Raw genomic sequence first — 57,671 nt, forward strand, 5'->3', positions numbered from 1 at the left:
CCGTTTCGGCACCCGCCGTATTGCCGACATAGTTCGGCATGCCCAGGGGGGTGCCATACATGCCGGCCATGGCCCGGCCATTGAGGTTTGGCAGATTGAAATTGGTCTTGCCGTCGCCCCCGAACTGAGTCCCCAACAGGGCATAGAGGGCGGGGTTCTGCTGGATCGTCAGCGACTGGCCGTTGCAAGCCACCCATCCATAGGGGATGGTCTGGAACGGGAAAAGACGGATTTCACCAATGAAATAGTCGGACACGGTTGCCTCCCTATTAGGCATAGCCTGACAACCAACCTTGCAACGAACAGGCTTGTTCCGTCCAAGGAAGATTGCTAGCAGGAAGTCATATATCCACCCCTGGATGCAAGGGGTATGAAGATTTAAGGTTGTTTTTCCTGGAATAGTCATAATACAATAATCATTGCATAATCGCTGATTGTCCGTTCATGAACGGTATATGAACAACCATATACTTGGCCGCTCTGCAGGCTCCCGATGCCCCTGCGGCCCTGTCTCCCCGAGTCTGGTATGGCTGAAACCGGAAGGGATGCCACCCTTGTCAGGGACGGGTGTATCCTTTATGATCGCAACCAGTAGAAGAGTGGCGGGGGTTTGCTTCCTCGGACTGCTCTTGCTGTCTTGCAGACATGTACAGGATATGGATATGAACGCTCCCAAGACGGTCGGAACCTCCGATCATGCCGCCGGCCAGGATGCGGATCGTCTTCCCTGGACGGTGCCCGTCCTGGCCGTCTATGATGCTACCCGCCTGACGCTGGGTAGCAGCGACCAAACAAGTGATGGCGGTCTGAATACCCATTCCTGAGCCGTTTCTTCCATGTTTCTGGCAGCAACGGGCTCAGTGACGCGTGGTCTCATCCACCATATTCCATCCGGCCTGAGAGCCGTTGGCCTTCACCAAGATGCCGATTGCGGCATCGTCGGTTTTGACCATGAGCCCGCGCCCCGCGGACGAGGGCGCCCTCAGCCGCGTTCCCTTCCTCGCGGCCCCTCCGGAGCGGTAACCCTGATCAGCGGGGCGCTCTACAATCTTCCCGATCTGGCGTCGGCCTTGGGGATGGACCCGTCTTTATCTCCTCCACTGCTGGTCGATGCTGTCATCGACCGTTGGGGGACGGAAGGACTTGCCCGCCTTAATGGCGATTACGCCCTGGTCCGCTGGTCGCCGCACGACCGCTCGCTGCTGCTGGCGGCCTGCCCCATGGGCTGGGACAGTCTGTATCATGCGGCCACGCCCGACGGGATCCTGGTTGCCAGCCGCCCCAGCTGGTTGCTGGCCTTTCCAGAGGTTGATGCCGGGCCGGATATCGATACGCTGGCCCTGCGGCTGGCCAAGATGGAAAACCGGATCGGCGACCGCACCCCCTGGCGTCAGATCAAGCGCCTGCAGCCGGGCCAATATCTGGAATGGCGGGACGGGTCCGCGCGCATTGCCCCCTTCTGGTCGCCGGTACCGCGTCGTACCTTGCGATTGCCCCGTGATGGGGATTATGTGGAGGCGGCGCGCGAGCATCTGGATCGCGCCGTCGCTGCACGCTGTCCCAAGGGCACGCCCATTCTCTGTACGCTGTCGGCGGGCCTGGATTCCCCTGGGATCGCCGCCACGGCGGCCCGGTGCCATGACGCGCCTATCCATACATTGACGGTCCGACCCGACCCGATGGTGCCCCTGCTGAAACCCGATGCCTGGCATTTCGGGGATGAATGGGACCGCCTGCAGCCTTTTCGGGACCGCTACCCATCCCTGACGGCGCATGTGGCCGATGCCTGGCAGCCCGATATGGCGATGGAAATGCCGGGCGGGCTGTTGCAAAGCCGTGATTGGCCCGCCAAGGGCTCATACCAGATTGCCTGGGCCACGCTTCCCCTGGAACGTGTCGTCCGCGAGCAGGGCATCCAGGTGGTCCTGGGCGGCGATGCCGGTAATGTCACGCTGAGCTATACGGGCAGCCATGTTGCCGCCGACCAGTTGCTGGCGGGCCGCGGCCTGTCGGCCTGGCGCAATCTTATCCCTTATCGGGACGATTGGACGGGGCGTCCCCGCGCGCTCTGGAGCCAGGGGTTGCTGCCTTTGCTGTCTCCTGGTGTGCGTAGGTTGGTACGCCGGCTGCGGGGGCAGCGGGATTTCTGGTGGCAGGAATGGAGCAGCCTCCGGCCGGAGGTGGCACAACGTCTGCAACTGGATGACCATGACCGGCCTCTGATCCGGACGGGCTCGCCCGACCTGGACCGACACATCAAAATTATCGATTACCACCGTCACAACAACGCCCAATACAACCACTTCCTGCAGCCTCGGAACTGGTCCTGGCGCGATCCCTATACCGATCTGGCCCTGGTGGAATTCTGTCTGTCGCTGCCGCGCGATCAGTTTCGTCGGGATGGGGTGCCCCGCCTGCTGGCCCGCCGGACCCTGGCCGACCGGGTGCCGGACACGATCCTGAATGAACGCCGCATCGGGTTGCAGCATGCCGACTGGTATGGCTGGATGAGCCGGCGGCGTGAGTGGATGGCGGCAGAGATCGACCGGATCGAACGCTCACCCCTGGCCTGTTCCATCCTGGACACACGCCATATGCGCGCCATCCTGGACGCCTGGCCCGCCACAGCCGACGAGGCCGGGCGCTTCCCCACCTCCCACCGGTTGCGCAAGGGGCTGGGCGAGGCCTTGCGGGTGGGGCAGTTCATCTTGATGCAGGAAGGTCGCAATGAGTGACAACGGCCTGCCGCTGATGCCGGTGCGGGCCGTACCAACGGCCGAGGGCGGGCATTTCCTGCTGCGTCCTGTGGGACCGAGTGATTTTCTGTTCGGCCTGCATGGAAGGCCGCTGGTAGATGACCCGGTCACCCCCTTGCTGCAAGAGGTCGCCATCCGCGACCATGTGCCGGTGGGACCCATCCTGCCGCCGATCCTGTCCATCTGGCATCTGACGCGCTGCGGCTCCACCCTGACGGCCCGCATGCTGTCCTGTATCGAAGCGTTGCAGGTGACGGACGAGCCAGGGGTGCTGGTCGATATCTGCGGTGCCTTCTGGGGCCTGGTACCATCCACCCTCCGGCTGCCGGCGCTGGAGACGGCCCTGCGGTCGCTGGGGCAGCGGCTGCGGCCCGGCGCGCGCCATCTGGTGGTGAAACAATCGCTGCGCAGCGGGCAGGAGCTGGACCTGTTCACGCGGCTGCATCCGGACATGCACCGGCTGCTGATCATCCGCGATCCGCTGGAAATCCTGGTGTCGAACCTGCGCAAACCGCCCGGCTGGCTGAAATTGCGTCATGAGGTCTGGTCGCCCTTGCTGTCGGGCGTGGGGATGGCCACGCAGCGCGGCCTCAGCGACGCGGAATTCATCGCCCGCTGCCTGGGCCGCGCCATCACCGCCATGGCGGTGATGGTGGAACAGGATCCCGCCGGCTGGCTGATCCTGGATTACACGGAACTACCGAGGGCGGTGACGACCCGGCTGCTGCCGCGCCTGGGCATCACGCCCAGCCCGGCCGAACTGGCGGCGATGGAGGAGGTCACGCGGCTGGAGGCCTGGAACCGCCAGGGCCGGCAGCCCTTCCAGGATGACCGCGCCGACAAGCAGGCCGCCGCCACCCCGGAAATGCGCGCCTTGTGTGACCAGTTCCTGCGGGAACCCTGGCAGCGGCTGGCCCTGTTGCGGCAGCCATCATGAAGGATGGCCGGTGGCCAGGGCCTCCACACTGTCGGTCAGGGCCGGCAGGGCGGCCAGATCGTCGGTCCGATCCAGTCGGATGACGGGCACGGCGCGGGCCAGCGTCACCGCCCAGTCAAGGGCGGTACGGCCCTGGTCCAGCGCACGGCTGAATTCGGGCCGGTAGAGACAGCGCAGCAGCAGGGCGGCCGCCGCGTGCGGATCGGCCCGTTCCAGGTGCTGTTCCATCCCCCGTGACAGGACCAGCACCAGGCCCAATGGCAAGGGGGCGGGATGGAACCGGTCCGGCATCGGGATGATGTATTTCTCCAGCCCGTCGCGCACGCGGCGACCGGGGTCCGCCGCGTCGCCGGCCAGTGCTGCCGTCCCTGCCCATAGTTTCATGGCCGGAAAGCCCGGATGCACCAGCCGCGTGACGGGGTCGATCACGGCCTGATCATCGCTGATTAGCCCATGGCCCCGCGCGATCAGGGTGCGGGCCAGGGTGGATTTGCCGGCCCCGCTGTCGCCGGCCAGGGCCACGGCCACGGCTCCCACCGCCACCACGCAGGCATGCAGGGGCGGCAGGCCGCGCTGGCACATCAGCCAGCCGAGCGGCGGGCCGCAAAGCAGGGCATGCAGTTCGGCGGTACTGGTTTCCGGCGGCAGATCCGCCGTGATCTCCCGGCCTTCCCGGATCAGGAAACGCGCACCCCGCAGGGCCTGATGCAGGCCCGTGCCATCGGCATAGATGGACAGGCGCCGTGCCTGGCGTACCGGGCTTTCCGCCGGTGCCGCCACCGGGGCGAAGCGCAGCACAGCATCTGCGGGCCGCGCCGGATCGTGTTCCGGCCACAGGAAAGGCAGGGCGCGTGGGCTGGACAGGGTCAGCCCGTAAATCCGGTACCGGTACTCGCCGGCCATCTCGCCTCTCTCCATCCCGGCCCGGCCGCCCTTGAGCCATGACATTTACAGCGCCGCTCTGCCTCTGCCATAAATGCCCGCCTGTCGCCATGGTGAAAAGCAGGCCGCCTTCATGACCTTCGCGCCCGATACGATCTTCATCCGCTCTTCCGGTCCGCTGACCACCGCGGTGGATGGCGAACTGGTGATGCTGGATATCGATAGCGGTAATTATTTCAACCTGGACAGCATCGGCACGGCCATCTGGGGCCTGCTGGAGAACCCTGTCTGTTTCGGGGATCTGTGCCAGCACCTGCACACACGCTATGACGCGCCGCTGGAGACGATCCGCGCGGATGTCGCCGTGTTGCTGTCCCGGATGCTGGAGCATAAGCTGGTCAGGACGGAGATGCCGTGACCGATGCCACCCCGGATATTGCCGCCCTTGCCCGGCAGGCGGCCTTCCTGTTGCTGCGGGGTCAGGCCGCTGAGGCCGCCCGGCTGTGCGGGCGCGTGCGGGATATCGATCCCAATCTGGAGCGGTTCGACGCCTTTATCGATCTGCTGACCTGGGCCCGACCGCGCGAGCGGCTCTATCCCCTGATCCGCGATCTGGTGGATGCGGGTTTCGCCAATCCGCGCAGTTTCGATCTGCTGGCCGCCGCCGCCATCTGGGCCGGCAACAGTGATGCGGCGCGGGCCCTCACCGATCCCGCCCTGTTGCTGTCCGTCGCCAGCCTGCATGGGCCCGACGATCCCGACCTGGCACCGCTGGCCCGGGAACTGGGCAGCGGTCTGGAGCATTATGCCCAACCCGGCGACCGGTCCATCCGCATGGGATGGCGCCGCAACCATCTGGAGACGGCGGACAGTCCCGTGCTGCGCCGTATGTTCGACCGGCTGTGGCGGGCGGCCCTGGATTATATTGACCGGCTGCCCGTCGATCCGGCCAACCCGTTCCTGCGCTCCCGCCCGCCCGGCCTCAGCCTGCGGGCCTGGAGCGTGGTGTCGGGTGCCGATACCCATCATCTGCCGCATCTGCACGCCACCAGTTGGGTGAACGGCGTCTATTATGTGGAGGTGCCGCCCGTGACAGCCGATGCCGTGGGCAAGCCCGGCTGGCTGCGCGTTGGACCGGCGGCGGGCCGGGGCTTCAATGCCGGTAATGGTTGGGACGAGCGCTGGATACGCCCGGAACCCGGCCTCGTCGTCCTGATGCCCAGTCATTTCAGCCATGAGACAGTGCCTCTGGGATGTGACGAGCGGCGGATATGCGTGGCCTTCGAACTGCACGCGTCGCCGGTGGAACAAGCCGATCAGCGGCTGCCGTCGGCCAGCAGCCGGTAGACCGACGCCCGGCCGATGCCCAGATGCCGCGCGATGGCGGCGGCCCCCATGCCTCCGGCCTTCAACTGCCTGACCGCGTCCGCATCGATGCGGGGTTTGCGACCCTTGTAGATGCCGCGTGCTTTGGCGGCCCTGATCCCCTCCATCTGGCGTTCCCGGCGCAGGTTCGTTTCGAACTCCGCGAACACGCCCAGCATGTCCAGGAAGGCCTTGCCGGCGGCGGTGCCGGTGTCGATGGGCTGTTCAGTGGCGCGCAGGTCCACACCCTTGGCCCGCAGCTCCGCTACGATATCCTGCAAATCCTTGATGGACCGGGCCAGCCGGTCGATGCGGGTGACCAGCAGCGTGTCGCCCGGCCGCAGGAATTCCAGCAGCAGCGCCAGCTCCGACCGGCCCTTGCGGCTGGACCCGCTGGCCTTTTCGGCGCGCACCACGACACAGCCGGCCCGCGTCAGGGTTTCCACCTGGATGGTCACATCCTGGTCATGGGTGGAGGCGCGGGCATATCCGTAGAGGGCCATGGGGGCATTTGTCCCGTTAGGGTCTAAACCAGGGCAGGATAGCGTCTCGGAAATCGCAAACATACCCTTTTGAGACGGAGACCACCGTCTCGCAGGCCTGTCTTGTCAGGGTATACCCAAAAAAGAGCCTGTCAGACTTCCGGCAGCAGGACCGACCAGAGCCGGGCCGCCATCTGATCAATATCCAGCTCAGCCTCTGCCAGGCGTCGGGCGGCGGCGCGCATCGTGGCCCATTGTGCGGTATCCAAGGTCTGGAGATGGGCCAGGGCGGCCTCCACAGCGCCTGTATCCGTGTCGAAAAGCATAGCGGCCCCAGCCGGGGCGGCATGATCCCACGCCAGCCCCCGTGTGACCAGCAGGGGCCGCGCACAAGCCAGCGCCTCCGCGGCGGCATTGCCGAAATTCTCCCGGATATCGCCGCCCTCCAGCCCTGATGGCAGCACGATCATGTCCGCCTCAGCATAAAGTGCCCGCAGGCCCTCCTGATCAAGATAGCCCCGCATCTCCACAGCGTCGCCGCAGGCGGCGGCAATGGCGCGCACCTGATCCGCATAGGCTCCGGTCCCGTCGCCGGCGATCAGAAACCGGTCGCTAGGTCGCCGTTTCTGCCGCCAGATGTCCAGGAAACGCCCGATCCCCTTCTCCGGTGACAGGCGGCCGGCAAAGGCCAGCACGATCCCGTCCTGGACCTCCCTCCCTTGTGGTCGTACTGGCAAGGCTGGCCATTGTGTCAGGTCCAGGCCATTGCCCAACTCAATCACCGGGACCTCCGGCAGCAGGGAGCGCACCCCCGCTGTTTCCAGGGCGCTGGTCGTGTGCAGAGCGCGGGCATGGCGCAGGGTTGGCAGGGTCAGCAGCCGGTAGAACAGCCATTTCAAGGGCTTTTCCCGCCGGATCAGCGCCACATGGGCGGCCAGCAACCCGCCACGAGGAGCGATCATATAGGCACGGCCCGTAAGGCGGCAGTAAAGGGCAGCCAGGGTGGTGGGCCAGGTCGCCAGCCCGTTGATATAGACGGCCCGGGCCTGGGCACAGCAATGCGGCACCATCCACAGGGCCCCCAACCCGAAGCCCCAGCGGTGCCATCGCCACGTCCGGTAAAGTCGAACAGACGAGACGGGCAAGGCCAGATCGGCGGGGCGCAGGGGGGGCGTGCCCACGGAGGCGTTGCTGCTGCACAGCCGGAAAACCTTCCCCCGGCGATCCCAGGCCGCCGCAAGGCGGGCACCGGATTCCGCAACCCCGCCATAGCCGCGCGCCGGTGCCACATGTGTCGTCACCAGGGCGACGGCCCCTTTCTCCTTCCCCGGCTGCGTCACATGTCCATCCCGTGGTGATCCATTATTCTCACTGACAAAGGGGTGATCTTGATATGAGGATTGCTCTGTCTGCGTGCTGTTCGTATGTTCTCGCAAAACTTGTGTGATCGGCGGATATGTCATCTCTTGCCCCGACAGATCAGGAAGCTTGTGCTTCCAGACTGAACCCAACCATGGCTGTTGGGAAACGAAGGGTTGTGCGCCGCGCCGCGCTGATGACCGCTGATATCATTGCCCTTTGTCTGTCCTATCTGATAGCCGGCTTCTCTGTCGTCATCACCGATTTCTACAGCCAGAATGTGCAGTATGGCGATCTTTTCGCCAGCTCCATCGCCCACCGCCCGGCGCAGATGCTGGTGCTGGGCATGGCGCTGATCGCTTGGTTCCATCACCGGGGCCATTATTCGCTGCGCCTTCCGGCCTGGACGGATGTCCGTCATGTGCTGGGGGCCTGTGCGTTCATCATGCTGCTGCACGGCTTTACGCAGTTCGCCCTGAAGGACGCCTATTCGCGCCTTTGGCTGCTCAGCAGCTGGGCGATAGCCGTGCCGGCGCTGATCTGTGGCCGGCGTTTGGCCGGCATGATCCTGAACCGTCTGGGGCTTTGGGAGATGCCGGTTCTGATGGTAGGGACCCCTGGCTGCTTTCCGGGCGCTGTGACCATGCTGACCCATGATCGGTCTCTCGCCTGCCGGATCGCCGCGATGCTGGACCTGTCATCCCTGTCACAGGAATGGCAAGGATCCTGGGCCGCAACCTGCGCCCGGCATGGGGCGGAGATGGTGGTGGTCGCCGCCGATGACGCTGATCTGATGGCCTGTCGCAGTCTGATCGCGCGCCTGTCGCTGGAAGGAGTTCCCTTCATTCGCATTCAGGGCGTCAGTGGCCTGCCGGCCGCCGCGATGGAGGCCCATTACGCCATCGGCCAGGATATGCTGCTGCTGCTGGGTAACAGCCCCCTGTCCCGGCCTCTGGGCCAGATTGCCAAGCGCAGTCTGGACATTGTCGGGGCTCTGGCCATTCTGGCGATCGCCTCCCCCCTCATGCTGGGCCTTTCGGTCATCCTGCTCTGCCAGGGCGGTGGAGTGATCTATGGCCATCGCCGCATCGGTATGGAGGGCAGGCCCTTCGGCTGCTTGAAGTTCCGCAGCATGGTGCCCGATGCCGAAGCCCGCCTTCAGGATTATCTGAAAGACCCCGAGCGCCGGCGCGAATGGGAGGAGACCCGCAAATTGCGGGATGATCCCCGCATCACCGCCTTTGGCCGTGCCCTTCGCCGCTGGAGCCTGGACGAGCTGCCGCAGCTGTTCAACGTGCTGGTGGGGCAGATGAGCCTTGTCGGGCCACGACCGGTCACGACAGAGGAATTGTCAAAGTCTGGCTCTGACCATCCGCTCTATTATCATGTGCGGCCCGGCCTGACGGGATTGTGGCAGGTCAGCGGGCGCAATGATCTCGACCTCCTGCAGCGGGCCGAGCTGGATACCTGGTACGTCATCAACTGGTCGCTGTGGCTGGATGCGATCATCCTGGTCAAGACCATCCCCGCCGTTTTCGGGCGCCGCGGTGCCTATTGATGAGCTTGCCGCGTCTGTCCATCATCATGGCCGTGCGCAATGTCGGGACCAGTGTCGAGGCGACCCTGCGCTCCTTATGTGATCAGACCTGGACCGGCTGGGAACTGATCATCATCGATGGGGCCTCCACCGATGGTACCCTGACCGCCCTCGCCCCTTTCCGGGACCACATCGCCACCCTGATCAGCGAACCCGACCAGGGCATCGCCGATGCCTGGAATAAGGCCCTGCCCCATTGCCGCGGCGAATGGGTCCTGTTCCTGGGGGCGGGAGACCGGCTCTGGCAGGAAACCACGTTGGCCCAGGTCATGCCCGTCCTGGACAGTCTGGCACCGGAATGCGGCGTCTGTTACGGGCGGGTGGCCGTGGCCGACAGGGATGGCCGTATCGTGGAGGAACTGGGCAAGCCTTGGGAAGCTGCGGCCAATGATCTTGCCACCGCCATGCCCATTCCGCATCAGGGCACCTTCCAGCGCCGAGCCCTGTTCGACCGGATCGGCGGTTTCGACACACGCCTGCATTATGCCATTGATTATGATCTCATGCTGCGGACCCTGACCCGGTCACCGCCGCATTTCATGAATATGACCGTGTCTGTCTTCATAGAAGGTGGGGTCAGTACCCGGCCGGAGCTGCGGCTGGCTGTCATGCATGAATATCGACAGGTTCGCCGTCGCTACGGGTTTTCGGCCCGCCCTGGCTGGCTGGATGTCAAGGCGCTAGCGCTTCTGTGTCTCCATCACGCCCTCGGACCGGACCGGTTGCGAGTGATGAGGGGCAGGGCACGAAAATCGTGACCGGTTCGTTCTATTTGGCTGTGGCATAGACAAAGCCAACATCATCGCGCAAATCTTCCGTCAGCCGGCCCCGCTTGTCGATCAGGCGCACATCATAATCTTGCTGGCGCAGCTGGCGGCACAGGGCGGCGGCGTCGCCATGGTCGCGATGGACTTCCAGGGTGATGCGGCGCACTCCGTCAAGCCATGACAGGTCGCCCGCGAACAAGGCGTACTCGCTGCCTTCCACATCCGCCTTCAGCAGGGCGACCGGCCCCGGTCCGGCTAGGGCACGGATTGCGGGGCCATCCAGTGCCACAGCGTCGGCGGCAATAGCTTCCTTCGGCACTTCCCTGTCGGCTTGGTCCGGCGGCAGTGCTAGGGCGCCGCTTCCTGGCACCACAACACCATGCAGGAACCTTACCCTGTCGACGACACCATGGCGCTCCATCAGGCTGGCAAAGGTGGTGTCGAACCAATCCAACGCCTCTACAGCCAAAACCTCCGCCCCCAGCCCAGCACAAAGCAGGCTGAAACTGCCCCGGTTGCAACCCAGATCTATGACCCTGTCGCCGGGACCGGGCCACCAGTCAGGGGTGGGGAAATAAATATGCCGGCAGTAAAGTTCACGGACCAGGGCAAAGGGAACGCCCCGCAGGTCATACCATTGCCCCTTGACGCGGATACGGACAGCACCCCGGTCCATGGCCTGATCAACCGCGCGCAGGCTGTGGTCGTGCAACAGGTTCGGGGCTTTCAAGAGCAGCTGTGTCAGAAACCGCAGCGCTGTCGTCCGGTCGGCCGCGCCCAGGACGGCCCGGGTCTCGTTTATTAACTGTCCCAGGGCTGTGGTCATCATGCCCCCTTCTTCATGAGGGGCAGGGCGGCGTACACAGCGTCCTGCCATTCCAATGGTACTGCCAGGATGTCACCTGCCGGCAAGGGCGCGTCGGGTGCCGCCCAGACCAGACCGCCATCGAAGCGCGGGACAGCCTTCAGCCCGAAGAACTGGTATCCGGGGGGGAACAGTGCCGCCAGCCCTTGCCATTGCCTCACCTTGGCTGCTGTGGCGGGGGAGATTTCGCATTGCACGAAGGGGCGGTCACGCTCCAGCGTTGCGGCCAACCCCGCCAGAACGGGGCTTTCAAACCCCTCCGTGTCGATCTTCACAAAGGCCAGGTCGCGGATGCCATGGGCGTCGACCTCCGCGTCCCCAACCGCCACCACGACCTCGGCGCAGGGTGTTTCCTCATTCTCCGGCACGAAGCCAGCGACCAGAGATCCTGTCCCCGTATTGGCGGATTTCGAGGCGAAATAGGGCAGACAGGCCGCCCTGTCACCAAGGGCCACGGTATGCAGAGATACTGGCAAGGGCGGGTTGGCGGCCAGCTTCTCGCGGATACGGTCGATATTGTCGGGCAGGGGCTCGAAGGCATGGACCCTGGCATAGCGTGTCGCCAGGAAAAGCGTGTGATGTCCGGTATTGGCTCCGATATCCAGGGCCGTCCCCTGCCGCAAACCCGCCAGCCTGTTGATCACGAACAGTTCGCTGGCGGCGAAGGCTCCGTAGAGATAGGTCTGCCAGTCGATGAAACTGTCCAGCCGACCCACATAGCGCAGACCGAAAAAGGGAACATCGAAGTGGATGGGTGTGCCCACAGGCAGCAACAGACGGTTCAGCCGGTCGCGCAGGCCGAAGGGCAGAACATGACGGTGCCCTAGCCAGCGTAGCAGCCTTGCAAGCCATCCCGGCGGCCTGTTCATATTCTCAACCACCCTATCTCAACGTCCCGGCACGTCATCCTTGATGAGGCCGGGATTGACGATGACGCGCTTATAGCCTGATGGCGATCATTTCAACCAGACAAGAAGGAAGTGGCGCAGCCGGTCCCGAAGCCAGAGCCGCTGCCCCCGGCTCAACAGCAGCAACGGGGTCAGCAGCACCATGGCCAGCGTGAAGAAGCCCAGATGCAGGGCCAGTTCCAGCGCCCCTCCCCCCAGCGACCACAGCGACAGAGGCCAGGCCACCGCCGCCGCGCAGGCGATCCCCAGCAGGGCATAGCCGAATCCGTTGCCCAGCACGGTGCCTGTCACAACCCCGCTGACCCAGCGGGCGGCCAGCAGCGCCCCCAGGGCCTCCATTGCTGCCAGCGCCAGTATGAACAGTGGCAGCCCGCCCAGCGGGTAGAGCAGGGCCGCCAGGGTCAAGCCTCCCAAGGCGGCGATGCCGGTTGCCAGGGCCGTTCCCCAGGGACGATTGAGGAAGACCGGCATCGCCAGCGCCGCCTGTGCCGGGCTTGCCAGCAAGACCCCGGCCAGCAGCAGGCTCAATGACAGCCGGTCCCCCTCCAGATGCCCATGGGTCCACACGCCGACCAGGGCTGGCGTAAAGACGACCAGACCCGCCGCGGCCATTCCGCCCAACCCCGTCAACAGACGGTTGGTCTTCAGCAGCAGTTCCCCCGGCTTGCTGGGATCCCCCCGCAGTTGGTGGTCGGCCATCTCCACCCCGCTCCCCAGGGCCAGTTGCCCGATCAATTGCCGCACCAGCCCCGCCAGCGTCCGCAGAAGCGAGAAGCCGACGATCACTTCCGCTGTTACCGCGAAGGCCTTCAGCAGCAGGATCGGACCATGGACCCATAGGGCATTGGCCAAGGCGGCCAGGGTGAAGCCTGGCAAGGTTTCCACCATGGTCCGCCGATCCCCCCTGTCGGGCAACAGGGGGGCCCATGGCAGGGGGCCGAAACGCCGCCCGATATCCCGCCACAGCCAGCCCAGCCCCGCCGCACCCAGCAGAACCTGTGAGGCCGCAGCCCAGAACAGGCCCGCCCCGCCCAGGGCCACCGATGCCAGGGCCAGAGCCTGCACCAGACTGATCAGATTGTGGCGGGCAATTCCCAGCCCGTAATGCCCATGCGCCCGGTAGATGCTGGTCAGCAGGTTGCGCGGATGCATCAGGGACTGGCTGAACAGCAAAAGCCCGAAGGTCGCTCCCGCATGGGTGGGAACCGGCCCCAGCAATGCGATGATCAGCCCTAGCAGCAGCAGAATTGGTACAAGCAGCCCCAGCAGGGTCAGGCCGACCCGCAATTCCCGCCGGCCCCGCGTCAGATCACCAGACACCCAGGCCTGATGCAGGCGGTTGGCGAAATGCCAGCTGAGCCCGAAATCAATCCCCGCTACCATCCCGGCCAGCGCAGTCAGCAGCAACCAATCGGCATAGTCTTCAACCCCCCAGCCCAGGATCAGGACAGGGACCAGCAGCACCTGTTGGGCGATACGCACCCCAAGATCCAGCATCTGTGCCGCATAATTACCGGCCAACCGGCGTTTCAGGGATGGCCGTTCAGTGGGGGGCGGTTGCATGGGCTGCTTCCTGGGGCAAAGGGGCTGCGCCCACAAGGCTGGCCATCCGTTGGGCGCAGTCCATCCAGCTGCCAGTTCGGTCACGGGCGCTATGCACCGCCGCTGCCGCCATGCGCTGGCGCTGGTCCGCCCCTTCGTACAGCAGGCGGATATGATCGGCCAGTTCATTGATATTACGGGGAGGTAAAACGTATCCGGTCACGCCTGATTCTATCAGGTCAGCGGCACCAGCATTATGGGTGGTGATGACGGGCAGGCCGCAGGCCTGGGCCTCGGCCACGACCTGGGCAAAGCCATCCTCAATGGTGGGCAGCACGAACAGGGAGGCGCGGGCCAGCCTGTCGCGCAGTTGATGGTTGGGGATATGGGGTATATGGCGGAACAACCCTTCATAGGGGGCCAGGATCGCCGGCGCTTCCCGTGCCAGCCCGCCCACCAGCAGCAATTCCGCATTCGGCAGCCGCAGCCGGCGCCAGGCCTCCAGCAGATAATGCTGTCCCTTGCGCAGCCCGATCTGGCCGACACAGACGACCCGGAACAGGGGATCAGGCCGTTCATCGGGCCGCAGCGGATGGAAGCGTGACAGGTCGATACCGGGATGGGCCACGCTGACCCGGTCGCCGGGAAACCCCGCCGCAATGAAGCCGCGCCGCGCGAAATCCGACATGACCAGCATGTGATCGGCCTGCTCGATCTCGGCCAGCCGGCGGGGCCCCACCCGCACGGGATCGACCAGATGCCCCAGCCCCAACCTGTCCCGTTCCTCATTGACCAGACGTGCGAAGCTGTCGGGATGGGAGGTGACGGCATGGCCGACCACCCGCGCCCCCTCGGCCCGCGCCCGCGCCATCAGCCGGTCGGCCAGTTCCCCGATCACCATCAGCCAATGGTCTGCCGGCTGCCAGTCCCGCAGCACCTGTGCCTGCCAGATATCGCCATAGCGCGTGTGCCAGAGCGAGCTGTCCCGAGGGGGCAGCCAGCGCAGATGCGCGTTCAGCAGATATTCCTTGAACCAGAAGTTCCGCACCTGCTCCGCCGCCAGACCCAACCGGGCCGCCGTGGTGCTGCGGCGATGGGCGTAATAGAAGCGCCCCAGCGGCACCAGGCCCGCCAGAGGGGCCATCACATGCTGATAAAGATACAGGCCATTGACGGCGACATTCACTGTCATTGCCGCCGTGATCCCAGCAGGGCATGGCGTGCATAGGCCCAGCACACGCCACCGAACAGACAGGCAAAGGCGTTGATGGTGGAATGACCCGTCACCTGACCGGCCAGCAGCACGATCCCGCTCAGCCCGAAAAGCACCAGTGGCGTGGCATCCGCGCCATGGCCCACGGCGCGGATGCACATGCGCAGCAGCCAGCCCGTGAACAGGATACGCAGCGCGATGCAGATGATACCCAGCAGCGGTCCCAGATCGACGATATGGCGATGCCAGTCATCCTCGGGCTGCATGTCCACCGGCAACAGTTCCAGCAGTACCGCGGCATTGGTGCCATATCCCAGACCCCATCCGAACAAAGGGATGTCATCCAGGGCCAAAGAGAAGCTGATGAAGATGCGGAAGGCGCGGCCTACGATGCCATAGGCGTAAATTTCCTCCTCATCCGCCTGTGCCAGGATGAAGCGCTCAGTCAGGGCCTCGAACACGCTGGGAAAGGCAATGGATATCAGGGCCGCGGCGGCCAGCGCGATGATCAGCGGCATGACGGCTGTCTTGAAGAACCGTTGACGTGACAGCAGGATGGCCCCCGCCAGATAAGCAAAGGCCACCACGATCCCAGCATGTACGATTGAGCCGCGATTACCGCTGAGCGCCACGCAGATCAGGGAGGCCGCCAATCCGCACATCAGAAGTGGCATGCCAATCTCGCGTCGTTGCCGTCCCCGCAGCAGGAAGCCGAGCGCGATGGCAAAGGTTGTGACGCTGAAAATATAGGCGCCATTGCTGGAGGTGAAGGGGCCGGTGGCGCGCACAATGCCCAGGGCCAGACCCAGATTCTGGAAGACTTCGCCTTCCTCCTGGCCGGTGCCGATATTCAAGGGGTGGCCTGCATCCACCTGACTTTGCAGGACCATCAGGGGGGCTGTGAAGATGGCAAACCACAGAACATGCCGGCCAAGCCGATCCAGATCCGCTGGTGTGAAGGCCTGCGCGATCAGGGGGATGAGCGGCAGATAGAGCAGATAATTGCGCCAGCCATAGATGGACAGGATGATCGATTGTTCATAAGGCGAGAACAACGCCTGGGCTGCCAGCAGAAACGGTACCACCATCGTTCCCAGGGTGAAAATGATCACCATGGCATTGTTCAGGCGCAGAAACCCCGCTTGGAAGCCGATGAAGAAGGCCAGGACCAGCAGCGGATCACGCAAGAACAGGATGAGCCGGTGCTGGTCCGGGAAAGCCCATTTGCGCAGGACCCCCTCCAGGATCGTCATCCAGAGAACGGCCATGACCAGGCGCACGACCCAGCGGCGCGACGCTTCCACGCGCATATACCCGGCCTTCAACCGGTGATCGGCGTTTTCGGCCCAGGCCTGAGAGATGGTCATCGGCACTTTCCCAGGAGAAGCAGGCGCGGGACGGTAGAACTGCCACTATCGAAGATCAAGGGCGTTGCAACCGTTCCAGGAGCTGGCGGGTCATTTCGTACCACCCGTACATCAGGGCATATTCCAGCCCTGCCCGCCCATCCCGGAAACCACCGCGGATCAGGTAATGGTAAAGAAAGCGGGCGATGGCGCGTGCCGGCCCCGGAACCATGGCCGCCAGTCGCCGTCGGGCCGTGACATGGCCTGCCCCTGTCTGCTGGGCTGCCGCCTCCTGGGCCGCCAGCCCGACATGTTTGCGCAGCCAGCCCGCCAGATCGCCGTCGAAGAAGTGATGCGCATAGGGAATGTCGATCACCTGCTGATGCAGGTCCGCAGCGATGGTTTCGCCATGCCCTGTTGCGGCCGGCACGAAACAGACCCGGTCACGGCGCACCAGCCGGGGATGCAGGATCGGATAGCCGGGCGCGTGGCGCAGGGGCTGGCCCTTGAAGACCAGGATCGAGGTCACCTGCCCCACATCCATGTCGTCACGGTGACGGCCGTCGCGTTCGAACCAGTCGAAAAAGCCGGGGGCATAGATTTCGTCGGCATCAATGAACAGGACCCAGGGACTGGTGATCCCGCATTCCCGCAGGCTGAAATTCCGCTGCGCCGCGAAGCCGGGCCAGGGGTTGGTGCGGATGATACAGCCATGGGCGGCGGCAATCGCCGGTGTGTCGTCATCGCTGCCGCTGTCCAGGACCAGCACGGGATAATGTTCCGGGATGGCCGCCAGACACCGGGGCAGGCGGGCGGCCTCATTGCGGGTCAGGATCACGATGGTCAGGATGGCCCCATCCAGGCCGGGACGCCTCATACCGTCACCTCGGCTATCCCGCCGAAGCCGGGCCAGGTCCGTATCAGTTGCCGGGCCCAGCCCCGCCTTCCGTCACGGCTGCCGGGCGCTTCATCCGCCAGCCAGGTGCCGAGCGGGACCGTAAACCCAGTCTTGGGTCGCCGTCGTAGCCAGTCGGGCAGCGGCGGCGTGGCAGCGGCGGCCAACCTGTCCTTGCCCAGCCGGCGGCTCCGGTCCACAAGGCCGGGAAGCAGGGCCCGGAACAGGGTCAGATCCACCAGCGGTGTCCGCACCTCCACCCCATGCGCCATTCCAGCCCAATCGGCATCGCGTAGTAACTGGTCACGCATATAGCAACGCATTTCCAGCATCATCACCTGTAAATATGGATCGGTGATCCCTTCTACCAGGCGGGCCAGAAGCCCTGATAGGTCCAGCCGTTCCCAGCCCTCCCGCAGCAGATCGGGCGCCAGCAGGGCGGGCAGTTCCCAGGGCATGAAGACGGCCCGCCGCAGCAGCCAGGCGGCTGGCACCGACCCCCCATATTCCAGCAATCCGGCCCATTTCGGCGCCCTGGCCCTGACTGCCAGAGGGCTGGCCAGCCGTCGCAGACCTAGCCCCAGACCGGGCACAGCCGCCAGTGGTCCCAGCCAGGCCGACAGTCGCGGGACCTGACGGAAGGACGGATAGCCCCCCAGCAATTCGTCTCCCCCCAAGCCCGACAGACAGACTTTCAGGCTCTGGGCGCGGGCGCTCCGACTAACCAGATAGGTATTGATCCCATCCAGGCTGGGCTGATCCATGGCGGCCAGCAGCCCACCGAGTGCGTCGGTCAGCGTATCTGGCCCCAACCGGTCAATGACATGGCGCGCGCCATAGGCCGCAGCGGCCGCAGCGGCCGGGGGTGTTTCGTCTTCCAGCCGCCCCTCAAAGCTGCTGAACCCCAGTGTCAGGGCCGTCACGCCTGTCGCCGACTGGGCCTGGGCCAGGGACAGTAAAGCGCAGCTGTCGATCCCGCCTGACAGGAACAGTCCGACCGGTACATCGGCGACCAGATGGTGGCGCACCGTGTCAGCCAGTGCCGCAGCGACGGCATCGTCCGGCAAGACAGCGGCCCGCGCCGACAGAAGATCGGCGTGCGGATCGGCGAAGGTGCCCCGCTCCTCATGCCCCGCCCTGTCCAGACGCAGCCAGCTGCCGCCGGGCAGGGCCTCGACATTGCGGCGGCAGGTAAAGGGTTCCGGCACGAAGCCAAGCGTCAGGAACCCGACAATCGCGGCCGGATCGACCCCACCTGCCAGCCCAGTCCTTTCCAGGGCCATCACCTGTGAGGCGAAGGCGATCCCATCCGACCGGCGGGTCAGATAAAGCGGCTTGATCCCGAAAGCGTCGCGGGCCAGCAGCAACTGACCCTGCCTCGCGTCCCAGATGGCCAGGGCGAACATGCCCCGCAGCCGGGGCAACATGGCAACGCCGTGCAGGCGGTAGAGATGCAGCAGCACCTCGGTATCGCTGTTGGAACGGCACTGGATGCCATGCGCTTTGAGATCGGTGCGCAAAGCCTGGAAATTATAGATCTCGCCATTGAAGACAATGACGGTCTGCCCATCAGCGCTGCTGAAAGGCTGTGCTCCTGCCGGCGTCGGATCGATGATGGCAAGCCGCCGGTGCCCGAATGCGACGTGGCGGTCGTCGGAAAACCAATGCCCTTCCCCGTCGGGGCCACGCGCCGCCATCGCATCCGTCAGGCGGTGTGGCAGATCGTCAGGGACGGGTGGTGCCGCGCTGAAACGCATGATTCCGGCAATGCCGCACATCAGATAAGTCCCCCGCAGCGGTCTGGGGTACCAAAACGGGCAGCTACGAAGCCGGAACCTTTGGGCATCGCGCCATTTCCCTTGCGTCGAGGCGTCTACCCGGTATTAACGGAATTCCCGCACAGGTTCTACAATCCTAGGCTTGCCGTGACACCAAGCAATTTGATTTTCCGGCTGCTGGTTCTGCTGGTTGTGTTGTCGCCGCTCCCCCTGGGAAGCAACCGGCCTCTTGCCTGGTCGATGCTCAGCGCCGGCACTGGCTCTCTGCTGGCCCTGTGGACCTGGTATCAGGCGACGAGTCGGGTGACAGCAGCGCTGCCCTGGCAGGTTTTCAGGCCGGGGCTTTTTCTGTTGCTGCCTGTCCTGCTCTGGACCCTTTTGCAGACGTTTGATGCCGGCCTGCCACAGGCCTGGCACTCTCCCCTCTGGCGTGAAGCAGAGACCGCTTTGCCGGGGCACACGCTGGCCGGCACCGTCGCGCTGGACCCCGGTCAGGCCGCCGCCTCTATCATGCGGCTTCTGTGCTACCTTGGCATTTTCTATATGGCTGCACAGTTTGGTCGTGACCGGGCACGCGCCAGACAAGGGCTTTTGGCGATTACCTTTGCAGGCCTTGCCTATGCCACCTATGGCATCGTGGCCCATTTCGCCGGCGGCGACTATATACTCTGGTTCCGGAAATGGGCTTATCTCGGTGATCTGACCTCGACCTTCGTGAACCGCAATGCTTATGGCGCCTATGCCGGGATCGGCCTGGTCTGCTGCATGGGGCTTGTCCTGAATGGCCTGTCCGGCCAGCATGGGCGGGGCCGCACCTATCAGGTGGCAGAACAGTTCGCGGTACGGGTCGTGCCCTTCCTGGCCATGGGGCTGGTTCTCTGCACAGCCCTGCTGCTCAGCCATTCCCGGGCCGCTTTGGGGGTCACGGTCCTGGGTCTGGTGGTGCTGGGAGGGGCGATGGCCATGACGGCGAAGGTGAAGCGCAAGACAGCGCTCTTTTCCTTTCTGGCCTTGGGTCTGGCGTCGCTTCTGGTCTTTCTGCTGGCTGGCGATGGGATGGTGGAGCGGTTTGCCGAACATGGGGTCAGTGACGAGACGCGGGCCGAGCTTTTCCGTCTGACCTTCCTGGCCATCAAGGATGCTCCATGGACCGGTCACGGCTATGGCAGCTTTCCAAGTGTTTTCCCCCTGTACAGGGACACAAGCCTCCCCGCGCCGGAACTGTTCAATCAGGCCCATAACATCTATCTGGAGCTGATGCTGGAACTGGGCGTGCCGGCCACCTTGCTGTTCTGTGCCGCCCTGATCTGGGTGGGCGGTGTCTGTTGCCAGGGGCTGGTTCGCCGTCGTCGCGATTATGTCTATCCGGCCGTAGCTCTATCGGTGCTGGTCCTGCTGGGCACCCATGGCATTGTGGATTTCAGCGCCCAGATGCCGGCCATTGCCGCCACGCTGGCTTTCCTTCTGGGTCTGGGCTTTGCGCAGTCGTTCCCGGCAAACCACCTCAATGGCGAAAGCATTGAAAATATGAATCTTGCGTCTGCGCCAGTGCACTAGGGGTGTTACCATTTTGGGTACAGGATTTATGACTGCGAACATTGTGCCGACCCTGCTGGGGAAACAATGGCCTTGGATGGTGTTGACCTTCATCGCGGTCAGTTCAGCCGTTGCCCTCTTCCCATTGATGGAGGAGTTGCCGGTCTATCTCCATCAGGCGCGTTATCTGGTTGATCATGGCACGCTGAACGGCAGCCCGTTTGTTATGGCGCAGGACAAAGCGACTTATCCGGTTGGGTACTCTTTGCTGATCTCACCTGCAATGGCGTTGGGTGGAGAATTGGGTATCCAGGTGTGGCAAGCATTGGTGGCGGGGCTGACAGCATGGCTGTTCATTCATGGCGCATTGGCAACACGCAACAAGGTTAGTTTTTCTTTCGCCATCATTATTTTCTTTGTCTGTATACACCCGTATATTTTATTGAATATATCGCGTATCAACGAAAGCGCCTTCAGCGTAGGGCTTGTCCTTCTTCTGGCAGGTTGGGTCATTCACAGCGAACGCTTCGACAGTTGGGTTTGGGGATGCGTCTTTGGTGTCGCGCTGGGATTACTGATGTCGATGCGCGCCAACGCTTTGATATTCCTGGCCCTTCCTATGCTCTCTGCCCTGGCGGGCGGTGCAAGGAAACGATGGTTGGCTGCGTTAATCACGGTGTCTGTCAGCCTGGGTATCTATGCTGCCCTGATGTTTATTGCGACCGGGGATCCGTTCTATTTTCCGAATATCGGGCCTTACAATTTTTTTGCCGGCTATAATCGGCACACCATGGAACAGCTTCTGCTGAAGCAGAATGCCGAGCCAGCTCTGCTGGCGTATCTGGAAACCCGCGGACAACCCTATCCATCATCTGCTGAATTCAGCAGCATGGCGTGGGAGTTCATTCGTGAGAACCCGCTTCGGGCCGCCGCACTTCCGTTTGTGAAAACGCTGGTCTTGTTCAGCCCTCGCTGGCTGCATGCGGATAATGCCCTGGAACTGCTGATACAATGCGTTCTGAGCCTACCAATATTGATATACAGCGTTGTGGCATTTCGTACCATACGCCATGGGGGTGGGCGTTACGTGGCTTGGCAAGTGCTGTTCATTTGCCTCTACATCGCTCCCTTCGTGTTGACTAATGCGGATCCACGGATGCGGCTGCCATTAGATATCGCGCTGCTGGCGTTCACACTTAGCCTTTGGCAGCGTTATGATCAGGGTGTCGTCAGAACCGTAACCGCTTGAATACCGGTTCAGGCAAGGCGCGGATAACAGCCATGATCAGGCGCCAGATGGGCCGGACATATACAATGTCACGGTGGCGCGACCATGCACGGTACACGCATTCCCCCACCTCCTGCGGACTTGCGGTCAGGGGGGCGGGCAGGTCAAGCGCTCTGGTCATTGCCGTGCGCACGAAGCCTGGCTTCACCGTGATCACTTGGATTTTAGTATCCGAGAGCCGGGCGCGAAGGCCGGAAAGAAAGGCTGTCAGTCCGGCCTTGGCCGAGCCATATACATAATTGGCAGCCCGTCCACGGTCACCCGCGACAGAGCTGACTCCGATCAGCGCGCCGCCTTTCCCCCTGGCAAGAAGGAGGTTGGCGCAAAGGGAGAGCAGAAAGGCTGGTCCTTCGAAATTACTGCGCATAATCAGTGTCGCATGCTCTGTATCCCGTTCCGCCCGACCTTGATCACCCAGCAGTCCGACGACACAGACCACAATGCCCGGCATGGGCGACAGCCCATTGATCGTGGCCTCAGCCTCGGCACCATGAAGCACATCCAGTTCCACCAGGGCCACGCTTACACCATGCCGGATGCTGATATCCTTGGCCTCTGGCTCTAACTCTGCGCTTCTGCGGGCCGCCAGAATCAAGGCGTGGCCTTGTTTGGCAAAGGCACGACCAATTGCCTGTCCGATATCGGAGCGTCCCCCCAGGATAAGGACTGGTTCCCTTGAAAGATCGCTCATAATTCCAGCCGCCGCGACAGGTTGGATTGGAAAAGCCCGGCACCATAGTTCCGTCTGACGTCCTGGAATTGGGCGAGGCTGGGATAGGATTGACGAAGCGTGTCCGCTGACATACGGGCATCCTTTGCCAGATAGAGGCGGCCACCATGGTCGATGGTAATGGCGTCCAGACGGTCAGCAAGGGCTAGGTTCGCAGGGGAAACCGGAAAATCCAGCGCTAACGTGTAACCATCCATCGGGAACGACAGCAAGCCGCCGCCGGCCGGTCCAAACTTCTTCAGCACTGCGAGGAAAGAGCCCGTGCCAGCCCGCGCGACGGCGTCCAGCAACAGGCGCAGGCCGACCGCGGCTGTGGCGCGTGGAAGCACGGATTGGTGTTGGAAGAACCCGCGACGCCCATAGAGGCGGTTCCATCCCGCAATTCGGTCAAGTGGATAAAAATAGCTTTCCCAATCGACGAGAGACCGACCAGTTCGGCCCAGACCGTAATAGAGGTGGTTGAAAGCACGGATTGTCGATGGCCGTAGCGCCCCCCCCGATGGTGCCCAGGGCAAAGGGATTGTCCGTCGTGCTGTGGGGAATGCCGGCAGGTCCGATGGTAATTCCGCGCGCGTAAGATGTTCGCCACAGAACAGGAGCGACCGGCCCAGCTTCATGCCGGTTGCTATGCAGTCAATCCATGCTACCGAGTATGTCGCCGTTGCGCATCTGTCGAAAGCATCCATGACCGCAGCTAGATCCCTGCACCGCACGGTATCCTGGACAATCCACCCCGTTTCAACAGGCATCAGCCGCAACTGAATCTTATTAATCACCCCGGTCAATCCCATTCCCCCGCAGGTCGCGAAGAATAGGTCCCTATTCATCCGGGGAGAACAGGTCAGAGTCTGGCCATTGGCCAGTGTTACCTCCAGCCCTTCCAGAAATGCGGATAGGCAGCCGGCACCGTGATGGTTCTTTCCATGAACGTCGGCCGCAACCATGCCACCCAGGGTGATGTGCCGTGTGCCCGGTGTAACGGGGGGGAACCAGCCAGTAGGCAGGAACAATTCAATCAGGTCTGAAAGAAGCACCCCACTTTCGCAGGTCAGCAGACCGTTCACGGGGTCAAAATCCAGGATACGATTGTGTCGCGCCGTCAATAGTGTCGCGTCGGGATTTATCGCTGCATCGCCATATGATCGTCCATTTCCCCGAGCGATCAGTGAGGGCGCCGCGTTCAGCCGGTCCATGATCTCTGCCGTCCCGCGCGCTGTCAGGGTGCGGCATGCCGTGACTGGGTAATTTCCCCATCCGGAAAGGGGACGCATCACGGAAGACTGCTCCAAACCAAGGCAGCGGCACAGAGTGCGCCACACAGCCAGGTCACCCTGTCCTTCAGTGCGAAGATCACAGGATCATCATGCATCTGCCCCCTGTGTGTCAGCAGCAAGACGCGATTGACCCAGTAAAGCAGAACTGCGCACACCAACCAGAGCCCATGTGGCTTTTGATAAAGCGTCAATACCGCGTCGCTGCTGATATAAAGCGTCATCACAATGACGCTGGCATAAAAGGACGCCGTGGACATCACCAAGAGCAGAGGCAGGTCATCCTGCCCATAGCCGCGTCCGGGCACCTGTCCCGTACCTGCGGATGTTCGGTCCTTAAGCTCTGTGTGACGCTTCACAAGCGCCAGCGCCAGGAAGATGAACATCGAGAAGGCGAGCATCCAGGGCGATAAGGGAATTGATATTGCAACCGCGCCCGTGAATACGCGGAGTGAGTAAAGTCCTGCCAGGGTCATGACATCTGCAACCGCATGGCGTTTAAGCCATAGCGAGTAGGCGCTGGTGGCCGCCAGATAGCCGATCAGGGCAAAAAGGAACCCAGCCGGCAAAGCCAGGGCTGGAAGGAGGGCCAGAATAGCCAGGATCGGGACCATGGCCATGGCATGCAGGACGGGCACCTGACCTGTCGCGAGAGGGCGTAGGCGCTTGCGAGGGTGCTGCCGGTCCCTTGTAATATCAACAATGTCATTGGCTGTATAAACGGCTGATGCACTCAAGCAGAAGGACACGAAGGCCAGAAAAAGTGAAAGGCCGTTTTCCAGGCTGACAGCATGCCCGGCGATCATTGGCAATAGCAGAAGAAGGTTTTTCAACCATTGGTGAGGGCGGATCAGCGCCAGATAGCCACGTAGGTCTGACGGGCCAACCTGGATGCACAAACAGTCTGGATGACTGGCAGAGAGCCGCCGCGCCATCGAACTTCCATCTTTCACAACGGCGATGACACGCCGCGCATGGGCCCACACAGCGAAATCAGCGGTCGAATTTCCGGCATAGTCAAAACCACCCGATCCGAAGGCACGGCACAGCGTTTCCGCCTTTGCTTCCCCCTCCAGGTTGGTCGTGCCGTCAGAGGCAAAAACGCCATCAAAAAGACCGAGGTGATCGGCCACGACCTTGGCCTGTGCCTGATCAGCAGCCGTCGCCAGATACAGCTTACGGCCTTCTGCCCTTGCCTGTTTCAGCAAACTCAACATATCGGGATTATAGGGTAGGCTGTCAGGCATCATCGCGGCATATGCGGCGAGGTGTGCCTTCATTCTAGCTTTCCCACCGAAAAGCCAGGATGCCATATGAAGCAGCTTTAACGGCTTTGTCGCGGCGAGTTGCCCAACAGCTTCATAAAGCAGATCAGTCGTCACCAGTGTGCCATCCAAATCGACAACCAGGGGAACAGCATCGTGGGCTTTCGATGCTGGGGGAGCGGAAATAGACATGGAATTATGCATTGTCTGACCGCAAACTTCCCTCACAGTCCCTCACTTTCAGACTTCACGTAAGGCTGGCGTGGCCGACTGGCACATATTACCAGAGCCATGGTAGATGCCCCTGATATATGCATCTTCCTGAAACGCCGACGCCGACGCCGGCACCGCATCCGTAGCTTGGGCGTCATGTCGCCCGTGCTTTTTGCTGTGGCAGTCGCCGCCGGAGCTGTGTCCAGTCAACCGAAAACCGCTCCCACCGCACAATTCACCCTTTGGGTGGCGTTACCTGACATACTCGGATTGCGTCTCTCCCTTCTCATGGTGCAAGCGGATGAAACGATCCATATCGGCCTGGGTCAGCCTGTCCAGGGCGGCGGCGATGAATTCCTGCGCCCTTTCGTCCATGGGCTGCCATGTCAAGGCACTGGGCTGGATCACCCAAAGCAGTCGGACTTGGCGGGACAGCAGGCTGCGTTGCTCTTCGTTCAGACTGTCCAGCAGATCCAGCCCCAGCCGTAGCCGCGACGGCATCAGCTGTGGCGACAGGGGGGCCGCCAGCAGGGACATCCGCAAGGCTTGCCCCGCCCCCAGGCGATCCCCCGTCCGCGCCCGCAGATAGGCCAAGCGTGCCCAGGCATCGGTATTGCCAGGATTGCGGGCAAGCCCCTCTATCGTGGCATCCATCGCCTGCCGCAGCAGCAGAGGGGCCTGTGCTGTTTCCATCCCGCTCTGTCGCAACAACAGCAGGCCGCGATCAGCAAGCAGGCGGGCATCACCCGTCATGCCCCCGAAATCATCAATGGCATCGGCGGCCTTGGCATAGGTTTGCGCGGGCAGGTTCTGCCGTTTGTCAGGCCGGTTCTCCAGCACTGCGGCCACAACAGTCCGTGCGCCGATGACATTCATTTCCCCCACCAGCCGGGGCATCGCCAGAACCAGCAGAGCCAGGGCCAGGCCCCCCGCGATGCCCAGGCTGATCCTGTCCAGAGGAGGCCTGGCCGCAGCGGCCGCATCACTCGGTGTAATATTCCCGATAGCGCCCATAATAGGTCCCGTAATCGCCGTACCCGTAGCGTGAGTGCTTGCGCTGATTGACCTGTGACAGCACGACGCCATGCAGATTGACCCGTGCCTCACGCAGCAGCTTGATGCCGTTGCGCACAGCGTCGCGGGCCGTGAAGTTCCAACGTACCAGATAGATGACACGGTCCGCCACGCTGGCCAGGACGCGCGCATCAGCGACGGCCAGGACAGGCGGCAGGTCGATGATAACCCGGTCATACTGGCTGGCGAGATTACGCAGCAGGACCGACATGTCGGCTTCCCGCACCTGATCGGCGATGTTGGGGGACGTGCCGGCAGGGATGAAATCCAGGCCCTGCGCGATGGAGGAAATGATGACATCCTCCGGCTTGGCTGTCCCATCCATCAGCTGCAGCAGACCACGGCTGTTTTCGATATTGACCATGGTATGCAGACGCGGGCGATGGATATCGGCATCGATCAACAGCACGCGCTTGCTGGATCTCGCGCTCATCACGGCCAGACACAAGGCCGCGAACGTTTTGCCTTCCTTAGGGATGGACGATGTCAGGGCGACGATTTTTGGCTGCGCCTCCTCCCCTTCAGCACCCATTTCCAAGGTCACGCGCAGATTGCGCAGCGCATCAGCGATGGCGGAACGGGGGTTGCTCGCCAGTTCCTCCACCATCTTGTCCTTGGCCCCGCGATGCAGGGGCACGACCGCCAGCGTCGGTACGCCCGTGACTTCCTCCGCTTCGTCGGAGGAGCGGATGGCATTGTCCAGCCGGTCCAGCACAAAGACCAGGATCAGCCCGAAACCCAAAGCCAGCAGCGAGACCAGCGACAGAGTCCGCATGGGTTGCGGATAGGTGGGGGCTCCGGGAATTTCGGCCTGGGTGATCACGCGGGCATTGGCCCGCTGGATACCACCCTGGGATTCTGCATCACGCCGGAACCGCTGCAGAAAGGCCTCGTAAAGGCTGCGTGTGGCCTCGGCCTGACGCTCAAGTTCCCGCAGCCGGACCTCGGCACCCCCGGCGACATTCACTTCCGACCGCAGAGAGTCCAGCTCGCGCTCCAGCGTCCTGACGCCGGCCACCGAGACTTCCACCTCGTTCGCGATCGCCTGCGCGATCCGCTGCATTTCGGCTTCGATCTTGCCCCGCAACTCCTCCAGATCGGCCCGGTAGGCAACAAGACGCGGATGGCGTTCGCCATAAATCTTCAGCGCCTCCGACATTTCGCGAACCAGCGTTGTCTCCTGCTCCCGCAGGCGCTGGATCAACTGGGACTGCAAGGCGTCATAGGAAGAGGCGATGTTGCCGCTGGACCGGATCAGGGTACGGACCTGATCCAGGCGGGCCTGTTTCTGGGCCAGTTCGGTGCGCGCGACGACCAACCGGGAATTCAGTTCCGACAATTGCTGATCGGTCACTGTGATCTGCCGATCGCCCTTGCGGCGTAGGCCATGCTGGGACCGGAAATCCTCCACGGCGGCTTCCGCGACCTGCACGTCGGCCTGCAATGTGCGGATACGTTCCGCTAGCCAGTTGGTGACGCGGCGGGCATCGTCGAAAGTGGCTTCCAGCCGATCCAGCACATACAGCTCTGCCACCATATTGGCGATGCGGGCCGCCTTCTGTCGGTCGTCCGACGTAAAGGTGATTGTGATCAGGAAGGAACGGCGCTGTGCCTGCGCATCCAGACGGGACAGGAAGGCGCTGACGATCGCGTTATCCTGCGCCGACCGGGCATCGCCTCCTGTCTCCCTGTCCGGTGTGTCGGACGGGATGTCCTTGATCCAGCTCAGCGGATTGATGGAGGTCAGGAAATTCTGCATGGCCGAGGCCTTGCGCAGGGCCGGATTGAATTCCGGATCGTTGCGCAGGTCGAGCTTGTCTATGACGCGGCGGGCCAGCATCGTCGAGGTGAGGATACCGACCTCGGTTTGGATGACAGCGTCATTGAGGCGCCAACGGGAATCCGCGCGCGAGTTCATCGCATCAGTGGCTTCCGGCGCATCAATCACCAGTTCAACCTGCGCCGTGTAGAGCGGGACAGCCTGTTGAAGACGCAATAAGGTGGGGATGATCATCAGCAGCCAGCAGGCCATGATGATGTACTTACCACGCCAAAGGACGCGCCAAGCCCATCGCAGGGTTTGGCGTGCATCCATCATGGCATCGGCGGCCCCTGGGGTGCTCCGGTCGCCAGCCATTGTCATCAGGTACTTCCCATCTCAAAAAAGGACGTTCTACCGCCTTAAAGCCGGGTGCCCACACGTAGCAGCATGGTGACCTGGTCATAGCTGGCACCGGCGCGGTTGGAATCGCGGCTGCGGAATCCGACCTCGCCCCCCACATACCATTCACGGGACAAGGCATAGATCACGCGGGCCTTGCCGTCATAATTCCAGGAATGCTCACTCGTGCCGGTATAATCCTCATAGGCGGTGTTCGCAATGAAGGTGGCCACGATGTTCCGCGCGAACTCATGGCGCACGATCAGGCCACCACCCGTGCGCACGATGGAGGAGGACGAGGCGCTGAGGGTTTCCTGGACCGTGCGTTCCAGCGACGGGATAAGCACGGTCATCCGGCTGGGTGTCCAGTTGAAGCTGGCGCGGACCGACATGCCGGACGGGTCCTTCAGAACAGTGTCCTTGTAATCCTGTTCGAAATAGCCGACGACGAAATCGCCCTTGATCACTTCGCTGATATCCAGACCGATACCGCCCTCGATGCGATAGCCGTCGCTGGAGCGGTTGCGGTTATTGTCATCGACGCGGTCATCATAGTCCCGCTTGTTGACAGTGGCATCAAGCACGGCGGAGAGGCCCGGCTTGAATTCATAGGAGCCACGACCGCGCAGTTTGTACTCCCAACGGTCACGATCATGGTTGTTGATCGTGGTGCCGGTGGAGGTTTCGGTATTGCCGAATATCCGGCGGTCAAATCCGAAATCACCGCTGAACACGTAGCGGCCCTGCTGCAGGCGGGTTCCGACCTGGCCGGATGTCGTATAGGTCTCTGCCGGGCTTTTACCCTGCTGGACATCGGGGCTGCCGCGATCCTCACCACGATTCACGAAGCTGAGATTGCCGGTCGCCTCCCAATTCCGTTGAATATCCAAGCGACCATCAGCGCCGATATTCGCATCCAGGCGGTTGTCGTCCTCATATTTCTTGAACAGATACTGTTCCAGTTCGCCGCGCAGATTCAGCTCATGCTGCGTGAAGCGCGACCGCATGCGAATTTCAGGGGCAATACGGGTGATCGCGTCACTGCGCTTGTCCTTTTCCTGTGCGAACACGTTATCGGAATAGGTCGCATCCACTTCCAGGCGCGGAAAGATCAGGAAGGAGCCGGCTTCAATCCCCTTGGGCTGGTAACTGTCGGCGACCCGCTTTTCGTCTGTCTCGCCAGCCGCGTCTGCGGCACCCTTGGTCTGTTCCTGGGTAATCTTAGCGGCACTTTGACGACGGTCCTGTTCAGGCGCTTCCTGTGCCAGGGCAGCAGCAGAATGCAGGAAAAGGCATATACCCAATCCCAACGCCATGGTGGCGTTGGATGTTCTGGAAAAAAGAAGCCCCTTCCGCATAGGTCGTTCCCTGATCGCCATCGAATACCCCTACCTGTCCTAGCTATACTCTTTTCCCCAACATGCATGCCACAATAGATTGCATCTTCCTTTGACGTCAGGCTCATTCACGCATTGAGCCTCCCTTCCGGGTCACGTAATCAGGAAGCGCTGTCGGTCGTCCTCCAGGGCAAGGGCTGTTAAACGGCCTGTCGCGTAGGCACCCGTATCGATGCCGATACGCCAGCCCAAGGGCTCCGGCGCGTCAGTGATCGTATGTCCATGCACAATGACGGGCGGGGCGGGGCGGCGGTGGCTGAGGAACTCATCCCTGATCCACATCAGATCGGTCGGGTCCTGCCGGTCCAGGGCGATACCGGGACGGATGCCGGCATGGACGAACAGGTAGTCGCCGATGGTCTGGGACAGGACTGTTTTTTCCAGAAAGGCCCTGTGCGCCTCCGGGAGCCGTTCTGTCAAGCTGCCGGCCAAGGCCTGGCAGCGTTTCGCGTCGGTGGTTTCCGGCGATGCGATTATCCCGTAACTGGCCAGGGTTTCAGCACCACCAAAGCGCAGCCATTGCCGGGCCTCCAGCGGTTCGCGCAGGAAACCCAGCATGGCATCCTCGTGGTTGCCGCGCAAAAAAACCTGCGCATCACCCGGCAGATTTCCGCCTGAGAGCAGGTCCAGCACAGCACGGCTTTCAGCCCCCCTGTCCACGTAATCGCCCAGGAAAACCAGGGTGACGTGACGCCCCTGCCCCTGTGTCGCGATATCCGCCGCCAGAAGTTCCAGAAGACGACGCAGCGGCGTGGTTTCACCATGGATGTCGCCGATGGCATAGACCAGCCTGCCCTCCGGCACCCGTGCCATGACAGGGGAAGCCCCTGTGTCGCCGGAACGCCAGAGACGCCGCCACCATCTGCTTGCGAAGACCATTCCCGCCTTGTTCCTTCAGCCCAGAACCATTTCATGACAGTCCGACATCGTCAGCCTGCCGGGCTTGTTTTACAGCAGGCAGCGGGCTAGACCGATGCTTATATGATGAGGTGCATGCTATGGCTGTAAACTGAAGCAGTCATCCGCTGAGGGAGAAGGGTGTATGACGTATGGGTTGAAGACTTTCCGGGCGTGGCGTGACGGTCTGTTGCTTCTACCGGTACTGGTACTGGCGGCCTGTGGGACGGGTGGCGGTCGCAGCGCGCCGACAGAGGCGGCCCCGATGACCATCAGCAATCCCGCCGAAAGTTATCGGCTGGAACCAGGGAACCGCGTCCGTATCACCGTCTTCAATGAACTCAACCTGTCGGGTGACCTGACCCTTGACCCGGCCGGTAACATCACGATGCCGCTGGTCGGCAATATCCCGGCCAGTGGCCTGACAGCCCGCGACCTTGCCAAGCGGGTGGAAGAGGCTTTGATCCGGGCCTCGCTGATGCAGACGCCCAATGTCTCGGTCGAGGTCCAGACCTTCCGACCCTTCTATGTGCTGGGCGAGGTCCGCCAACCTGGGGAGTTCCCCTATATCAGTGGCATGACGGTGTTGAGCGCCGTGGCCAAGGCTGGTGGCTATGACTATCGCGCGCTTGAGAATGACGTGATCCTGGTGCGCACCATTGATGGCACCCAGAAAGAATATACTGCCGACGAACGGACGCCGATCCTGCCCGGCGATATCGTCCGGGTCCGGGAACGCCGCTTTTAGAGCTGTTTTCCTTTGACTGGAAAACAGCTCTTGTCGTTCGTTTGCCTCAATCGCCGGCGCGGCATCCGCCGCCGGAACTGTTTTCGGTTGACCGGAAACAGCTCTAGAGGGGGGCAAGTTGGGGGTATCTGGTGTTTTGAAGCTGCCGGATACCCCAGAGCCTTAAAACAGGAACGCCCACCTTTTCCAAGGTGGGCGTTCCTGTTTTAAGGCTGGCTTGCAGAACCGTCAGGTCGGGCTGCCGGTCAGGATCGGGTTATTTTCCACAATGGGTGTGGTGGTCTGGTTGTTGTTGTTCTGCTGCTGCGTCGTTTGTTGCGTCGTTTGCTGCTGCTGCGGGGTCTGGGTCGTGGTTCCGCCCGTCTGGGGCGTCTGAGCCGTCTGTGTTGTCGGCCTGGCCAGAATGGCATTCACCTGGGCGGCGTTGGTCGGGTTCGATGAGCTCAACGCTGTGTTCTGGCTTGCCGTATTCAATGTCTGCGTGACGTTTGCTGCCGCCTCCGGTGCTGCGGCGGCAACGGTGTTGCTGGTCGCGGCGGTATAGGCGTTGGACATCACGGCCACGGCGGCCTGGGGGGAGGCCTGATACACAACGGGAGACGAGACCACCGTGGTGACCGACGTCGCGATACTGGCGACAACGGTGGGCGCAGCGGCCTGCGCCTGGGGCTGCACAATGATGCGGGCCGCCGTGGTCACGACATTCATGGTCTGCTGCGGTGCCGCCTGCTGCACAGTGGTGGATTGAACCGTCTGCACCGCCGTGGCGGCCAGTTGCACAGCTGCGGCGGGATTGCTGCTCAGCACCTGTTCGGCCAACTGCACGGCGGCATTGGCGACACTCACGGCCAGGGTGTTGTTACCGGTGTTCTGCGCCACCTGTATCGCCGTCGTGGCCATTGCCGCTGCTTGGGTGGGCAGTGCCGCAACAACAGGCGGAGACACGAAAATACGGGCCGCTGTCGTCACAACCGACTGGGTCTGCTGCGGGGCAGAGGAAGAGACCTGGCTTGTACGTACCGTTTCCAGGGCCGCGCCAGCGGCGGCCATGGCCGCCTGCGGATTGACGGACAGCAACTGCTCTGCTGCGGTCACAACCTGATTGGCCAAAGTGGCAGCGCGGACAGTGTTTCCGCCGGACAGCGTGTTGATGGCGTTGGTCACAGCCGTCCCGTTACCAGACTGGACTGCGGCGCGCAGAGCTGGGGGCAGGGCAGCCATGGCGTTGCCAGCGCTCTGCTGTGCGGCAGCGGGCAGCGACAGGTAGCCTGTTGACAGGATGGAGCCCGTGAGCAGTACCAGGCCCAACGAAACGATACGGCTGCGGGTCATGAACCACCCTCCCCCAGGATCAAAGCGCCCCGGACAGGGGCACAGGAAGTGAAACGCGCGCAATGGTTGCCGGTCTTTTATTGCCAGCGTATCAAGCGCTACGGTAATACGGCGCACCGATGTTCGCAACCTTATGGATCGGCCATGGGGGATGCGATAGCGGAATCCGAGTGCGGAAGAATGGGGATTGATGCGCCTCCTGCTGCATGATTTCGGTGATTATGCCTTTACCCGACAGTTGGCGGCGTGGCTTGCTCAACACGGATATGAAGTGCTGCATGTCCGGGCGGGCGATCTGGGTGGCCCCAATACCCGCGCCGTCGGGGCTTCATCATCGCAATCCCGGGGCCTGTCCTTCTCGGCCTTGCATCTGGGGCGGCCTTTCAACCGGTATCAGCTTGCTGCACGGCTGCGTGATGAACTGGCCTATGGGGGCCAGCTGGTCCAGCTTACCCGTGACTGGCAGCCCGACATTGTCCTGTCGGCCAATACCCCGCCCCTGGTACAATATCGGTTAAACCGAGCGGCGACACGGGCGGGGGCGTATTTCGTCAACTGGGTGCAGGACATTTTCGGGTTGGCCGGCTCGGCCATGCCGGGGGGATGGTCCCTGCTGTTGCCCCTGTTGCGCCATATCGAATTCACCAGCATGCGCAGGGCCGACGCCTTGGTCCTCATTTCCCCGGACTTTCAGGATCGTCTGCGGATCGTCGGTGTTCGGCATGACCGGGTGCTGATCCAGGAGAACTGGGCACCGGTGGATCTGCTGGCGGGGCCTGAGCGGCAGAATGCCTGGTCGCAGGCCCATGACCTCAATGACCGACCGGTGCTGCTGCTGGCAGGGACGCTGGGGCTGAAGCACAATCCCGGCCTTGTCGCCGCCCTGGCCCGTCAGCTGGGATCGACCCCCGAGGCCCGTGTCGTGGTGGTCAGCGAAGGACCGGGCCGGGCTTTCCTGGAGACGGCCCGGGTTCAGCAGGGGGTGAGCAACCTGCTGCTGTTGGATTACCAGCCGGCTTCCTGCGTTCCCGCCATGCTGGCCAGCGCGGATATCGCCATCGTTATTTTGAATCGGGGGGCCGGGGCAGCCTCCGTTCCTTCTAAGCTCTATTCATATGCGGCGGCCGGCCGGCCGGTGCTGGCCGCCATTCCTGCGGATAATCTGGCATACCGCTTGATCCGCCAGCATGGGCTGGGGCTGGTCGTGGAACCGGAGGATGAGGCGGGTTTCCTGGCGGCGGCCCATCGTTTGCTGACGGATACGGCCCTGCGCGCGCAATGTGCCGCCGCCGCCGCCGCCTTCGCCCGGACCCATTGCGATATCGACCGGATCGGGAGCCGCTTCGATCAGCTGCTGCGGAATCTGCGCCCGTCCTGATCTGGGTGGCCGTAATGATCAGCGGCGTTCAAAAAGATGATCGGCCTGGACCAGCATCCCGTCGCGGTCATTGACGCCGTTATGGCTGGAAACAAGCTGAAAGCCGGATTGCGCCAGCTGACCGGCCACGGCGGTCGCCAGCGGCTGGCCCCGGTAAAGTTCCCGCTGTGAGCTTTCTACATAGACCCAGCGGAAGCGATCCAGGACCCCTGACGCCCCGGCAAGCACAGCCCCCTCGGCCCCCTGCACATCGATCTTCAGCAGACTATCGGGGGGAATGGCGGCGGCCGCAAGCAACTGGTCCAGGCGTCTGACCGGCACCGTGATGCGCCCACGAATGCCGGTATCGGGAAACAGCCGCAACTGCTCGTCCGTCGGTTCCAGCAGCGAGGAATTATCATCGCGCCAGGAAACATGCAGCGCCGCCTCACCCTCATGCTCTGCCACGGCCACGCCATGCAGGATCACCCGGCTGCGGTCGGTATCGGCACAAAGGTTGAGCCAGGATGTAAGCCGGGCCAGCGCCACCGGCTGCGGCTCCACCACCTGTATCGCCGCGTCCGGGCAGGATTCCAGGGCCGCCAACAGGAACTGCCCCCGGTTGGCGCCGACATCCACAATCAGCTGGGGCGAAAGTGCCTTGAGAAGCGGAGCATGCTGCACACCAGCCCCGACACCCGACCACAGCGCCACCCGATAGCGGCGCGTGCCCAGAAGACGCAGGGCCTTCAGGAACCGGGCCAGCGACCTTGTCATGACTGTACCTATCCGCCCCATTCCATTTTCCGATCGCGCAGAAAGCAGCTTGCCTGTACAGGCAGCAAGTTTATTCCACCTAAAAAAGATGACGGGTACGTAAGACAGCCCCCTGTCCCTATTCCGGTTTTCCCCGGCAGATCCATATCAGCCGGTTCAGCGCGGCATCGCGGAAACTGTAGAGTACGCGCAGAACCCGCCAGCCTTTATAAAGGCCAATACCCGCCCGCGCCAAATCCAGGGCCTTTATGTTCCGGACAGCCGCTTGATCGCTGCGGGGAGCCTGTGCCCACATCGCCAGGGTCACGGATTCGGCCCGGCGAAGAGCGGACAGGTCGCGCGCCGACAATGGCACCGTGAAAGGAGACGTGATCCCCATCAGTTCGTTGACCAGCCACGCCGCCAGCGACAGGTGTCTTTCACATCCTGCCCGCCGCGCAATCAACGCTGCCTCCTGCCATTCGGCCGTTGACCGATGGATTGCCGCCGCTGCCAAGTCGGCCAGCCAGTATATCCGCGTCCAGCGATGGCGGCTGGCGTGCCAGGCGGCATATGCGATGGTGGCCGCAGGCGACAGGGTGCGTACCTCCTGCCCCGCCACCATTATTTTCACCGAATGGGCGAATGGATCGAAGTCGCTAGCCGCAAACGCCATGTCGGCCTCGGAAAGGCTTGTATGCAGCTCGACAGGCGGTCCGCCATCGCGATGAAACAGGGCTACGGCGTTCGAGGCTGCATGCACATGATCTGTGCTGCCGCCATAGCCGAGATCCCTTAACAGATCGATGGCGGCGGCGGCCTGTGCAGGGCGTATCAGCAGGTCGATATCGCGGCATGACCGTGCATAGATATCGCCGAACAGCATAGCCGACTGCGGAACTCCCTTCAGAACCAGCATCTCGATCCCGGCCGCGTCGAACCGCTCCGCGATCAGCTTTAACCGGCTGCAGAGCAGTAGGGAGGAACGGGCGGCCCGGTTACGCAACTCCCGAAGCTGAGCCTGGACCGCAGGGGGGGCTTCTTTGATAGAATCCAGGAACGGGACCAGGCGATGATGCTCCGTCAGTGTCACGATCTGGGGCCAATCCAATTCCGCAGCCGACGGGGAGGGCCTTCCAGTGAGGTGTGCTGTGACAAGGTCGAGGACAAAGCGCGTTGCAGGGGAAAGAGGCGCGCGCGCCCTGCCCTGATGAAGGCCCTCCCCCGTCATGATCGACCCCGCCGCTTCACGCACAAGCATGCCACAGATAGCTTCAATTCTGGCCAGACCCGGCCCGGCCCGCCAGTTCGCGCTCCAGGGCGGCAACGGCATGTTCCAGCACCTCGCCCAGCACCCAGCCCTCCCGGTCGGCAATGGCCAGGAAGGTGTCGATGGTTTCCTGACGTGCGCGGATGTTGAACTGCACATTGCGGCCGGTACGATGCCGACGCTGTTCGCGCCGGGCGGGCGGTGGGACCGGGATGGAAACGGGGGCGGGTTTCGCTTCCCGGCTGGGGAAGCGGGCCGCCTCCGATACTGCGCGGATGGCGTCGGCGGGCGGGGCCTGGATGTCGCGGGCGGTCTTGGGCGCGAAGCCGGAGAGGTCCAGTCCCTCCTCCCCTTCCCCGAAAATGCTGGCGCGGGACTTGGTCATGTCTGTCGCTCCCTTCAGTACAGGGCTTTATCCACGGTGGCCTTCATGCCGCCCTTCAGGACGGCCACCACTTCCGCCGCGAAGGCCAGCGCGTTTGAGGTTGCGGCCTTGATGTTGGTGACCTGGGACGGGTCCAGATCGGCCAGCGTGCCGCCAAAGGCGAAGATGGCGCGGAAGGCGTCGCGCTCATGCAATTGCGTCTCGAAGACGGGGACATCGTTCTCGGCGAATTCCGCCGCGATGCTTTGCAGGGAGCGCGGGCGGATGGCCGCACTGGTGCGGGTGAACAGCACCGCGAAGGGAATGTCCCGGCGGAAGGCGCGTTCCTGGCTGCGCACCAGCCGGATGGCCTTCACGGCCTCGCCCGCATCCAGCTGTGATCCCTGGCTAGGGATCACCACCAGATCGGCGCGGCTCATGGCGTAGCCAACCATCATGGAGGCCGTCCCTTCCAGATCGACAATGACGAAGGCGGTTTTCTGTGCCGCCTCGTCAATGGCGTCGGTCACCGTCTCTTCCGTCACATCGGCCAGGACCGTCAGATTGGCGGGCTTGCCGGGCAGCCGGGCCCAACGCGAAACCGGTTTGTTCGGATCGGCATCAATGATGGTGACACTGGCCCCCTGCCCGGCCAGTGCTGTGGCCAGCAGAACCGCGGAAGTGGACTTGCCAGCCCCACCCTTGGGGCTGGCGAAAACGATGGTGGGCATGGTGATAGACCCGATGCGTTCAATCTGCGGTCAAAATGATAGCAGATAGCGATCTTGATTTCACTATGATATCAGATAGAATATCGGATATCTGATTGATATCATATCGAGAGCCCTCAAGCCACCCCTCGATAGGCCTTGAACCAGTCGATGAAGCGGGGGATGCCGTCATCCAGGCTGGTGCGGGGCTGGTAGCCCAGATCCCGGCTGCTGGCATCAATATCGGCGCAGGTGGCGGCCACGTCGCCTGGCTGAATCGGCTCCAGCAGCATCTCCGCCTTGCGACCCAGGGCCTGTTCGATCAGGCCGATGAAGCGCAGCAGCGGTTCGGGGCGGTGATTGCCCAGATTATAGACCCGGTGCGGCACCACATCCTGACCGGGTGTGGCCGGCCGGTCCAGCGTGGCCAGCACGCCCGCTACGATGTCATCAACAAAGGTGAAGTCGCGGGCCATGTCGCCATGGTTGAACACCCGGATGGGCCGGCCTTCCAGAATGGCCTCCGCGAACAGCATCGGTGCCATATCGGGCCGGCCCCAGGGGCCATAGACCGTGAAGAAGCGCAGACCCGTGGCCGGCAGCCCGTAAAGATGGCTGTAGGTCCGGGTGATCAGCTCATCCGCGCGCTTGGTCGCGGCATAGAGCGACACGGGCCGATCGACACGGTGGTCGATGGAGAACGGGATCTCCTGATTGGCGCCATAAACGGAGGAGGAGCTAGCATAGACGAAATGCGCTAGCCCCGGCAGCAGGCGCGCGGCCTCCAGCATCACCACCTGTCCCATCAGGTTGGTCTGGATATAGGTATAGGGATCAATCAGCGAATGCCGCACGCCGGCTTGCGCCGCCAGATGGATGATGCCGGTGATGTCGCGATGCGCCTGGACCAGTTCCGTCATGCCGTTACGGTCGGCGATGTCCAGGTTCTGAAACCGGAAGCCGGGATGGGGCGTCAACAGGTCCAGCCGCGCCTGCTTCAGGCGGATATCGTAATAGGGGGAGAAATTATCCACCCCCAGCACCTGTTCCCCCCGGTCCAGCAGCGCCCGACAGGTATGATATCCGATGAAGCCGGCGGCACCGGTGACCAGGATCGGCATGGAATATCCTTCAGGCCTCGTGCAGTGGAAAGCTGGCTATGAGCGATCCGGCGAGGGATGGCAAGAGCTGGTATTAGCACGCTATCAGATAGCTTTATGATATCATTGAAAATGCCGGCCTCCTCCCCCTTCAGACCGGTTGACGGCGGCTGCCGCATCTTGACCATTGCGGGCGGCCCCTGATCCCCGCAATGGGCCGCGAAGGATATGTCGATGCTTTATGATAGCAGCCAATCCAGAGATACCGCCATCGCCCAGATTGCGGATGGTCCGCAGGCCGTGATCCTGCTGCGCCTGCGCCCGGACGGCCCTGCGGATACGGCCCAAGGGTTGCGGCAGGTCGCGGGCACGCCATTCCTGGACTATCTCATCGTCAATCTCGCCCGTCACGGCTTCCGCCGCATCGTGCTTCTGACGGACTCTCCGGCGGATCAGATGGCCGCTCTGGCCGAGCGGGCCCAGGCCTGGGCTGTCGATCTGACCATCATGATGACCCCGGAACCCGCCGGCACAGCGGGTATGCTTCAGCAGGCGCGCCACCTGCTGGACAGCCGCTTCCTGATGCTGAACGGGGATTGGCTGCTGGACGTGAATTACCTGTCTCTGTCAGCGCCCGCCATCTGGCGGGACGGCGACCTGGGCATCGTCGCCCTGCGGCCGGTGGGGGATGGCCGCCACCATGATGTGGTGGAGGAACAGGATGGCCGCATCACACGGTTCGCCGAACGGACGGGCAGCGCCGGCCATGCCCTGATCAATGGCGGCATCTACTGGCTGGACCGCGCCATCCTGGATGAGATCGGTGCATTGCCCTGTTCCCTGGAACGCGACGTGATGCCCCGGCTGGCCCGCGAGGGGCGGTTGGCGGGCCAGATCCGGGACGGATATTTCATCGATATCGGGGTGCGGGCCGATTACGACCGCGCGCAGACGGAAATCCCGGCCTGGGTGCGGCGTCCCGCCGTCTTTCTGGACCGTGACGGGGTCATCAATCATGATGCCGGCTATGCCCATCGTCCCGATCAGATCACCTGGACCCGGGATATCGCGGCGGCCATCCGCCACCTGAATGAAGCCGGCTACTACGTTTTCGTCGTCACCAACCAGGCCGGTGTGGCCCGGGGCTACTATGACGAGGGGACGGTTCAGAAGCTGCACGCCTGGATGCAGGGACAGCTCCGTCAGGACGGCGCCCATATCGATGATTGGCGCTATTGCCCCTGTCATCCTGACGGCGCGGTGGCCGCATACCGGCGGCAGGACGACTGGCGCAAGCCGGCACCCGGCATGATCCTGGACCTGGCTCGCTGCTGGCCGGTCGATATGGCGGGCAGCTTCCTGATCGGCGACCGCGCCAGCGATCTGGAGGCCGCCGCCGCTGCCGGCATCCGGGGCCATCTGGTGGAAGAGACGGGGGTGCTGGAACAAGTGCAGCACCTGACGACTGGCATCAGGATGCCCGCAAAGGAGCACGGATAACGGCATTGCGGCACATCACCCAGGGGGAGGGGCTTTGGGATGATCCCGGTCGCGATGACAAGTAAAATGATATCAGATAGCTTTCAGATATCATATCCACAGATCCAGCCATTGCCATGACCCGCCCTTCCCAGGACGGGACCGGACGGGGCATAGTGGTGCTGCAAAAGCCAGGGATTGAACATGGATACGGTACTTGTCACGGGTGGTGCAGGCTATATTGGCAGCCACGCCGTCCTGGCCTTGCGGGCGGCGGGGCGTGCGGTCGTGGTTCTGGACGATCTCTCCACGGGCGACAGGGGGCTGGTGCCTGCGGACGTACCGCTGATCGTGGGTGATGTCGCCGATGCGGCGCGGACGGGCACCCTGCTGCGCGATCACCAAGTCGGCACCGTCATGCATTTCGCCGGCTCCATCATCGTGCCGGAATCCGTGGCCGATCCGCTGAAATATTACCGGAACAATACTGCCGCCAGCCGCAACCTGATTGAGGCCTGCGTGACGGCGGGGGTGGGGCGCTTCATCTTCTCCTCCACGGCCGCCGTCTATGGCAATCCCCCCACCCGGATGGTAACGGAACAGACCCCGACCGCCCCGGTCAGCCCCTATGGCTGGTCCAAGCTGATGACGGAGCAGATGCTGGCCGATGTGGCGGCAGCGCATCCGTCCTTCCGCTCCATCGCGCTGCGTTATTTCAACGTGGCGGGCGCCGATCCGCACGGGCGGGCGGGGCAGGTGACACCCAACGCCACCCATCTGATCAAGCTGGCCTGCGAGACGGCGCTTGGCCGGCGCACGGCGCTGAATATCTTCGGCACCGATTATCCCACGCCGGACGGGACCTGCGTGCGCGACTATATCCATGTCAGCGATCTGGCCGACGCGCATGTCTGCGCCCTGGAGCATCTGGAAAGGGGCGGGGACAGCCTGGTGCTGAATTGCGGCTATGGGCGCGGCTATTCCGTGCGTCAGGTGGCCGATGCCGTGGATCGCGTCCTGGGGCGGCCCCTGCCCAAGATGGAGGCCCCGCGCCGCGCCGGTGACCCGGTCGAGCTTGTGGCCGACAGCGCCCGGCTGCGCGACCTGCTGGGTTGGCACCCCCGCCTGGACGATCTGGACCTGATCGTGCGCCACGCGCTGGAATGGGAGCGGCGGCGGGCCAGTACCCAGGAATAGGCCCTGAAGCGAAATTCAGGAGATATTGGTCATATGCATGTATCTATTTATGCCTATATTACAACTTAAGAACTGTGAGGTTTTAAAAATGGATTGAGTGGTATTAAATAAAGCCAATAGTCATTAATGCATAAAGTTTAAATACAAGTGTATTCAATGATAATATATTAAGTCATTAAAATATATAGAGTGATTGAGTTTGCTTTAATTAACAATTACCCTCCTGGCGGCAGAGAAACCAAGGGGGTAATTGTGTCAAATTTGTTCAATATTTCCAACGAAGCTGTTATCAATTCATATACGAATTCCGATCAATATCAGCCCGCCACGGCGCGCTGGGGAGGCAGCCCGAACGGGCGTGTCACCGTTTGGGCCTCCAACGGCCAGGATGGCAGCGGCTTCGGCATCTATGGCCAGCGCCTGGATGAGAATGGCAACAAGATCGGCGCAGAGTTCCGCGTCAACAGTACCACGGCCAATGCCCAGGAGGCCCCTGCCGTCACCGAAATGGCCGATGGCGGCTTCATGGTGTTCTGGACGGGTCTGCGCACGGCGACCACCACCACCTGGCGCACCTATGGCCAGCGCTATGACGCCAATGGCAACAAGGTGGGGGCGGAGATCGCCCTGTCGGTGCCGGGCGATTCCACCCTGCGCAGCTATCCTTCTGCAACCTTACTGAGTGATGGCAAGGTAGCCGTCGCCTATGGCTATGCCGCCGGCAGCGCCAGCGATATTTTTGTGCAGCTTTATGACAGCAGCGGTGTGGCTGTGGGTGGTCGCCGGTCAGTGGCCCTGCCCAAGGTGAATGCCGCTGCCATCACCGATATCCCAGCCATCACGGCTTTGAACGGCGGCGGTTTCGTCGTCTCCTGGGGCGAGGATTACAGCACCAACGGTTATGAGGTGAAAGCCCAACGCTTCGACAATGCTGGCAACAAGCAGGGTAGCAGTTTTTATGTCCAGTCGGCGGTGCGCGCGCTGGACCAGCGGGTCTCCAATATGGCGGCCCTGGAAGATGGCGGCTTTGTCGCCGTCTGGGCCGATCAGGCAGCCGAGCGTGATGGTGATTTCTACACCGTGCGCCTGCAGCGTTTCGATGCCGGTGGCACCAAGGTCGGCGGCGAGGTCCGGGTCAACAGCTATACCTACAATAACCAGACCGCGCCCGACGTGATCGGGCTGAAGGATGGGGGATATCTGGTCATCTGGCCGTCCATGGGGCAGGACGGGGATCAGTATGGCGTCTATGGGCAGCGTTATCGCGCTGATGGCACCGCCGCCGGCAACGAGTTCCGGCTGTCACAGACAAGCGTGGGCAGCCAGACCCAGGTCGACCTGTCCCTGACCGCCGATGGCGATGTCATCGCCACCTGGGCCTCCAATGGTGGCGAGGATGGCAGTGGCTATGCCGTCATCTCCCGCACCTTGTCGATCAGCAACGATGCGCCCGTCATTGATGGTCGTGAAATCCATGTGGCACAGGGCGGCCAGAGCTTCGCCGCTGCCCTGCTGCTACCCGGTCATCCGCAGGGGCTGACGGCCGCCACGCACCTGCAGGTGCTGGACCGGTACGAGTTCATCGATAACAGCAGCGATCCCGGCAGCGGCTATTTCGTGCTGAATGGCGCGGTACAGGCGGCGGGAACGGTGATCAACATCGCCGCCGCCGACCTGAACAAGCTGAAATTCGTGGGCGGCAGCGTGGCCGGCACCGACAATATCAGCGTGCGCGCCTTCGACGGCACCAACTGGAGCGCCTGGGAAAATGCGACGGCGGTGACGGAGGCCAGGGCCGGATTTCTGGTGCGCGGCGACGAGGTGCAGGCCAACACCTACACCACCAATGCCCAGCAACAGCCATCGGTCGCAGTCTTGGCCGATGGTGGCTTCGTCATCACCTGGATGTCCAACGGCCAGGATGGCAGCCTGTACGGCATCTACGCCCAACGCTTCAACGCGGCCGGCCAAAAGATCGGCGACGAATTCAAGGCCAATACCCTGACCGCCGCCAACCAGGAACATCCGGTTGTCGCAGCGCTGCCTGACGGCGGTTTCACCATCATCTGGTCCACCACCACAGGGGCAGGAACCGCCAATTACGGTGTCCATGGACAGCGGTTCGATGCCAGCGGCACTGCCGTCGGTGGCGAGTACACCGTGTTCGACACATCGGCCGTCTCCACCTATTACACGGTGCCCAGGGCCACGGTGCTGCAGGACGGGACCGTCAAGATCGCTTACGCGTACAACCCGAACAGCTATGTCGCCACGGATATCCGTGTCTTCACGATGGGGGCCGATCTGGCGAGCCCTGGGACAACCACGACTGGCGTTTCAACCCCCAAATATGCCGCTGGCACCGCCCAGATGGCGGGCGATATCACGACGCTGGCCAATGGCCGCTATGTCCTGACCTGGGCGGAGCATGAGAACGTCAACGGCTATGAAGTGCGGGGACGAATCTATAATGCAGACGGCACAGCCGCCACGGCACCCTTCCTGGTCAATACCTCCATCGCCTATCAGCAACGCAGTTCCGATATCGCGGCGACGCCGGATGGCGGCTTCGTGGCGGTTTTCGACAGTTCCGGCGTGGAACCCAGCGGTGATGGCCACGCCAACATCCTGATCCAGCGTTTCGACGAGAACGGCACCAAGATCGGCGCCCATGTGCGGGTGAATGCTTGGGCCTGGGATAATCAGGCCCAGCCCCAGATCGTCGCCCTGACAGGCGGCGGCTATATGGTGTCCTGGATCTCCACGAACCAGGACGGGTCAGGCAGCGGTGTCTTCGCCCAGCGTTTGGACGCCGATCTACGCCCCCTGGGAGCGGAATTCCAGGTCAATAATCAAGGTCTGGGCAACCAGACACATGTCGAAATGGCGGCGCTGCCCAATGGCGGTGTGGTCTTCACCTGGTCGTCGGAAGCGTTGGATGGCGACAGCTATGGCATCGTCAGCAAGGTCTACAACCCGTCCACCACAGCCCCCGTCATCGATGCCCGCGACATCCTGCTGGGCGTGGGCACGGAATGGTCGGCCGGCGCCCTGGTCCATCATGTCCAGCCGCAGGGGGCGGGCCACATGCCCGCTGCCCTGACCCAGTATGAATTCATCGACACCAACGCCGCCGCCGGTAGTGGCCATTTCGAACTGAACGGCGTCGTCCAGGCCGCCAACAGCACCATCAGCGTTTCCGCCGCCAATCTGCACAGGCTGAAATTCGTGGCCGGCACGGGCGATACGGCTGACGCGATCAGCGTGCGCACCAGTGACGGCGTGCGCTGGAGCGCCTGGGACAATGCCCAGGCCCGGACGGTTGTATCATCGGCGGGCACGCTGCTGGCTGGCGGAGAGGTGGGGATCAACGAGTACACGGCATCGACCCAATATGACCCCTCCGTCGCCTTCTTGGCCGACGGCGGCTATGTCATCACCTGGGCATCCGACGGCCAGGATGGCAGCGGATACGGTGTCTATGCCCGGCGGTTCGACAAGGATGGCCATGGCATCGGCGGGGAGTTTCAGGTGAACACCCTGACCGCCTGGCGTCAGGATGCCGCCATCGTGACAGCTCTGCCCGATGGCGGCTATGTCATCGTCTGGGAGAATACCAGGGCGGCCGACAATACCGGTATCGGTGCCTATGCCCAGCGCTTCGATGCGCTGAACCAGAAGGTCGGGCCGCAGCTGACGGTCTTCGATACGGGCGGCACGTCGGTCTATCGCACCACGCCGCAGGCGCTGGTTCTGGAGGATGGCAGGGTTGTCTTCACCTATGGCTGGCATGATGGTGCCGGCGTAAACAGCCGGATCGATATCCGTCTGGCGGATGCCGATCTGAACTGGCTGACCAGCACCATCCAGGTCGCCAATGTCAGCGCCGCAGCCGGCAACGCCGTCTCCAAGGCCGGTGACATCACCCTGCTGGATAACGGGAATTTCGTCGTCACCTGGATGCAGTATACGGCAAGCAGCACATCATGGCTGACGCGTGCGCGCGTCTATGACAGCAACGGCAACCCGGTGACGGCACAGTTGAATGTGGGTCCGTCTTCTGATCTGGGCATTCCTGCCCAGTCCAGCGCCGTCGCCCTTGCCGGTGGCGGCTTTGCCGTCTTCACGGACAGGGTGCTGGATGAATATACCGGCACTTACCGGATCGTCCTGATGCACCGTTTCGCCGCCGATGGCACGGAGATCGGCCCGTCAGGTGGGGTGCGCGTCAACAGCTTCAATGATGACAGCCAGTTTGTGCCCGACGCTGTTTCCCTGCCGGACGGCGGCATGCTGGTGGCCTGGGTGTCGCAGAACCAGGATGGCAGCGGCTACGGTGTTTACGCCCAACGGTATGACGCCAATGGCGGGTTTGTCGGGGATGAGTTCCGCCTGTCCGAAACCGTGCTGGGCGACCAGCAGCAGGTACGTCTGGCGGTCCGGCCTGATGGCGCCATCCTGGCCACCTGGGCATCCGATGGCCAGGATGGCAGCGGTCTGGGCATCATCACCCGGCTGTTCTACCCGTCCGACACCGGCCCCATTCTGGAAGCCCGCGATATCCAGGCCAGTAATTTCCGCACCGTCCCTCTGGCCGGCATGGTCTGGGACGGGCATCCGCAAGGGCAGGCCAATGCCGGGCACCTGCAGGTGATCCAGAAATACGAGTTCATCGATATGACGCCGGGCAACGGTCATCTGGGCCTGGGCGGCATCCCGAAGGCCGAGGGTCAGGTCTTCACGGTCAATGGTGGCGATCTGAACAAACTGTTCATCTCCACGCCAACAGTGAACTCCAGCGACACCATCATGTTCCGTGGCTTTGACGGGGTGCGCTGGAGCGACTGGGACGTGGCCCGCATCAATGGCTTTGTCGCCTCCAGCAGCATGACACCCGGCAACGAGGTGGTGGTGAACGATTACACCACCGGCAATCAGTACCGGCCCGCCGTGGCGGTGCTGGCCGGGGGCGGCCATGTCGTCACCTGGGTGTCGGACGGGCAGGATGGCAGCGACATGGGCGTCTATGCCCAGCGCTTCGACGCGGCCGGCAACAAGGTGGGCGGGGAGTTCCTGGTCAACAGCCTGAAAACGGCGGGGGCGCAGGACAATCCCGACATCACCGCCACGCCAGACGGTGGTTTCGTCATCACCTGGAACAGCAGCGCCAGTGCCGCGTCGGGTCCCTGGGCCGGCTATGGTCAGCGCTATGACGGTGACGGCAATCGCGTCGGCACGCAGTTCATCCATTTCGAACATGACAATGGCACCGTCGCACGGATGTATCCCAAGGTTGCCGCCCTGTCCAACGGCACCCTGATCATTGCCAAGAATCATCAGACTACCGATGCCGCCAGCAGCCGAGCCTCTGTCTCTCTGTTCGATGACCAAGGAAATCCAATCCTGGGAGATAACGACGCTCTCAATCAATGGCTGTCTGACCCCAAGCTGACGGCCAATGGCCTGACCGTGATGTATGGCGAGGTCACGCCCTTGCATCATGGCCTCTCCACCTTTGTCGTCACCTGGGCCGAGCAATCGGCCACCGCCGGCAACGGCTATGAAATCAGGGGCCGTGTGATGCTACCCGACGGCTCACCTTACACGGCGCCCTTCCTGATCCATACGGCGCGGACAGGGGACCAGCAGGTCTCCTCCATCGCCCCGCTCTATGATACGGGTGGCGGGTTCCTGGTGGCCTGGGCAGAGCCGAACGGCACCGGATCGGATATCCGCTATCAGCGCTTCACCATGGAAGGCACAAAGCTGGGTCCGGAAATCACGGCCAACAGCGTGCTGGCCGGCGACCAGACACAGCCGCGCATCGTTACCCTGGCCGACGGTTCCTATCTGATCACCTGGATATCCGCCGGCCAGGATGGCAGCGGCAACGGCATCTATGCCCGCCGCTTCGCCTGGGATGATACGCCCTGGGGGCCGGAATTCCTGCTGGCCCAGACGACGGACGGCAACCAGACCCACCCGGACATCGCGGTCCGGCCGGATGGCGGCATCGTTGCCGTCTGGGCGTCGGAGAATGTGGATGGCAGCGGTTACGGCGTCGTGACCCGCCTGTACAAGGGAGATGGCATCAGCTTCCCCGTCATCAATAATTTCAGCGGCGCCGCGGGTCATGACAGTCTGACTGGCACTGCCAGCGACGACCGCATCACAGGTCATGACGGCAATGACACGCTGACGGGCGGGGGTGGAGCCGACATCCTGTCGGGACGGGCCGGCAATGACAGTCTGGTCGGCGGGGCCGGCGATGACGTGATGCTGGGCGGGGCCGGCGACGATGTCTATGTCGTGGATGAAGCGGGCGATCAGGTCACGGAATTCGACGGCAATGGTCGCGACCGCGTGGAAACCAGCCTATCCGCCTATGGGCTGGGGGCCTTCATCGAGGACCTGACCTATACCGGCACCGGCAGCTTCACCGGTACCGGCAACGGCCTTGCCAACAGCATCACGGGTGGGGCCGGTAACGACACCCTGGATGGCGGGGCCGGGGTGGACACGCTGGTCGGCGGTCTGGGCGATGACACCTACATCATCGCCGATGCCGGCGAGACGGTGAGTGAGGTCGCCGGGGCCGGCAGCGACCGTGTGCTGACCAGCCTCAACAGCCTGACCCTGGCGGCCAATGTCGAGGAACTGATCTTCACCGGCACCGGCAATTTCAGCGGCACGGGCAACGCGCTGGCCAACAGCATCACGGGCGGCACCGGTAATGACAGTCTGAATGGCGGGGCCGGGGCCGATACCCTGACCGGTGGGACCGGCAATGATGTCTATACGGTCGATAATGCCGGCGATGTCGTCGTGGAACTGGCCGGAGAGGGGAGCGCCGACCGGGTGCAATCCTCCATCAGCTACGTGCTGGATGCCGTCCTTGAGAACCTGACCCTGACCGGCGCTGCGGCCATCAACGGCACCGGCAATGATGGCGACAATCTCCTGACCGGCAACGGGGCTGCCAACAGCCTGGCCGGTGGCCTGGGCAATGACAGCCTGAATGGCGGGGCCGGAGCCGATACGCTGAGCGGCGGGGAGGGCGATGACCTCTACACCGTCGATAATGCCGGTGATGTGGTGCTCGAGGCGGCGGGCGAGGGAACCGATACAGTGCAAGCCTCGGTCGGCCATGCCCTGGCAGATGAGGTGGAGAACCTGACCCTGACCGGCAGTGCCGCCATCGACGGCACCGGCAATGGGCTGGACAATGTCCTGACCGGCAATAGTGGTGCCAACCGGCTGGACGGGGGTGCCGGGGCCGACACGATGATCGGCGGCAATGGCGACGACACCTATATCGTCGATGATGCAGGCGATGTGGTGACCGAAGCTACCGGCCAGGGAACGGACCGGGTGGAAACGGCCCTGTCGGCTTATAGCCTGTCCTTGAATGTCGAGCGGCTGACCTATACGGGGACCGGCACCTTCAGCGGCACCGGCAATGCCGCTGCCAACAGCATCACCGGCGGGACGGGGGCGGATATGCTGGCCGGCCTGGACGGCAATGACACCCTGGATGGCGGTACTGGTGCCGATACGCTGACGGGGGGGGGCGGGGCCGACACCTATGCCGTCGATGACGGGGATGTCGTGACGGACTTCGCCGCCATCGACGGCGACAGGCTGGACCTGACGGGTCTGGATGCCGACAGCACCCTGGCCGGTATCCAGGCCTTTACCTGGATCGACATCGACGCCTTCAGCAATGTCGCGGGCCAGCTTCGCTGGGAAGTGGCGGGCAGTGATGTGCTGCTGCTGGCCGACCTGGACGGCGATGGGGATGCCGATCTGTCGGTGACGCTGAACGGTGTAGCCAGCATCACCGGGGCAGACCTGACCCTGTAAAAAGAAAAAGAGAGGCCGGGAAGCATGGTTCCCGGCCTCTCACCACATAGAGCGCTGACTCTAGACACGACCAATTGTGTTCTGTACTCCCAGACGAGCGCTGTCGGTCAAATCGGCCAGCGCCCTCTAGCAAACCACTAGGGATGGGCAAGGTGCGGCTTGTGATGCTATGCCGGGGATCGGCAAAGGAAGGGCTGGGACATCTTTACCGTACCAAGGGCTTTGCCCTGGCGGCCTTGGCTGCCGGCCATGATGTGACGGTTCTGGCGCTGTCCACGCCCGATCTTGCCGCGATATTCCAAGGCGTGGCCTGTCGGGTGTCAATTCTTGCGCAAGATACAGACCTGCCGGCGTGTATCGCGGCGGAACAGCCGGATGTCTTGATTTTCGATCTGGTCCATCTGCCCCACGATATTTTCACAGCCTGCCGGCCACAGGCACGGCTCACGGCTTCCATCTCCCCCATCTTCAATAATATGTCCTGCGTCGACCTGCTGTTCACCCGTGCCCGGACTCCAGTTGTGTCCAGTGGGCCGCAAGTCTTTTCCGGTCTGGACTACGCCCTGTTCAATCCACATTGTCGGCGCATTTCCACGGCGCAATATGAGAACAGCCTGCGGGCCGATATGTTTCCCATCGCCATCTGCATCGGTGGCGGGGATATCGATAATCTGACCAAGCAAGCCCTCAGGGCCGTCATGGAGACAGAGGTTCCATGCTGTATCTGGACGTTGCTCGGCGACGCCTATCCGCATTCCTATGATGATCTGGTCAGCGATCTGCGAGGCTGGACACGCCATGAAATCATTCTGGCCCGTACCAATAGATCAATGTGGAACATCCTGGCGAATTGCGCGCTGGGTATCTTGTCGAGTGGCTTGGCCACGCTGGAGGCGATCTACGCCGGCCTGCCCACCATCATGGTCCGCCGCCAACACGACCGCGCCAATGAGCTTTCCCTCGACTACAAAGACCGGTTGTTGGATGGCGGCGCCTTCGAGGATGGCAGCTATCGCCGCCTACCACGGCTGATCGAAGATTTGTCGCGTGACCATGGCCAGTTGCGAAGCTTGCGGCGGCAACAGATGGATATGGTTGATGACGGGGCCGCCTCACGTATCCTGGATATCATTACCCTGCGGCTGGCCGGTGGGATGCGGGGATGAGTACCGGCATCATCATTCTGGCCCGCATGGATTCCAGCCGTATGCCGGGCAAGGTTTTGGCTGACATCGCGGGCACACCGTTGCTGGAACGCGTTTGGCAGCGTGTAAAAGCCTGCACCGAATTTCCCGGCGGCATCGTGGTCGCGACGACCGACCGGACCGTGGATACCCCTATCACCGCTTGGTGCGCCACACGGGGAATTCCCGTTCATCACGGCCCAGCCGAAGATGTGGCCGGGCGTCTGGTAGAGGCTGCTGCTACCCATGGGTTCACAGTCGTAGCCCGTGTTAATGCCGACAGCCCGCTGATCGATCCGGGCCTGCTGGACAACGGAGCCCGGCTGATGACAGCGCAAGGGGAGAAGCCCCTCGACTATGTCACAAATCTCCATCCCCGCAGTTTTCCTTATGGTGTCGCCGTCGAGATATTCCGTTGTGCCTGCTTGGAGGACCTGTTGAAAGGGGAGGAGGATCCGTCCCGACGCGAGCACGTTACCCAGGTTCTGTACAAACAGAGCCACCTTCTATCCTGGTGCAATATCGCCCGGTCAGGCGAGCCGGAAATCCCCGATCTGCCAAGTATCGTCCTGACTGTCGATACGCCCCGCCACCTGGACAGGCTGCGCGTCTTCGCAGCGACACGGCAAGAGGATTGGGCGCAGGTCCCCTACATGGAGGCGGTCCACTTCGGGGGGTTTGCCTGATCTGCCTGTGGCTATTGTCTTGCCGCCCGCACTTGCGGTACCACAAGGAAGAACGGCCTGTGGCGGGGGTAATGGTGGTAGAGGCTCACAGGGTTGAGGAACGGCTTGCAGCCTATCTGCGCGAGGCCCTTGGAGATGCCGCCACCAGCATCACGCCATCCACAAATTTGGTGGAACGGGGTGTGCTGGACAGCTTGGCCACGCTTGATCTCATCGATTTCGTCGCAGCGGAATTCGGTGTCGAACTGACCCATGACGGGTTGATGCAACACGGTTCCTTTACAATGGCCGGCATCGCCGGCTTCATCCGTCACGCCATCCCTCAGGAAGGCAGCACCCCATGCGTTTGATCGACCTTTCCGCCGAGCTTGCCCATGGCATGCCCCGCTATCCGTCACCCTATCTGCCCGAGGTGGAGATCATCCCGGCCGCAACCCATGAGCGGGAAGCACGCTCGGCGCAGATCGTGCGCTTTGGCACCCATGTCTCTACCCATATCGACGCGCCGTTCCATGCATTGCCCGATGGGATCACGATTGAGCGCGTACCCTTGGAAACCCTATGTGGGCCGGCCCGTGTGATCCGTCTGTCCGGCTTTGACCGTGACCGGCCCATTGATGTTCCCGATCTTTTGGCGGCGGCACCGAATGGGTTGGGCGGGGTCGTGCGCCTGATCCTGGATACAGGTTGGGCAGAGCGGTGGTGGGGGGGGCAGGCTTATTTCACCGGCGGGACTTATCTGACGCGGGCGGCATCAGAATGGCTGGCTGCCTGGCCCGACTTGCGGCTGTTGGGTATGGATTTCCCTAATGTCGATGCGCCGGAGGAGACTGTCATGGGGACCCCGGCCCCCAACCACCGTATCCTGCTGGGCAGGGAAATCATCTTACTGGAAAATCTCCTGAAGCTTTCCGAAGTGCCGGATGATTTCATACTGGTTGCCCTGCCACCGCGACTGGTCGGTGGTGATGGCTGCCCCGTACGGGCGGTCGCCATGATCGGATGAGGCGACCCTGATGGAAAAACCATCCGTGGACAGTCTGGATCTGCTGCGCCTGATCGTGCCACTCCGCCGGGACATCGTGTCCGACGGTATCGATGAGGCTCTGGACCGGCTTTGTCAGCGCTTCCCATTGACCCTGCACAATTTTCCTTCGGGCACCCCCTGCTGGAGCTGGCATATTCCGGAGAAATGGACCTGCGAGGAAGCCTATGTCGAGGATATGCGGGGCAACCGCATCATCGACCAGAAGGACAACCCTCTGTTCGTTTCCTGCTACTCGGTTCCTGTGGACAAGGTCATCAGCCGCGATGAACTGCTGGCGCATCTGCATTTTCACCCACATATCCCCGACACCCCGCCCTTCACTTTCTACCATTATCAACGGCATTGGGGTTTCGGTTGCACAAGGCAGCAACAGGAAGCGCTGACAGAGGACCAGTACCGCGTTGTAATCCGCAGTCGGCTGGAGCCGGGCACCTTGCGCGTGGCTGAATGGTTTCTGCCGGGCGAGAGTGACGAATGCATCGTCATTTCCACCAATATCTGCCACCCATTCCAGGCCAATGATGGCCCTTGCGGTGTGGTGAACGGGCTGCAGGTGATGACAGCTCTGGCCACCTGGCCGAAGCGGCACTACAGCTATCGGCTTCTCATCGGGCCGGAAACAATTGGTGCCGTCGCCTGGCTTAGCCGGCACGAGCACCTGATCCCCTCTCTACGCGGTGGTCTCTACATGGAGATGACAGGCTTGCCGCAGCCGGCGGGATTGCAGGCCTCATACCAAGGCGATACGGAGTTCGACCGCTGCCTGGCCCATATTCATCTGCATCGGGAAGAGGGCGCTTTCGTGACCCCTTACCGGGGGATGATCGGGAATGATGAGCGTCAGTTCAATGCTCCCGGCGTACGCGTCCCCATGCTGTCCCTGAGCCGCGCCAACCCGTGGGGCCATCCTGGCTTTCCCTTCCGAGAATATCATTCCATTGAAGACAGCATTGACAATGTTGATATCGCCGCGCTGGAACGGATCACACAGGCGGTGCTGGCCATGCTGAGCGCCTGGGAAAACAACTGGTATCCATTGAACCTGTTCAAGGGAGAAGCCTTCCTGCAGGGCTATGGCGTGGCTGTGGACCGCAACCGCTACCTGCATGCCCATCGCAACATGCTTCGCATCATGGATTGTATTGATGGGAGCAATTCGATGGTTGCGATCGCCGAGCGCACGAAGTTGACCCTGGAGGATGTCCTGCATGTCGTCGGAAAGATGGCAGAGGCCGGCATGGTCCAACTGCTACGTGATCCAGTGGGGCGAGACACTTGCCGGAGCCCCTCATGACCCGCATGGGCATTGACCGTCCCCTGACCGGAGAAGACGGTTTTGATGCGGACCTTCAAGCGGCCCTGCGCTCTATCCGTTCATATGAGGTAATGCCGCCGCCGCCAGAGCCGGAATGGTACGGGCTGGCCCGTGTCTTCACAGACTTGGCCGACCTTCCACGCGGCTTTCCACTGCGTCCGCTGATGCCACATCACGGCATCGTGATGGAGGAAGTGGAGCCGCTCCCCTATTACGCGACCTCTCCTTTACCGGTGCTGGTCTCCCGACCGGCTTTCATTCCCCTTTATAACCAGGGGGGAAAGCGCCCGGTCCTGGCGGTGGGCAATGGTCAGGTCCATTATCGCCGGCAGCGCAATATTATACCGGACCGTGCGGCACGGGGCACGCTGGCAGTTCCGACACACAGTACTCACCATGTGCAGGCCCTGTTCGATGCCGAGGCCTATGCCGAGGAACTGTTGAGGCTGCCAGAGGCCTTCCAGCCGGTGACAGTTTGCCTTTACTGGAAGGACCTGCTGCTGGAACAGCATCTGCCCTTCATGAAGAAGGGACTGCGCGTGGTCTGCGCCGGCCACCTTTTCGATCCGAACTTCACGGCCAATTTCTACCGCCACCTCCGCGCCCATCGGTATGTGACGGGCAATGCAATCGGTTCCCATACGGTCTATGCGCTGGAGATGGGCATTCCTTATTTCCTGTCAGGGGAGAAACCGGATCTGATCATCGCGCAGGAAGGGTCAGCCAAGTTCACGCTCCCCGTGGGCACACGCATCCCCTTCGACCTCGCCAGCCGCCCCGTGACCGCGCGCCTCTGGTCGCTGTTGCCACGGGTGGAGGACGGGCCAGGGATCAGCCAGGAACTGTTGGAGATGGTGTCCTATCTGCATGGATGTGACACTGACATCGACAGGCAGGCCTTGCAGGCGCTGATCATTGACACATTCCTGGACCATGACCCTGTGGGCCAAATGCTTCAACGAGAGGCCGGCAACCTGATCCTAAAACGACTTCAGCAATCCCGCCGGAAGGATGGGAGCGCCGTCTGAAGCGTGATGCGCCTGATATGCTGGGGACTGTGTTCGGTGGCCTTCCAATCCACTGAAGCTCAAATCTTCGGCGGATTGATATAATACCAGCGGCTTGGGCCGCCGCCGCGCCAGTCGGCGCGGATACTAACGGTCACGAATTTTGACCGTTAGTATAATCTTGCGACATGCGCTGACCGGGAGGAATTTTGCGGGGCGTAAAAGCACGGGCTTGATGAATGCCAGCAGGCACGGAGCAGCCCATTGAGGGGAGAAGCAGGAATGCAATTGGAGCCAAGTGATCTGGAATGGATAGGGTTGCGTTTCCTGGACCCCGTTGGGCGTGTCTTCAAACATGGGGGCCAGTATTTTCGGGCCATCTACCCAGGAAAGGCTGACTTTATCCGCTCACTGATCCAGGGGCCGCTCTTTGCCGACCTGGTGGAAAGGCGCCTGATTCCGCCAACGGAGATCACGGATATCCAGATTGCTGGCTATGATCTGGTGATCCGCACGGCAACTAGTCCTTTCCGCACCCGTCTGAGCCAATTGCCACCCCCGTTCATCCGCCAGGCGGCACTGAACTGGATTGAAATCAATCAGCGGCTCGCAGATGAAGGGCTGGCCCTGATCGACGGCCACATTGCCAATTTCGCACTTTTTGGCACCGACGCGTGCTGGATCGATATCGGCTCTATCCAACCCGGCCTTCTGCGGCCTTCCGCCGTTTCGGAGTTTGCCCGTTCTCTGCTGTTTCCTCTGCTGGTTATGGAAAGTTCTCCCCATCTCCGGCGGCTTTCGCGCTTGGCCATGGAACAGGGCGGACTGGACAGCACGGAAGTGCGCGCTCTTCTGGGTGAAGCACCACATTCGGGCGAAAACGATATCATGCGCGTCCTCCGTTGGATGCAACAGCGCCTGGAATCGTTGGAACTCCCCCCGCTGACGACCAGCTGGGGGGGGTATATATCTGCTGACGCGCTGGCCCGGTCACTGGCACCTAGCGGAGGACAGGATCCGCGGCTGCAAATATTTGACGACCTGACGGCAAAGATGGCGCCGACCAAAGCGGTCGATCTTGGTTCCGCAGGGGGCCGGTTCTCGGTTCGTCTTGCAGCGCGGGGGATTCCCTGTCTATCGGTCGATATCGACGAAACCGCCCTGACCATCCTGCACGGCTTTGCCCGTTCCGCAGGGCTGCCTGTGACCGTGCATCTCCAGAGCGTGCTGACTTTAGCCCCACAGCCCGGTGTGGACTTTGTCAGTGCAATGGCGCTGACCCATCATCTGGCCTTATCGCAGATGACGGGGCTTGAGCAGATAGCCCGGCTGCTATCGGCCCAGACGGAGCATGCGCTGGTTACGGAGTTCATGCCACTCGGGTTGGGGGCCGAGCAGTGCGCACCGAACCCACTGCCGGCTGGATATACGCTTGAGGCATTCATGACCGCCTTGTCGCGGTGGTTCCGGCATGTGCAGGTATTTCGCCCGGAACGACCCGGATGCGTGCCGCGGCACATGATTTTCTGTCAGGAGCGGCTGTAACAGGCCGCCCTCTGTCGCTGGACTTGCTGTATGGCGGGCATGGACGGTCGATGAGCTTGCATCCATCTGGTCCACCCGATGATATTGATCCCTGATGTACGAAGAACGTCTCTGCCGAAAGCCAGCTGCGATGACTGAACCCAGTTCCACACCATCCGCGGAGCAGATCGACCGCTGGCGGCACATTATCAGGGTCTCGACGCGCGCTAACTATTGTCGCGCTATGGCAGTGGCCTTGTTGCGACAGGCGGCGCCGGACGCCGCCCTGGCCCATGCGCGGGAAAGCGTCCTTTTGGAGGCCCATGACGCCGAGGGCTGGCACTTGCTCCTGGATGCCGCAGAACAGGTCCAGGCAAGGGATCTAGAGGCGCTACGTCTCCAGGCCACTTCCACGATCCCGGGCTTCGCAGCGGCCCGACTTGCCTTCCGGTCCCTGGAGGCGACCCATGCCGGGCAGCTTGACGAAGCGGCGGCCCTGCTGGCTGAAGCCCGTGCGACAGTTCCTGCCGCGCCGGCCCCCATAGCCCGCGCCTATCTGTCCTTGGCCCTTGCACTGACTGCCAAGGGAAAAGACCCACTGCCCTGTCTTGAGGCCGGTCGGCAGGTCGCTCCGGACAACCCCGACATCTGTCAGGAAATGGGCCGGGTGCTGCTGGCGGTAAGACGGCCATCCGAGGCATTGGTGGTGCTCAAACACGCTCGTATGGTCGATCCCGAGAACAGACAGACACGCTATCTGCTGGGATTGGCGTTGCTGATCCTTCTGCAAGCCGACGAAGCGATAACGGAATTTTCAGTACCGCCGATTTCCATGGCAAGCCAATTGCGGATAGGGTGGGCGCATCATATCCAGGGCCGGTATGCAGAAGCCATGCTCAGCTATGGCCAGCTTCTATCGGATAACGGCCCCTACCGACAGCTGGGTCTTGCCTATCAAGGACTGTGCCTGTCAGCACAGGACTTGTCGGCTGATGAGCCCTTCGCCCTTCTGGCGCAGACATCTTACCCGCATTATGAGGCCGCCGCCTGCAGCGCTGTGAACCTCGCGTTGACAGGAAAGGCGGATGCAGGCTTGTCGCTGCTGGCGCCGGTCGTTGAGACGTCCCCTGCCTGCGCCGTCCATATCGCCCATGCGCTTGTCCTGGCGGTATTGGGGCGGGAAACCGCCGCCTTGCAGGCACTCGAAGCCGCCCGAAAAAACGCCGCACCAAGCATTCCGCTTTACATCCGGCTTTTCCCCCAGGCCAATCGTATCCTCGGCACGCTCTGCGAGCGGTTGGGCATTGACCTTATGGCCAATCAACCGCCACTAAAGAGCCAGACTTGAGGACGTTTTGTTGCTGAACCGCCGGAACCGATCATGATCACGCTTTTCAACATCCGGCCTCGTGGCCTGAATATCGGCAACGATGTCATCGCCATCGGGTTGCGTCTGTTCATCAAGCAGGCCTTCGGTGAGGTGGTGAATATCATCAGCCTGCCTGCCACATCCAAATATGAAAGCCATGCCAAGGCCGGGCTGCGGCCAGCAACGCTGCACGAGATCAATCAGTATGGCCATGGCGTCATCATCGGTGGCGGCAATCTCTATGAGAATGGCGAACTGGAACTGAACCCGGAAACACTGAACACGCTTGCCCCCCCCATGATGCTGTTCAGCCTGTCGCGTGGCCGTATCTATGGCCGGAAGCGCGAATGGACCGAACGCACGGACGCCATGCCGACCCGGTCTATCCAGGCCCTTAACCAGAAAGCCATGGTCAGCTTTGCCCGTGACGATGCCACGCTGGATTTCCTGCATAAGGTCGGTGCCACGAACGCCGTGCTGGGCGGCTGCCCCACGCTCTACCTTGATCACATGGAGCCGCAGCTTTTCGATCTGGGTAACCTGTACCGGGATACGGTTTTCATCTCAGTCCGTAATCCGCAACTGATCAATGTGCCTTTGGACCGGCAGGCAGAGGTGCGGACAGACATTCTCAATATCATCGGCTTCCTGCGGGAAAAGGGGCACAAGGATATCCGCCTGCTCTGCCATGACCCGCGCGATATTCCGTTCGCCGCCTCCATCCGGGATGTCGACTACACCTATGTGGACGACGCCTTCACCTTCCTGTCGCTACTGCGGGCATGCGCGCTGCTGGTCACGTACCGGCTGCATTCAGCCCTGCCCAGCTTTGCACTGA

The 57,671-nt window shown here is 62.4% G+C and carries 47 protein-coding genes (1 of these 47 running past the window's edge); 23 read left to right on the plus strand and 24 right to left on the minus strand.

Annotated elements, in window-relative coordinates:
* The coding region (locus ABC729_RS16455) for a phage tail protein (RefSeq protein ID WP_495608696.1) at nucleotides 1–256 on the minus strand (256 nt) is incomplete at its 3' end.
* A gap of 406 nt (nucleotides 257–662) precedes the next feature.
* Here ABC729_RS16455 and ABC729_RS16460 point away from each other — a divergent pair.
* The 3 genes from ABC729_RS16460 to ABC729_RS16470 are packed head-to-tail and all read left to right on the plus strand — an operon-like array spanning nucleotide 663 to nucleotide 3,693.
* A complete protein-coding gene (locus ABC729_RS16460; RefSeq protein WP_495608697.1) occupies nucleotides 663–824 on the plus strand; it encodes a hypothetical protein in 162 nt (53 codons plus the stop codon).
* A 12-nt stretch (nucleotides 825–836) separates the two neighbouring features.
* Nucleotides 837–2,735, plus strand: coding sequence for an asparagine synthase-related protein (locus ABC729_RS16465; protein ID WP_495608698.1), 1,899 nt, complete (start codon nucleotides 837–839; stop codon nucleotides 2,733–2,735).
* Nucleotides 2,728–3,693: a sulfotransferase family protein gene (locus ABC729_RS16470; RefSeq protein WP_495608699.1), complete on the plus strand. Its 966-nt coding sequence runs from the start codon at nucleotides 2,728–2,730 to the stop codon at nucleotides 3,691–3,693. Before ABC729_RS16465 ends, ABC729_RS16470 begins: the two co-directional genes overlap by 8 nt.
* Here the strand turns inward: ABC729_RS16470 and ABC729_RS16475 are convergent.
* The gene (locus ABC729_RS16475; RefSeq protein WP_495608700.1) at nucleotides 3,688–4,596 is read right to left on the minus strand and encodes a hypothetical protein; all 909 of its coding nucleotides are present in this window, start codon (nucleotides 4,594–4,596) and stop codon (nucleotides 3,688–3,690) included. The two genes, ABC729_RS16470 and ABC729_RS16475, sit on opposite strands and share 6 nt — an antisense overlap.
* 112 nt (nucleotides 4,597–4,708) lie before the next feature.
* Here ABC729_RS16475 and ABC729_RS16480 point away from each other — a divergent pair, with 112 nt between their 5' ends.
* Nucleotides 4,709–4,993 (plus strand): PqqD family peptide modification chaperone, encoded by a 285-nt coding sequence (locus ABC729_RS16480; RefSeq protein ID WP_495608701.1) that lies wholly within the window; start codon nucleotides 4,709–4,711, stop codon nucleotides 4,991–4,993.
* Nucleotides 4,990–5,922 (plus strand): putative 2OG-Fe(II) oxygenase, encoded by a 933-nt coding sequence (locus ABC729_RS16485; protein WP_495608702.1) that lies wholly within the window; start codon nucleotides 4,990–4,992, stop codon nucleotides 5,920–5,922. The genes ABC729_RS16480 and ABC729_RS16485 overlap by 4 nt, the downstream gene beginning before the upstream one ends.
* Here the strand turns inward: ABC729_RS16485 and ABC729_RS16490 are convergent.
* Together ABC729_RS16490 and ABC729_RS16495 are read right to left on the minus strand one after the other, a co-directional pair.
* The gene (locus ABC729_RS16490) at nucleotides 5,892–6,443 is read right to left on the minus strand and encodes a recombinase family protein (RefSeq protein ID WP_495608703.1); all 552 of its coding nucleotides are present in this window, start codon (nucleotides 6,441–6,443) and stop codon (nucleotides 5,892–5,894) included. The genes ABC729_RS16485 and ABC729_RS16490 overlap by 31 nt on opposite strands.
* A gap of 131 nt (nucleotides 6,444–6,574) precedes the next feature.
* Nucleotides 6,575–7,762: a glycosyltransferase gene (locus ABC729_RS16495; RefSeq protein ID WP_495608704.1), complete on the minus strand. Its 1,188-nt coding sequence runs from the start codon at nucleotides 7,760–7,762 to the stop codon at nucleotides 6,575–6,577.
* A 215-nt stretch (nucleotides 7,763–7,977) separates the two neighbouring features.
* Here ABC729_RS16495 and ABC729_RS16500 point away from each other — a divergent pair, with 215 nt between their 5' ends.
* Together ABC729_RS16500 and ABC729_RS16505 are read left to right on the plus strand one after the other, a co-directional pair.
* On the plus strand, nucleotides 7,978–9,339 hold the full coding sequence (locus tag ABC729_RS16500) for an exopolysaccharide biosynthesis polyprenyl glycosylphosphotransferase (protein WP_495608705.1): 1,362 nt from the start codon (nucleotides 7,978–7,980) through the stop codon (nucleotides 9,337–9,339).
* Nucleotides 9,339–10,136: a glycosyltransferase family 2 protein gene (locus ABC729_RS16505; protein WP_495608706.1), complete on the plus strand. Its 798-nt coding sequence runs from the start codon at nucleotides 9,339–9,341 to the stop codon at nucleotides 10,134–10,136. Before ABC729_RS16500 ends, ABC729_RS16505 begins: the two co-directional genes overlap by 1 nt.
* Before the next feature lie 10 nt (nucleotides 10,137–10,146).
* Here ABC729_RS16505 and ABC729_RS16510 read toward each other — a convergent pair whose 3' ends face one another.
* From ABC729_RS16510 to asnB, 7 genes are all read right to left on the minus strand, one after another.
* A complete protein-coding gene (locus ABC729_RS16510; protein ID WP_495608707.1) occupies nucleotides 10,147–10,974 on the minus strand; it encodes an FkbM family methyltransferase in 828 nt (275 codons plus the stop codon).
* Nucleotides 10,971–11,879: an FkbM family methyltransferase gene (locus ABC729_RS16515; protein WP_495608708.1), complete on the minus strand. Its 909-nt coding sequence runs from the start codon at nucleotides 11,877–11,879 to the stop codon at nucleotides 10,971–10,973. Before ABC729_RS16515 ends, ABC729_RS16510 begins: the two co-directional genes overlap by 4 nt.
* 87 nt (nucleotides 11,880–11,966) lie before the next feature.
* Nucleotides 11,967–13,481 carry a hypothetical protein gene (locus ABC729_RS16520; protein ID WP_495608709.1) on the minus strand — a complete coding sequence of 505 codons (1,515 nt, stop codon included), beginning with the start codon at nucleotides 13,479–13,481 and terminating at the stop codon, nucleotides 11,967–11,969.
* Nucleotides 13,462–14,652, minus strand: a complete 1,191-nt coding sequence (locus ABC729_RS16525) for a glycosyltransferase family 4 protein (RefSeq protein WP_495608710.1) — start codon at nucleotides 14,650–14,652, stop codon at nucleotides 13,462–13,464. The genes ABC729_RS16520 and ABC729_RS16525 overlap by 20 nt, the downstream gene beginning before the upstream one ends.
* Nucleotides 14,649–16,040, minus strand: coding sequence for a hypothetical protein (locus tag ABC729_RS16530; RefSeq protein WP_495608711.1), 1,392 nt, complete (start codon nucleotides 16,038–16,040; stop codon nucleotides 14,649–14,651). The genes ABC729_RS16525 and ABC729_RS16530 overlap by 4 nt, the downstream gene beginning before the upstream one ends.
* 55 nt (nucleotides 16,041–16,095) lie before the next feature.
* A complete protein-coding gene (locus ABC729_RS16535; protein WP_495608712.1) occupies nucleotides 16,096–16,896 on the minus strand; it encodes a glycosyltransferase family 2 protein in 801 nt (266 codons plus the stop codon).
* Complete coding sequence (gene asnB / locus ABC729_RS16540) at nucleotides 16,893–18,692, minus strand: asparagine synthase (glutamine-hydrolyzing) (RefSeq protein WP_495608713.1); 1,800 nt, start codon at nucleotides 18,690–18,692, stop codon at nucleotides 16,893–16,895. The genes ABC729_RS16535 and asnB overlap by 4 nt, the downstream gene beginning before the upstream one ends.
* A gap of 147 nt (nucleotides 18,693–18,839) precedes the next feature.
* Here asnB and ABC729_RS16545 point away from each other — a divergent pair, with 147 nt between their 5' ends.
* Together ABC729_RS16545 and ABC729_RS16550 are read left to right on the plus strand one after the other, a co-directional pair.
* Entirely contained in the window at nucleotides 18,840–20,249 is a 1,410-nt protein-coding gene (locus tag ABC729_RS16545) for an O-antigen ligase family protein (RefSeq protein ID WP_495608714.1), read from the plus strand.
* A 28-nt stretch (nucleotides 20,250–20,277) separates the two neighbouring features.
* Nucleotides 20,278–21,477 carry a hypothetical protein gene (locus ABC729_RS16550; RefSeq protein WP_495608715.1) on the plus strand — a complete coding sequence of 400 codons (1,200 nt, stop codon included), beginning with the start codon at nucleotides 20,278–20,280 and terminating at the stop codon, nucleotides 21,475–21,477.
* On the opposite strand, the gene ABC729_RS16555 is transcribed toward ABC729_RS16550, so the two are convergent.
* From ABC729_RS16555 to ABC729_RS16585, 7 genes are all read right to left on the minus strand, one after another.
* Nucleotides 21,458–22,207, minus strand: coding sequence for an SDR family oxidoreductase (locus ABC729_RS16555; RefSeq protein ID WP_495608716.1), 750 nt, complete (start codon nucleotides 22,205–22,207; stop codon nucleotides 21,458–21,460). The genes ABC729_RS16550 and ABC729_RS16555 overlap by 20 nt on opposite strands.
* Nucleotides 22,204–23,439: an FAD-binding oxidoreductase gene (locus tag ABC729_RS16560; protein ID WP_495608717.1), complete on the minus strand. Its 1,236-nt coding sequence runs from the start codon at nucleotides 23,437–23,439 to the stop codon at nucleotides 22,204–22,206. The genes ABC729_RS16555 and ABC729_RS16560 overlap by 4 nt, the downstream gene beginning before the upstream one ends.
* A gap of 77 nt (nucleotides 23,440–23,516) precedes the next feature.
* A complete protein-coding gene (locus ABC729_RS16565) occupies nucleotides 23,517–24,974 on the minus strand; it encodes a UbiA family prenyltransferase (RefSeq protein WP_495608718.1) in 1,458 nt (485 codons plus the stop codon).
* Between the two features lie 273 nt (nucleotides 24,975–25,247).
* Complete coding sequence (locus ABC729_RS16570) at nucleotides 25,248–26,009, minus strand: hypothetical protein (protein ID WP_495608719.1); 762 nt, start codon at nucleotides 26,007–26,009, stop codon at nucleotides 25,248–25,250.
* Nucleotides 25,978–28,212 carry a GumC family protein gene (locus tag ABC729_RS16575; protein ID WP_495608720.1) on the minus strand — a complete coding sequence of 745 codons (2,235 nt, stop codon included), beginning with the start codon at nucleotides 28,210–28,212 and terminating at the stop codon, nucleotides 25,978–25,980. Before ABC729_RS16575 ends, ABC729_RS16570 begins: the two co-directional genes overlap by 32 nt.
* A gap of 38 nt (nucleotides 28,213–28,250) precedes the next feature.
* Nucleotides 28,251–29,534, minus strand: a complete 1,284-nt coding sequence (locus tag ABC729_RS16580) for an outer membrane beta-barrel protein (protein ID WP_495608721.1) — start codon at nucleotides 29,532–29,534, stop codon at nucleotides 28,251–28,253.
* A gap of 186 nt (nucleotides 29,535–29,720) precedes the next feature.
* Nucleotides 29,721–30,440 carry a metallophosphoesterase family protein gene (locus ABC729_RS16585; RefSeq protein ID WP_495608722.1) on the minus strand — a complete coding sequence of 240 codons (720 nt, stop codon included), beginning with the start codon at nucleotides 30,438–30,440 and terminating at the stop codon, nucleotides 29,721–29,723.
* Between the two features lie 229 nt (nucleotides 30,441–30,669).
* Between ABC729_RS16585 and ABC729_RS16590 the strand changes: the two genes are divergently transcribed.
* On the plus strand, nucleotides 30,670–31,272 hold the full coding sequence (locus ABC729_RS16590) for a polysaccharide biosynthesis/export family protein (RefSeq protein ID WP_495608723.1): 603 nt from the start codon (nucleotides 30,670–30,672) through the stop codon (nucleotides 31,270–31,272).
* A gap of 228 nt (nucleotides 31,273–31,500) precedes the next feature.
* Here ABC729_RS16590 and ABC729_RS16595 read toward each other — a convergent pair whose 3' ends face one another.
* Nucleotides 31,501–32,604, minus strand: coding sequence for a hypothetical protein (locus tag ABC729_RS16595; protein ID WP_495608724.1), 1,104 nt, complete (start codon nucleotides 32,602–32,604; stop codon nucleotides 31,501–31,503).
* A 190-nt stretch (nucleotides 32,605–32,794) separates the two neighbouring features.
* Between ABC729_RS16595 and ABC729_RS16600 the strand changes: the two genes are divergently transcribed.
* Entirely contained in the window at nucleotides 32,795–33,982 is a 1,188-nt protein-coding gene (locus tag ABC729_RS16600) for a glycosyltransferase family 4 protein (RefSeq protein WP_495608725.1), read from the plus strand.
* An 18-nt stretch (nucleotides 33,983–34,000) separates the two neighbouring features.
* Here ABC729_RS16600 and ABC729_RS16605 read toward each other — a convergent pair whose 3' ends face one another.
* The 5 genes from ABC729_RS16605 to ABC729_RS16625 form a co-directional block, all read right to left on the minus strand.
* Entirely contained in the window at nucleotides 34,001–34,738 is a 738-nt protein-coding gene (locus tag ABC729_RS16605) for an FkbM family methyltransferase (protein ID WP_495608726.1), read from the minus strand.
* A 118-nt stretch (nucleotides 34,739–34,856) separates the two neighbouring features.
* On the minus strand, nucleotides 34,857–36,050 hold the full coding sequence (locus ABC729_RS16610; protein WP_495608727.1) for a nucleotidyltransferase domain-containing protein: 1,194 nt from the start codon (nucleotides 36,048–36,050) through the stop codon (nucleotides 34,857–34,859).
* Nucleotides 35,992–36,372 carry a hypothetical protein gene (locus ABC729_RS16615; RefSeq protein WP_495608728.1) on the minus strand — a complete coding sequence of 127 codons (381 nt, stop codon included), beginning with the start codon at nucleotides 36,370–36,372 and terminating at the stop codon, nucleotides 35,992–35,994. Before ABC729_RS16615 ends, ABC729_RS16610 begins: the two co-directional genes overlap by 59 nt.
* A 14-nt stretch (nucleotides 36,373–36,386) precedes the next feature.
* Nucleotides 36,387–37,082 carry a division plane positioning ATPase MipZ gene (locus ABC729_RS16620; RefSeq protein WP_495608729.1) on the minus strand — a complete coding sequence of 232 codons (696 nt, stop codon included), beginning with the start codon at nucleotides 37,080–37,082 and terminating at the stop codon, nucleotides 36,387–36,389.
* Between the two features lie 116 nt (nucleotides 37,083–37,198).
* Nucleotides 37,199–38,182, minus strand: a complete 984-nt coding sequence (locus ABC729_RS16625) for an NAD-dependent epimerase/dehydratase family protein (protein WP_495608730.1) — start codon at nucleotides 38,180–38,182, stop codon at nucleotides 37,199–37,201.
* A 213-nt stretch (nucleotides 38,183–38,395) separates the two neighbouring features.
* Between ABC729_RS16625 and ABC729_RS16630 the strand changes: the two genes are divergently transcribed.
* The 12 genes from ABC729_RS16630 to ABC729_RS16685 all read left to right on the plus strand — a co-directional run.
* A complete protein-coding gene (locus tag ABC729_RS16630) occupies nucleotides 38,396–39,661 on the plus strand; it encodes an HAD-IIIA family hydrolase (RefSeq protein ID WP_495608731.1) in 1,266 nt (421 codons plus the stop codon).
* Between the two features lie 183 nt (nucleotides 39,662–39,844).
* Nucleotides 39,845–40,837, plus strand: coding sequence for a UDP-glucose 4-epimerase GalE (gene galE / locus ABC729_RS16635; protein WP_495608732.1), 993 nt, complete (start codon nucleotides 39,845–39,847; stop codon nucleotides 40,835–40,837).
* 252 nt (nucleotides 40,838–41,089) lie between these two features.
* Nucleotides 41,090–48,700 (plus strand): hypothetical protein, encoded by a 7,611-nt coding sequence (locus ABC729_RS16640; protein WP_495608733.1) that lies wholly within the window; start codon nucleotides 41,090–41,092, stop codon nucleotides 48,698–48,700.
* Nucleotides 48,701–48,852: 152 nt separating this feature from the next.
* On the plus strand, nucleotides 48,853–49,866 hold the full coding sequence (locus ABC729_RS16645) for a hypothetical protein (protein ID WP_495608734.1): 1,014 nt from the start codon (nucleotides 48,853–48,855) through the stop codon (nucleotides 49,864–49,866).
* Complete coding sequence (locus ABC729_RS16650) at nucleotides 49,863–50,570, plus strand: cytidylyltransferase domain-containing protein (RefSeq protein WP_495608735.1); 708 nt, start codon at nucleotides 49,863–49,865, stop codon at nucleotides 50,568–50,570. The genes ABC729_RS16645 and ABC729_RS16650 overlap by 4 nt, the downstream gene beginning before the upstream one ends.
* A 59-nt stretch (nucleotides 50,571–50,629) precedes the next feature.
* Nucleotides 50,630–50,920: an acyl carrier protein gene (locus tag ABC729_RS16655; protein WP_495608736.1), complete on the plus strand. Its 291-nt coding sequence runs from the start codon at nucleotides 50,630–50,632 to the stop codon at nucleotides 50,918–50,920.
* On the plus strand, nucleotides 50,911–51,576 hold the full coding sequence (locus ABC729_RS16660; RefSeq protein ID WP_495608737.1) for a cyclase family protein: 666 nt from the start codon (nucleotides 50,911–50,913) through the stop codon (nucleotides 51,574–51,576). Before ABC729_RS16655 ends, ABC729_RS16660 begins: the two co-directional genes overlap by 10 nt.
* Nucleotides 51,577–51,586: 10 nt before the next feature.
* Entirely contained in the window at nucleotides 51,587–52,912 is a 1,326-nt protein-coding gene (locus ABC729_RS16665) for a DUF4910 domain-containing protein (protein ID WP_495608738.1), read from the plus strand.
* Nucleotides 52,909–53,961 carry a hypothetical protein gene (locus ABC729_RS16670; RefSeq protein WP_495608739.1) on the plus strand — a complete coding sequence of 351 codons (1,053 nt, stop codon included), beginning with the start codon at nucleotides 52,909–52,911 and terminating at the stop codon, nucleotides 53,959–53,961. Before ABC729_RS16665 ends, ABC729_RS16670 begins: the two co-directional genes overlap by 4 nt.
* 261 nt (nucleotides 53,962–54,222) lie before the next feature.
* Entirely contained in the window at nucleotides 54,223–55,485 is a 1,263-nt protein-coding gene (locus ABC729_RS16675; protein ID WP_495608740.1) for a class I SAM-dependent methyltransferase, read from the plus strand.
* A gap of 94 nt (nucleotides 55,486–55,579) precedes the next feature.
* Nucleotides 55,580–56,812, plus strand: coding sequence for a tetratricopeptide repeat protein (locus tag ABC729_RS16680; RefSeq protein ID WP_495608741.1), 1,233 nt, complete (start codon nucleotides 55,580–55,582; stop codon nucleotides 56,810–56,812).
* 33 nt (nucleotides 56,813–56,845) lie between these two features.
* On the plus strand, nucleotides 56,846–57,671 hold the 5' portion of the coding sequence (locus tag ABC729_RS16685; RefSeq protein WP_495608742.1) for a polysaccharide pyruvyl transferase family protein. It continues 257 nt past the right edge of the window; 826 of the gene's 1,083 nt are visible here — the first part of the coding sequence; it begins with the start codon at nucleotides 56,846–56,848; the stop codon falls past the right edge of the window.

It is taken from the genome of Niveispirillum sp. CC-CTL257 (assembly GCF_059489915.1).

Coding starts and splice junctions, on each gene's coding strand:
- ABC729_RS16460 (WP_495608697.1), top strand. CDS start 663: ATGAACGCTCCCAAGACGGTCGGAACCTCCGATCATGCCGCCGGCCAG.
- ABC729_RS16465 (WP_495608698.1), top strand. CDS start 837: ATGTTTCTGGCAGCAACGGGCTCAGTGACGCGTGGTCTCATCCACCAT.
- ABC729_RS16470 (WP_495608699.1), top strand. CDS start 2,728: ATGAGTGACAACGGCCTGCCGCTGATGCCGGTGCGGGCCGTACCAACG.
- ABC729_RS16475 (WP_495608700.1), bottom strand. CDS start 4,596: ATGGCCGGCGAGTACCGGTACCGGATTTACGGGCTGACCCTGTCCAGC.
- ABC729_RS16480 (WP_495608701.1), top strand. CDS start 4,709: ATGACCTTCGCGCCCGATACGATCTTCATCCGCTCTTCCGGTCCGCTG.
- ABC729_RS16490 (WP_495608703.1), bottom strand. CDS start 6,443: ATGGCCCTCTACGGATATGCCCGCGCCTCCACCCATGACCAGGATGTG.
- ABC729_RS16500 (WP_495608705.1), top strand. CDS start 7,978: ATGACCGCTGATATCATTGCCCTTTGTCTGTCCTATCTGATAGCCGGC.
- ABC729_RS16505 (WP_495608706.1), top strand. CDS start 9,339: ATGAGCTTGCCGCGTCTGTCCATCATCATGGCCGTGCGCAATGTCGGG.
- ABC729_RS16510 (WP_495608707.1), bottom strand. CDS start 10,974: ATGATGACCACAGCCCTGGGACAGTTAATAAACGAGACCCGGGCCGTC.
- ABC729_RS16515 (WP_495608708.1), bottom strand. CDS start 11,879: ATGAACAGGCCGCCGGGATGGCTTGCAAGGCTGCTACGCTGGCTAGGG.
- ABC729_RS16520 (WP_495608709.1), bottom strand. CDS start 13,481: ATGCAACCGCCCCCCACTGAACGGCCATCCCTGAAACGCCGGTTGGCC.
- ABC729_RS16525 (WP_495608710.1), bottom strand. CDS start 14,652: ATGACAGTGAATGTCGCCGTCAATGGCCTGTATCTTTATCAGCATGTG.
- ABC729_RS16530 (WP_495608711.1), bottom strand. CDS start 16,040: ATGACCATCTCTCAGGCCTGGGCCGAAAACGCCGATCACCGGTTGAAG.
- ABC729_RS16535 (WP_495608712.1), bottom strand. CDS start 16,896: ATGAGGCGTCCCGGCCTGGATGGGGCCATCCTGACCATCGTGATCCTG.
- asnB (WP_495608713.1), bottom strand. CDS start 18,692: ATGTGCGGCATTGCCGGAATCATGCGTTTCAGCGCGGCACCACCCGTC.
- ABC729_RS16550 (WP_495608715.1), top strand. CDS start 20,278: ATGACTGCGAACATTGTGCCGACCCTGCTGGGGAAACAATGGCCTTGG.
- ABC729_RS16555 (WP_495608716.1), bottom strand. CDS start 22,207: ATGAGCGATCTTTCAAGGGAACCAGTCCTTATCCTGGGGGGACGCTCC.
- ABC729_RS16560 (WP_495608717.1), bottom strand. CDS start 23,439: ATGGACCGGCTGAACGCGGCGCCCTCACTGATCGCTCGGGGAAATGGA.
- ABC729_RS16565 (WP_495608718.1), bottom strand. CDS start 24,974: ATGTCTATTTCCGCTCCCCCAGCATCGAAAGCCCACGATGCTGTTCCC.
- ABC729_RS16570 (WP_495608719.1), bottom strand. CDS start 26,009: ATGGGCGCTATCGGGAATATTACACCGAGTGATGCGGCCGCTGCGGCC.
- ABC729_RS16575 (WP_495608720.1), bottom strand. CDS start 28,212: ATGACAATGGCTGGCGACCGGAGCACCCCAGGGGCCGCCGATGCCATG.
- ABC729_RS16585 (WP_495608722.1), bottom strand. CDS start 30,440: ATGGCACGGGTGCCGGAGGGCAGGCTGGTCTATGCCATCGGCGACATC.
- ABC729_RS16590 (WP_495608723.1), top strand. CDS start 30,670: ATGACGTATGGGTTGAAGACTTTCCGGGCGTGGCGTGACGGTCTGTTG.
- ABC729_RS16595 (WP_495608724.1), bottom strand. CDS start 32,604: ATGACCCGCAGCCGTATCGTTTCGTTGGGCCTGGTACTGCTCACGGGC.
- ABC729_RS16600 (WP_495608725.1), top strand. CDS start 32,795: ATGCGCCTCCTGCTGCATGATTTCGGTGATTATGCCTTTACCCGACAG.
- ABC729_RS16605 (WP_495608726.1), bottom strand. CDS start 34,738: ATGACAAGGTCGCTGGCCCGGTTCCTGAAGGCCCTGCGTCTTCTGGGC.
- ABC729_RS16610 (WP_495608727.1), bottom strand. CDS start 36,050: ATGCCGTTGCCGCCCTGGAGCGCGAACTGGCGGGCCGGGCCGGGTCTG.
- ABC729_RS16615 (WP_495608728.1), bottom strand. CDS start 36,372: ATGACCAAGTCCCGCGCCAGCATTTTCGGGGAAGGGGAGGAGGGACTG.
- ABC729_RS16620 (WP_495608729.1), bottom strand. CDS start 37,082: ATGCCCACCATCGTTTTCGCCAGCCCCAAGGGTGGGGCTGGCAAGTCC.
- ABC729_RS16625 (WP_495608730.1), bottom strand. CDS start 38,182: ATGCCGATCCTGGTCACCGGTGCCGCCGGCTTCATCGGATATCATACC.
- ABC729_RS16630 (WP_495608731.1), top strand. CDS start 38,396: ATGCTTTATGATAGCAGCCAATCCAGAGATACCGCCATCGCCCAGATT.
- galE (WP_495608732.1), top strand. CDS start 39,845: ATGGATACGGTACTTGTCACGGGTGGTGCAGGCTATATTGGCAGCCAC.
- ABC729_RS16650 (WP_495608735.1), top strand. CDS start 49,863: ATGAGTACCGGCATCATCATTCTGGCCCGCATGGATTCCAGCCGTATG.
- ABC729_RS16660 (WP_495608737.1), top strand. CDS start 50,911: ATGCGTTTGATCGACCTTTCCGCCGAGCTTGCCCATGGCATGCCCCGC.
- ABC729_RS16665 (WP_495608738.1), top strand. CDS start 51,587: ATGGAAAAACCATCCGTGGACAGTCTGGATCTGCTGCGCCTGATCGTG.
- ABC729_RS16670 (WP_495608739.1), top strand. CDS start 52,909: ATGACCCGCATGGGCATTGACCGTCCCCTGACCGGAGAAGACGGTTTT.
- ABC729_RS16675 (WP_495608740.1), top strand. CDS start 54,223: ATGCAATTGGAGCCAAGTGATCTGGAATGGATAGGGTTGCGTTTCCTG.
- ABC729_RS16680 (WP_495608741.1), top strand. CDS start 55,580: ATGTACGAAGAACGTCTCTGCCGAAAGCCAGCTGCGATGACTGAACCC.